The organism is Variovorax sp. JS1663 (assembly GCF_002157355.1).
Classification (GTDB): Bacteria; Pseudomonadota; Gammaproteobacteria; order Burkholderiales; family Burkholderiaceae_C; genus Variovorax.
Map to the genome: position 1 here is coordinate 1 of NZ_LYMK01000009.1, position 57671 is coordinate 57671.

Here is a 57671-nt window from a genome sequence, read left to right on the forward strand (position 1 = left end):
GCTTCCAGGCTCACGCTGCCCGCGCCGCTGATGGTGGTGCCGGTCTCCTGGCTTTGCTGGCCCTCGCGCGAGTTCTTGCCGCTCCAGCGGATGTCTTCCGCGCGGCCCGTCGTGATGCTGTCGACGTTCATGTCCCGCCCGGCCGACAGGACCGCGTCTCCAGCGCTCTTCACCTCGGCGCCGACCAGATTCGCATCGCGGCCCGCCGTCGCCAACAGGCTGCCACCGGGGTTGGTCACATACAGGCCCGCCACCCGGTCGAGCGTCACGGCGGCGAGCTTCACGCCGCTGGCCACGTCCGAGCCGAACAACACGCCCGAGTCGCTGCGCGAATCGCGCGTGGTGGTCACCGCGTTGATGTCGCGTCCCGCGATGACCCCGAGGCTGTTGCCGGCATCGATGGTGCCGCCGATGACGTTGAGGTCGTTGCGCGCGATCAGCAACGCATCCTGCCCCGTGATGCGGCCTGCCAGGTTGTTGATGTTGTCGGCCGAGATCAGCACCGCCTCGCGTCCGGCGATGGTGCCGCCGGCGGTTGTCAGGTCGCCTGCCAGCTGCATGTCCACGCTGTGACCCGCCAACAGCGCACCCGAGCCGTCGATGTCGCCCTCCTTCACACGCACATAGACCTGGGGCACCAGCACCTTCTGGGTGCTGCCGTCGGCCAGGGTCACCTCCTGCTCGACCAGCCAGACGATGTCGCTGGTCAGCTGCGCCATTTGCGCGGCCGTGAGGGCCACGCCCGGCCTCAAGCCGTACTCCTTGGCGAAGGTCGCCCCGGCGTTCATCAACGCCGCGTACTGGGCTTCGTCGCTCTCGAAGCCGTCCAGGTAGCGGTAGCCGGTCAGTTGCGCCACCTGCTCTCGAATCAGGCGCTGCTCGTAGAAGCCATCGCCCAGGCGCTTCTGGACCAGATCGGGGTCGCTGCCCAGGGCGCGGAGCAGGTAGTCGCTCGAGAGCCACTGGCGGTAGTTCGCAAAGCGCGGATCGGTCTCGACGAGGGAGTGGCTGCCCGGCTCGGGATGCGTGCGGAACAGGCTGGCCGTGGGCACGGTGGCATTGGGCGTGCTGGTGCGCACCACCATCGGGATGGACCCGCTGACGGGCGTGCCGGTTGCACCGGCGGCGGCACCCGCCATGCCCGCAGCACCACCACTGGCCCGGCCGATGCCCCCGACCGCCGAGGGCACCTGCACGATCGGGTTGACGCGCGTGCCCTGCACGCCGCCCGCGCCCTGCGTGGTGGCGCCAGTCTGGCCCAAGGCCACGCTCCCGATGCCGGTACCGCTGCCCGAGATGCTTGCGTTGCCTTCCTGGCGCGCCGCGGCGACGGTGACGGTGGAGTAGGTCGTGAGGTCGTAGGGCGCGAACTGGTACGTCCGGTTGTCGTTCTGGACGTAGCTGTGGATGGCGGTACCGGTCTGCACCGTGGGCGCATCCACCATCAGGCCCACGTTGGCGATCGTGCCACCGGTGACCGTCAGCGCCCCGCCGGCCAGGATCTGGCTCATGTCGTTCGTGCCGCTGCCGACGTGGATGTTCATCGCACCGCCCGCGAGGATCTTGCCCGGGGCTGAGGTCTGCAGTACCGCCGTGGAGCCGGTGACGCTGTAGTCGAAGGCGTCGTAGATGGAAGCCAGGCGCGGCGGCTTGCTCTCGCCGTTGGGCCCGGAGATCACGCCCGTGATGGTGTGGATGAAGCTGAGCGTGGCCACGTCCAGCGCCTGGTGGGCCGCGCGGTAGGCCTGCCACTGGTCGTACTCGGCCTGCGTGACCGGATGGTCGAAGCGCTGCAGCATGACGGTGACCGGCCCCGAGGGGCCGTCGACGGTGGCGGTCAGGCCCTCCTGGCCCACGGTGATGTTGGGGTCGATGCGCCCGGGATGGCTCATGGGCAGATCGGCTGCCGGCGGTGCCACGCCGAAGGTCGCCCAGATGGGGTCGGCGATGGTGTACCAGCTGCCGGGCATGGCGGTGGTCTCGCAGGTGTCGACGTTGCAGGTCTGGTAGCTGCGATCGGCGCTGTTGGCCGGGCTCCTGAGGTAGTAGGCGCGGAAGCGTTCGAGCGGGTAGTCGGGCGAAGGCACCAGCAGCTTGACCGCAGCGTTGTTGGCAGGTGCGAGAGGGTTGGACGCGTCTGCGCCCACCCAGTTGTTCCAGCCGGTGCCGTTGGTCAGGAGGTAGCCGCCGACGGCGAGCAGGACCTCGGAGGCCGGATAGCGCGTGCCGCTGCCCGGGATGGCGTACTCGACCACATGTTGGCTCGCGCCCGGCTGCAAGGTCCAGGTGACTCCACCGTTGGTGTTGCTCAGGACTGCAGCGCGGATGCCGGCGTTGCGGGTGGCCTCGATGGTCGAAGCGTGGTTGGCCAGGGTCGCGGCGGTGCCGATGGCGTGGCCGTTGGCATCGAGGCTGCCCCCGATGACGAGGTCGCCGGCGCTGAAGACCAACGATCCATCACGGTTGTTGAGGGTCTGGACGCCGATGTCCAGGCGATCGCGCGCGGCGATGGTGGCGGCCGAGGTGACGCCGCTGACGGTCTCGGCCAGGTTGTTCAGCGTGCCTGCACCGATGGAGATCTGATCGCCATAGATGCGGCCGGTGCCGATGTTGTTGAGCGTGCCCGCATTGATGCGGGTGACGAAGCCGTCGATGACGCCGCGGTTGGTCACCGTGTCGGAGGCGCTCAGGGTGGTGGAGGCGCCCTGGATGTCCCCGATGGCGGTGTTGTCGATGTTGCGCGCCGAGAGTGCGAGCGCGTTGCCGGCGGCCAGGGTACCGCTGTTGGTGATGTTGCCGCTGGTGGCGATGCTCAGGTCCCGGTTGGCGGTGATCTGGCTGCCCGCGGCGATGACAACGTCCCGGGTCAGCGCGAGACGCATGTCGCCTTTGGAGAGGAGCTTGCCGTCGAAGCCGAGCGAGGCGGCATCGACGGCCAGGGTCTTGGCTGCCAGGGCGGTTCCGCCCGTGTTGGTCACGCTCAAGGTCTTGCCGCCGGGATTCGCAGCAAGGGGGTCAACGATGCTCACCGTATCGCCTGCGGAGATGAGCCCCGAGGTGTTGTCGACGGCGCCGCCGCTGGTGAGGATCACGTTCAGGTTGGCCCGGATCGCGCCCTGGACATTGCCGAGGGTGCCGGTGGTGATGGCGACGTGGTTGCCCTCGATGCCCTGCTCGGCACCGGAGGTGTTGGCGTTGGCGATGCCGCCGGCGTTCAACGTGGTCGTGGCGCCGGAGCGGATCAGCGCGCCGGTGTTGTCGATGGCACTGGCATCGATGCGCAGGTTGCCCGCGGCGAGTGTCTGGCCTCCCTTGTTGTCGTAGCGTGCGCCATGGGTGTCGATGGTCAATGCAGCCTGGCTCAGCAAGAGGCCGCCGCTGGCGTTGGTGAACTGGCGGGTGCCGGCGTTCAGGTCGCCCTGGGAGCCGATGAAGCCGGCGCTGTTGTCGGTGGCACCTGCAGCAAGCGCCAGGGTGCCGCCGCTGGCAATGCCGCCCTGCCCGCCAGCGTGACCGGCCGCGTTGGTGTTGACCAGGGCCTGGCCATGGGTGTCGATGGTCATCGCGCCGCCCGACTGGATCAGGCCGGCGTTGTTGACCAGCTCGCCCGAGTTCACGGTGACGGTGGTGACGGCCGCAATGGTGCCCTGCGTGTTCTCCAGCGGATTGCCGCGGGTGTCCACGGCAATGCTATTGCCGGAGACCTGTCCGGCTTTGTTGACCAGGCCCCCATTGTTCAACGCCACGGCGCCGCCGGCCTGAAGCTTGCCCTCCTGGTTGAGGGTCTGGCCGACAGTGGTGATGCGGAGCGTTCCATTGACGGCGGCGACGCTGCCGCGAGCGTTGTCCAGCGTGTCGGCTGTGAGGGTGGTGTTGCCGCTGGCGGCCAAGGCGCCGTCAACGTTGGTGGCGCCGCCGACGATCGTGCCGACCAGATCGCCGACCGCGGTGATGCGCCCCGTGTCGTTGTTCAGGCTGCCTGCACCGAGCGTGACATTCCGGCCGGCGCCGATCTCGCCCTTGCTGCTGTTGTCCAGCATGCCGCCGATCGTGAGGCCCAGGTCCGAGCTCTCGGCGGCGCGGATGGTGCCACCCTGGTTCACGAGGCTGCCCGCGGCGATGGCGGTGTTGCCATTGCTCGCGATGGTGCCGCCGTTGTTGTCCAGCGCGCCCACCACGCTGATGCGCGTGTCCGCCGTTGTGGCCTGGATGATCTTGCCGCCCTGGTTGCCCAAGGCGCCGGCATCGATGCTGATCTGCCGGGCAGTGGTGCTGCCGCCGGCCTGGTTGAACGCTCCGGCGACATCGACGGCCAATGCGCCGTTGCCGATGAGTTCGCCACGGGCGCCGCTGTAGCCGCTGCCGGCGATGCGCAGGGTGCCGCTGCCCGCGTGCTCGATCTTGCCGTCGGTGTTGGTGATGCCGGCTGTGGCGTCGAGCGTCAGGTCCTGCCCATTGGTGGCGATGCGCCCGCCGCTGTTGTCGAAGGTGCCTGACGTGGCGATGGTGGTGGCGCCGCTGCCCGTCTGAACGATCTCGCCACCGTGGGTGTTGGCGATGTTCGAAGCGCTCAGGCTCAGCTGGCCCGCGTTCAGCTTGCCGCCCTGGTTGACGAGCGTCTGGCTGCCCTCGCTGTTGGCCGTGAGGTTCAGCGATCCCGGCGTGGCGATCGTCGCGCCGCTGGTGGTGATGTCGCCCTGGCGCGCGCTGAACGCGATGTTGGCGGCGCTGGTGCTGCTGCCGCCCAGGTCGACGCTCGCACCTCGCAGTGTCATGTCGCCGCCGGCAAGGTTGTCGCCCTTGGCTTCCAACGCCCCGGTGCTCGTCACGCGCAGGTCACCCGCGCTGCCGAGCTTGCCGTCGGCCTGGATGCCCGCGCCCAGTACACCCGTGCTGCCGCCCTGCACGCTGCCAGCCGTGATCGTCGTGTGGCGGCCGGCCGTGATGCTGCCGTCGTTGACCAGGGCGCCGCCGACATCGATCGCGGCGTCGTTGCCCGCGCGCAGTGCGCCGCTGTTGCCCAGGCTCCCGGCCTGGATCGACAGGTCCGTGGCCGAGATCGTGCCGCCACGGTTGTTGACCGAGCCGGTCGCGGTCAGCGCCGCATCGCCGTTGCTCGCGAGCTTGCCGTCGGTGTTGACCAGGTCGCCCGTACTCGCGATCTGCAGGCGGCCGGCACGCACCGTACCACCGGTGTTGTCGAAGCGATCGACGTTGGCGTTGAAGCCCTGGCTGACGTTGACGGTGCCGCCCACGTTGCTGAAGCTCGGGCCGCTCGCGCTCAGGCTCGTCGTGGTGAGGGTGCCGCCGCTGTTGTTGACCTGCGGCGTGTCGAGCTGGATGGAACCGCCTGCATAGATGCGGCCACCGTCGTTGAGGACGCTGTTGGACGCGATGATGTGGCCGGGCGCGGGGACGTAGTTTGGCGATGCCGTCGCGCCAGTGCCGCCGCCGCTGCCCGTTCCCGTCTCGGTGCCCGTTCCGGTACCGGTGCCTGTGCCGGTCCCGGGAACCGGCGTCGTCGTCGGGCCGGAAGAGCCGGTGCCCGGTTGTGCCGGCGTCTCGGGCACCGGCTCGGCCCCGATCACGCCCCCAGCCGTGTTGCTCAAGACCGGCGCAGTCACCGTCAAGCCGACGCCGCTGGTCTGGCGCATCGCGCCGCCGCGGTTGTCGATGTCGCCGGCGCTGGCGAACTGCAGGCTCCGCGCTTCCAATGTGCCGCCCACGTTGCCGAGTTGGCCTTGCGTCGCGATCCTGAGGTCCTGGCCGCTGGCGATGCGCCCTATGTTGGCCAGGCTCTCGGCGGTGATGTCGGTGCGGCCGGTGGCCTGTACCGTGCCGATGTTCTCCAGCCGCCCGGCGGCCGTGACGACGAACTCGCCCGGGCCGGCCAGCGTGCCTCCAGCGGCCTGGATGCTGCCGGCATTGCGCGCGCCAAGCCCGGCCTCGGTTCCCACCAGGAAGATCTTGTTGGCGAACATGCCGCCCAGCTGCGCCACGTCGAACGCGAAGACGGGCTTCGGGCCGGTGCCTGCGATCGGGGTCGCCTGCCCATGGTCAGCCGAGACCTGGTTGGCGCCGGTCACCACCTTGAGTTCGTTGGCCCAGATGCCCGCATTGACCTGCATGGCCCGCGCCAGGATGGCGGCATAGTCGGTGCTCCTGACATCGAGGCCGGCACCGTCGATGCTCACGGTGCCGCCGCGCACGACGTAGCCGTCCAGGCCGCCGAAGGCATTGAGCTGGGGCGTGCCGGTGGTCAGCGTGGCCCGGCTGGCGTTGATGAAGGAGCCGCCATCGACCGCAATGCCCGCGGGGTTGGCCACGATGACCTCGGCCCTGTGCCCGCCGACCTCGATCGCGCCACGCAATTGAGTCGGATTGCCACCGACGATCTCGTTGAGGATGACGCGAGCGGGCCCGGTCCCGAGGTAAGGATTGCCCTGCACCCAGCCGCCCAGTTGGGTCTGCACGTCGGTGCGGCTGTTGTTGAGGATGACGCCCCGGGGCTGGACGTCGAACTGGTTGTAGAGGTTGCGCGAGACGCCCGCGGCGCTGGGCGTCTGGATGTTGACGAGGGGCACGCCATTGGGCGCCACCAGCACCGTGGGCCGGAGATTCGGCGCGACGCCGGGCGCCCCCACGATCTGCGCCGGCACCGCCGAAACGGCCAGCAGGCCACCCAACGCCGTCGCCAGCACGCCCGGCGTCGCCCCCGTGGCCTTGCCCGCGCTCCTGGCCGTTTCCTGTACCACCATGCGCAGGCCGCGCGCGGCGTTGAAGACGATTCGGTGAAGGTGCTTGTTCATGTTCTCCTTCCAGCGTTCGCGTCAGAAGCTGTAGTTCAGGTTGAATCCCGCCGTGGTCCCGGCCGTGCGGAAACCCTCGGGCTTGCGGATCGGCGCACCGACGAAGAGGTCGTAGTTCAGGCCCTTCCATGCGCCGCGCAGGCCGATCACGCCGCCGGTGAGGCGCCGCCCGGCCAGGCCTTCGATGGAGCGGCCGCCCACCTGTCCGAGGTCGACGCCCGCATAGAGCTCGGCGCCGCTCGCGCCCAGCGCCCAGCCGATGTCGTTGCGCACGAGCCAGCCGCGTTCGCCCATCAGGCTGGTCTCGCCGTCGAAGCCGCGCACGGTGTAGCGCCCGCCGATGGAGAAGCGGTCCTGCGGCGTGAGGGGGCTGCGGTTCCACTGCGCGCGCCACAGGCCCGTGTAGCGCAGCTTCTGCGCGCCGAGCTGGAAGGGCGCGTTCACGCCGAGCTCGGCGGTGGCGATCCTGAAGCGCGAAGTGCCTTCGTCGAACGGCTCCTCCGGCGCGGGCAGGGCACCGAAGGCGCCGGTCCCGCGTCGCCACGCCAGGTTGGCATCGAGCGTGGCATCGCCGATGAATTCGCGGTGCGCCAGCCCCAGCTCCCACCCCGCGGTCGCGCGCCGCTGCACGCCGACCTCGGCGTCGCCGATGAAGTTGTGCGCGCTGCGCCGGAAGGTGCGCAGGGCCAGCGTGGTCTTGCGCCGCTGATCGCGGTAGATCAGGCGCGAGAGCTTGAGCTCGGCATTGGCCGACTCGCCGGCATAGACATACGCCTGGTCGGCGCCCTGCACGGTCTGGTGGTACTTGTTCTGCGAGGCGGTGGCGCTGGCCAGCCAGTCGCCCCAGGGCAGCGAGTAGTGAACGGTCTGCGCGCTGGTGCCCTGGCCGCCGTGGTTGAAGGCGTCGTGGTTGAGGCTGACGTAGAACAGGTCGCTGAGCCCGAGCGGGTTGTCCCAGGCGACGGTGGCGCCGGCCTGGTTCTTGCCGGTCGCCTTGGTGCCGCCGTTGTCCAGGCTCAGGGTGGTGCGCAGCGGAAAGCGCTGGCTGTACTTGACGACCAGGTCGCTGTCGCCGGGCCGGGCATCGGCGGCCTTCGATGGCTCGATCTGGATATCGGCCTCCGCGGTGGGCGCGCGCTTGAGGTTTTCCAGGCCCTGCTCGACGTCGCGCAGGTCGAGCAGCTCGCCGGGGCGCGCGGCGATGGCGTTGGCGAGGCGGGTGCGCGTCTCGCTGCCATCGGCGAAGCGGATGGCAGCAATGCGGCCCGGGATCACGGTGAATGTGAGCGTGCCCTGCCCCAGGTCCTGCGGCGCGGCGAGCACCCGGGTGGTGACGTAGCCGCGCGCCACGACGGCCTGCTGCAGCCGCGTCATGACGACGTTGACGCCCTCGGTGCCCAGGCAGCGGCCAATGGGGTTGTCGCTGCCATCCTCGCCGGCGGCGGCCTCCGGCGCCCACTGGAAATGCGCCGCGAGCTCGCCGGCCAGCACGATGCGCTCGATGCGGAAGCACGGCGCCTCGCCCCTGGGCAGGCGGCGTTCCTCGGCCCGGGGCTCGGCCTGCAGCCGGCTGTCGACGCTGCGCTCCTGCTGCTGGCGCAGGGCGCGCTCGCGCTCCTGCTGGCGCTGCTCCTCGACGAATGGCCGGGGCGCGGCCGGCAGCGGCGCGGTCTGTGCATGGGCCAGCGCCGCCATCGCGGCGGGCAAGGCCAGTGCCCAGGGCCTGGGCCGTGGAGCGGGGCGCGTGATGGTGTTGCGGGCGGCGGGCCCGAGATCTCCCTGTCGATCCTTCACTTCGTCAATTCCTGTTTTTCTTGCGTGGCGACGCCTGGGTGTGCGTATCTGTCTATCGAACGCGGCGACGGGAATCTGAATGCCTTCGTGAAAAAAAAGGCGCAGCCACGCGAAGCGGCGCTGCGGCCGCGGTCCGTCGCTGGTATTCAGAAGGCGGGGGCTGGCGCGGGGCGCGGAGGCCCTGGCGCGAGGTGATGAATGCGTGATGTCGCGCGGGGTGTGTCCCCCGTGCCTTCCCTGGATCGCATGGTCTTCCCTGCTCGCAATGGGTGCGAGGCGCGGGGATTCTGTCACCGCTGACGCGGCAGGAATCTGATCAATTCTTCGCGCCGCCGGCGCGCGGGCTCAGGGTGCGCTGCCGGCGCGCAGGGCCTCGACCTGCTCGGTGTAGCTGCGCTCGATGCGCTCGAGCCGGGCCTGGCGGGCGGCCTCGTTGACCCACTTGGCGTTCAGCGCGCGTTGCCGGGCGTGCTGGTAGTCCAGGGCCGCGGTCGAGAGCAGCGCGCTGTTGTCCTGCGCCGCAAAGCCCAGGGGCGCCTGCAGCGCCTTGAGCACCTCGCGCTCCGCATCGCCGCGCGGACTCCTGCCGTGGCCATAGGCCACGAGGAAGTCCTGCAGCTTCTTCTGCAGCGCCAGGGGCAGCTCGCGCCGCGCCACGAACAGCGCGGGCGGCGTGGGGCTGGACTCCCAGATCACCTGCAGCCGCTCCGCCTCGACCGGGAACTGCTGGCGGAAGCGCTCGAAGTCGGTGGTGTTGTTGGTGGCCACGTCGGCATCGCCGTTGGCCACCGCGAGCGCGGTGCCCTGGTGGGTGTCGACGATCTCGCTCTGGAAGCGCTCCATGGCGATGCCGTTGGGCAGGAACAGCTCCAGCTGCGGCACGATGAAGCCGGAGACCGAACGGTTGTCGCCGCGCGCCAGGCGCCAGCGCTCGGGCGCGGCCAGCAGCGCCTTCAGCGGGTCGGGCGGGCCGGCCTTGCGCACCAGCAGCAGTGCGCGGTGGTCGGCCATGCCGGGGTGGCGCTTCACCTGCGCCAGCACGTTCATCCGCTGCTGCGAGACGGCGTCCAGCGCCAGCTTGGCCGACAGCAGCGCACAGTCCACCTCGCCGCGGCGGATCGCCTGGTCCAGCGATTCATAGGAGATCACGGACAGCACGCTCACCGGCCGGCCGAGCGCCCGGCCGAGCTCGTTGAGCAGCGGGGTCCAGTTCTCGCGCGACTCGACGGCGCCACCGATGGGCAGCACGCCGAAGCGAATCGGGCTGTTTGCCTCGGCGCGGGCGCCCTGCGCGAAAGCCGGCGCAGCCAGCGCAGCCAGCGCGGCATGGCAGGCCGCCGTGCACACCAGGCGCCGCCGCGCGCCGCCCTCAGGGCGCGGCGCTGCGCAATGCGGCGACCTGGTCGGCATACCCGTTCTCGATGCGCTGCAGCCGCGCCTGCCGCGCTGCCTCGTTGACCCACTGCGCGGTCATCGCGCTCTGCCGGGCCAGCTGGTACGCCAGCTTGGCCGCCGGCAGCAGGGAGCTGTTGTCGGCGGGCAGGAAGCCGGCCAGGTCGTGCAGCGACTTGAGCACCGCGCGCTCCGCGTCCCCGCGCGGGCCCTTGGCGCGCGCATAGTCGACCAGGAAGGCCTGCACCTTTTTCTGGAACTCGGGGCTGTAGTCGCGCCGCACCACGATCTGGGCATGCGGGATCAGCTCCGACTCCCAGATCACCTGCAGGCGCTCCGCCTCGGCCGGGAACTGGAGCCGGAAGCGCTCGAAGTCGGCGGTGTTGTTGGTGGCGACGTCGGCCTCGCCGTTGGCCACCGCCAGGGCCGTGGCCTGGTGGGTGCCCACCACCTCGCTGGCGAAGCGCGTCTCCATCACGATGTGGTTGGGCAGGAAAAGCTGCAGCTGCGGAACGATGAATCCCGACACCGAGCGGCTCTCGCCGCGCGCGATGCGCCAGCGCTCGGGTTCGGCCAGCAGGCCCTGGAGGGTGGTGAAGGTCCCGGTCTTGCGCGTGAGCAGCAGCGCCCTGTAGCCCGGCAGGCCGTCGTGGCGCGTGACCTGCGCAACCACGTTCATGCGGCGCTGGGTGACCGCGTCGAGCGCCATCTTCCCGGAGAGGAAGGCCATGTCGACCTGGTCGCGCTGGATCGCCTGCTCCAGCGCCTCGTAGGAGTTGACCGAGAGCACGCTGACCGGCCGGCCGAGGCCGCGGCTCAGATCCGCCAGCATCGGCTCCCAGTCGTTGCGCGACTCGAAGGCGCCGCCCAGGGGCAGGATGCCGAAGCGCAGCGGCGCGGCGCCGGAAGCGGCAGTGGTCTGCGCCGGGGCAGCGAGCTGGCAGCCCAGGAAAAGGACGACGAGGCAGCGCCACAGGAGGGCGGCGGCGCGCCGTGCCATCATCTGCAGGCCTTCGGGAAGGCCGGCGGAGGCCGGGGTGCAAGGGCCCGGGGCGCAGCGGACAGTGACAGTGGCCTGCATCTGGTTCTTGGACGGGCGCCGGCGGCGGACTGGTCAAAGCTGTTCTGGAGAGAACACAATTAGAAACCAACTTCAGCAAAATCCGTGACTTTTTCCTCTGGACATGTACTTCAGTCGATGCACCGGTCGCATGCTGGCGCACGGCTGACGAACCCATGAACTGGCCCTTCCGCGCCCTGCGCCTGCTGGTGCGCCTGACGCTGGCCCAGCAACTGGTGCTGCTGGCGCTGCTGCCCGCCACCGTGGCCACGCTGGGCGCGATCGCGGTACTGACGCGCCAGCACCTGGCCAGCGTGACCGAGCTGATGCGCGCCAATGCCCAGACCGTCGCGCTGCAGGTGGCCACCGTGGCCCAGTCGCAGATGCAGCGCATGGACCGCCGCGCACTGCAGCGCACCGTCCAGTCAGGCAGCTACCAGCCGCACGTGCAGCAGGTGCAGGTCTGGTCGGAGGACGGCGAGATCCTCGCCAACTCCGAGACCATCGACCGCGAGCGCGGCGAGGGCCTGCAGGTGGTGGCACCGATCGTGGCCGACGACGGCAAGCACACCGGCAAGGTGATGGTGGAGATCAGCCTGGATGCGGTGGAGCGCGCCAAGCGCTCGGTCTGGCTGAACGTGGTGCTGGTGCTGGCTGCCAGCCTGGTGGGCGTGGGCCTGGCCGGCTGGTGGGCGGCGCGGCGGATCAGCGCGCCGATCCAGGCGCTGGGCGAGGCGGTCGACCGCCTGGGCGCCGGCGAGGACGCACAGGTGGAAGTGGCGGGCTCGGCGGAGGTGCGGCGCCTGCAGCACGGCTTCAACGAGGCGGCCCGCGCGCTGTCGGAAAGCCGCGCCCTGCTGGAGAGCCGCATCGCCAACGCCACCGCCGAGCTGGCCAGCAAGAACCAGCAGCTGGAGGTGGCCAGCCAGGCCAAGACCCGCCTGCTGGCCGCCGCCAGCCACGACCTGCGCCAGCCGCTGCACGCGCTGACGCTGTTCTCCGACGGCCTGGCCAACGGCGAGACCGACCCGGTGCGGCTGCAGCGCATCGGCCACATCCGCGAATGCGTGGACTCGCTGGACCGGCTGTTCTCCGGCCTGCTCAACCTCTCGCAGCTCGACGCCGGCGTGCTGCAGCCGCAGTGGGCGGACTTCCCGCTCGACCAGCTGTTCGACGAGATCAGCCGCAACTTCCGGCCGGTGGCGGAGCAGCAGAACCTGCGGCTGGTGGTGCGCAAGACCGAGCTGTGGGTGCGCTGCGACTACGTGATGCTCTCGCGCATCCTCAACAACCTGGTGTCGAACTCGCTGCGCCACACCACCGAGGGCGGGGTGCTGATCGGCGCGCGCCGGCGCGGGCGCAGCGTGCGCATCGACGTCGTGGACACCGGCGTCGGCATCGCCGAACACCACCAGTCGCGGGTGTTCGAGGAGTTCTACCAGGTCGATCCGCAGCCGCGCCAGGGCCGCGACGTGCGCGGCATGGGCCTGGGCCTGGCCACGGTGCAGCGGCTGGCGGCGCTGCTCAACACCCGCGTGGAGCTGAGCTCGCAGCCGCACCGGGGCACCTGCGTGCGCGTCATGGTGCGAGCGGCCGAGGCGGCGCCCGCGCTGGCGGCGGCGGGCGTCGCGCCGCCCGGCCTCGGCGTCGAGGAGGAGCCGAGCCTGGAGGGCGTGCGCGCCCTCGTGATCGACGACGAGCGCACCATCCTCGAGGGCCTGCAGGTGGTGTTGTCCAACTGGGGCGCCGAGGTGATGACCGCGCAGACCCGCGCCGAGGCGCTGGCCTTCGCCGACAACTGGGCCCGGCCACCCGACGTGGTGGTGAGCGATCTGCTGCTGCAGGGCGGCGACAACGGCCTGGACGTGCTCGCCGCGCTGGAGCGGCATCCACGCGGCATCGGCGCCGCCACCGCCCGCTTGCTGGTGACTGGCGAGACCAAGCCCGACCGGCTGCGCGAGGTGGCGAGTTCGGGCGTGGCCGTGCTCTACAAGCCCGTCTCGCCCAAGCTCCTGAGGCAGGCCATCAGCGCCCAGCTGGCGGCGGTCGGCGGCGGCGCGCGCGAGATACGTAATAAGACATAGGCCGAGCGGCCGCGGGGCAGTGCCGTCCCGAGGCCCAATTCGCCAGGGCGGAGGCCGACATAAGCCCTCCGCCTTATCGCGCGGAAAGAGCCGGCTCCGTACATTGGCTGCATCACCCCACAGGTGCAGTTCATGAATCTTTCCACTGGGCTCCTCCGGGGGCTGCGCGTCCTGGCGGGTGCCGCCTGCGCGGCCCTGTTCGCGGCCGGCGCCCACGCGGCAGCGCTCACGGTGCTGCTGGCGGACGACAACGCAGCCCATGCGGAGTTCGTGCGCCTGCTGCGCGAATCGCAGGACGCGAGCAGCCGCTTCGAGCTGATCCGCCTGCCCACCGACGCCCCCCCCGCGGACCGCGCCGCAGCCGTTGACGACCGCATGAGCGCCGCCCGGCCGTCCACAGGGGTTCGCACCGCAGCCGAAGGCGAAGGTATTCCGATGTCGGCCGGTGTGCGCACGCGCAGCCTGCGCGCCGGTGCCGCGGTGGAACTGCCGGTCACCGTGGCCGTCGGCCTGGCGGCGGCGCGCAGCGCGATCGAACGGCCGGGCCAGGACCCGCTGGTGCTGGCCATGCTCAGCCGCCTCGACTACGAGAGCCTCAAGAGCAACCCGGCGCTCAAGCGCGGCGAGCGCCCGATCGGCGTGCTGCTGCGCGAGCCGGCCATGGCCGACCAGCTGGCGCTGATCGACGCCCTGCTGCCGCAGAAGCGCCGGCTCGGCGTGGTCGCCACCGCCGAGTCGGAGTCCATCGTGCGCGAGCTGCAGCGCGCCGCGCACGGCTGGGATCTCCAGGTCGAATACGCACCCGATGCCAAGTCGCTGGCCTCGGTGCTGCGCGTGCTGTTGCCGCGCAGCGACGCCCTGATGGTGCTGCCCGACCTGATCGGCGACAGCCAGGCTGCCACCCTCTCGGTGCTGCGCGCCGGCGCCGGCGCCGGCCTGCCGGTGTTCGGCACCAGTGAAGGCCTGGTGCGCTCGGGCGGCCTGGCGGCCGCCGTGTCCACGCCCGGCCAGTTGGCGCAGCAGGCGCGCGCGCTCGGGCAGAAGCTGGCCATGGGCCCGTCCACCGGCGGCGTTCTGGTGGAGACGGCAACGCCGTCCACCGTGCGCGTCAACCCCACCGTCGCGCGCGGGCTGGGCCTGCGCCTTCCCGAAGAACGCGAGTTGAGCGAGCGGGTGGGTCGGTGGGGCGTGCGGCGGATGGACGCGCGGTAGTGGTGGGCGGCAGCCTGCAGCGCGACCTGTTCCGGCTCGGCGTGGTGCCCTGCGCGGCGGTGGCGCTGGCGCTCACCGCCTGGTTCACCCACAGCCGCCTCGAGACGCTCGAGGCCGCCTTCAACGCCGAAGGCGAGGCGGCGGCGCGCCAGGTCGCGGCCATGTCCGACCTGAGCCTGTACGCCGGCGACCTGCCCGCGCTGCAGAACGTGGCCAACGCCGCCCTGCGCGGCGGGCAGGTGACGCGGGTGGAGATCAGCAACAGCGCCGGCGTCTACGTGACGGCCGGCGCCAAGACCGCGCCGATGGGCCAGCTGCGCATGTTCACCGCGCCCGTCACGCTGCGCGAGGCCTCGCGCGCCAGCGCCTTCGCGCCCGAGGGTTCGACCACCGTCGGCGAGAAGCCGATCGGCCTGGTGCAGACCTTCCGCGACACCACCGACTACGCGCTCGAGCGCACCCGCTCGCTGATGGCGGGCATCGGCATCGCCATGATCGCGCTGATCGCCGCCTGGGCCTGGGTGCGGCACACCGCGCGCAGCGTGGCACAGCCGCTGCGCCGCATCTCGCGCACCGTGGCGGCGCTGGAGGCCGGCCAGTTCGACGCCCGCTGCAGCGTGGTGGGACGTGGTGATGGCGACCCACCGGCCGCGGACGGCACGCGCCGCGCCCAGCACGAGCTGGCCAGCCTCGCGCACGACATCAATCGCCTGGCCGAGCGCCTTCAGCGCAATCGGCAGCAAAGCGAGGAGCAGGTGCGCGAGGCCACCGCCGTCGCGCTGCAGCGCATGGCCGAGGCCGAGCAGGCCGCGCTCTCGCGCGCCCGCTTCCTGGCCGCGGCCAGCCACGACCTGCGACAGCCGCTGCACGCGATGGGCCTGTTCATCGACGGCCTGCTGCCCACCGCCACCGACACCCAGCGGCCCGCCGTGCTGCGCCTGCAGGAAGGCGCCGAGTTCATGGGCGTGCTGCTGGACGACCTGCTGGAGATCTCGCGCCTGGACGCCCAGGTGCTGACGCCGGCGATCGGCGGCATCTCGCTGGCGCAGCTCTTCGACCAGCTCGACGCCCAGCAGGCGGCGCGCGCCGCCGCCTCGAACGTGCGGCTCGTGTGGCGCGATCGCGGCCTCGCGGTGCGCTCCGACCCGGCGCTTCTCCTGCGCATCATCGGCAACCTGGTGGGCAACGCCATCACCCACAGCGCGCCCGACGGCACGGTGCTGGTCGCCGCGCGTCGCCGCGGCGGCAAGGTGCGCATCGAGGTGCGCGACAACGGCGTGGGCATCGCGCCGATCCACCAGGCGCGCATCTTCGAGGAGTTCTACCAGGTGGCCAACACCGAGCGCGACCGCCGCCAGGGCTTCGGCCTGGGCCTGGCGATCTGCGCCCGCATCGCCGCCCTGCTGGGCACGCGCATCGCGCTGCGTTCGGCGCTGCAGGCCGGCAGCTGCTTCTCGCTGGACGTGCCCCGCGCCGACCCGCGCGAGGTGCAGCCGCCGGCGCCCGAGCCGGTGGCCAGCTCGCCCCTGGCCGGCCTGCGCTGCCTGGTGGTGGACGACGACCCGGCCATCCTCGACGCGAGCCGCGTGCTGCTGATGCAATGGGAATGCGAGGTCGAGTGCGTGGCCAGCGGCACCGCGGCGATCCGGCGGCTGGCCGATGCGAACACGCGCTTCGACGTGCTGCTGTGCGACCTGCAGCTGGCCGATGCCGAGGACGGCATGGAGGTGATCGACGCCGCGCGACGCCTGCAGCCCGATGCGCTGGCGGTGCTGGTCTCGGGCGCCACCGGGCCCGAGGCGCTGCAGCGTCTGCGCCAGCGCGGCGTGACGCTGCTGACCAAGCCGGTGGCACCGGCCAAGCTGCGGGCGCTGCTGTCGACGAAACGCGCGGGGCGCCTGCCGGCCTGAGAAGGCGCGAACGAAGCGCCATGCTCGATCCCGAGGCCCTGAAGACCATCCGCCCCTTCGTCGCGACGCCGAGCTACGGGGGCGCGATGAGCTCGATCTACGTGCGCAGCCTGCTCGGCCTGGTCAACCTGGCCTGGACCCAGGGCTTCGCCATGCAGACGCGTTTTCTCGACGGCGACAGCCTGATCCCGCGCGCCCGCAACCGTCTCGTCGCGGAGTTCATGGCCGATGCGCGCTGGACCCACCTGTTCTGGATCGACGCCGACATCGGCTTTCCGCCCGAGGCGGCGCTGCGCCTGCTGCTTGCGGGGCGCGACGTGGTGGCCGGCGTCTATCCGCTGAAGACCGAGGGCTGGCCCGCCGAGGGCCTGCGCACGCCCTTGCCCGCCGGGACCACGCGCGCACAGTTCGAGGCCGCGCATGCGCGCTTCCCGGCCAATGCGCCGCAGGGCGCGGTGGACGAGGACGGCTTTCTCGAAGTGCTGGATGCGCCCACCGGCTTCATGCTGATCGCGCGCGCCGTGTTCGAGCGGCTCGCCGCGGCCTTCCCCGAGCTGCGCTACACGCCCGACGCGCCCACCGACGACCCGGCCTCGCGTGCCTGGCCGCACTACCGCTTCTTCGATGTCATGGCCGAACCCGGCAACGGGCGCTATCTCAGCGAGGACTATGCGTTCTGCCGGCGCTGGCAGGCGATCGGCGGCCAGGTCTTCGTCGATGCACGCTCGCGGCTTGCGCACCAGGGACTGCGCACCTACACCGGCGATTTCGGGCGGGCGCTGACGTCCGGCGCGGCGCCTCCTTGACGCGGCCGGCGCCGATCAGCGCGCCTTGCCGCGACCGGATTTCTTCGGTGCTTCCGCCCGCGGCGCGCTTGCCGGCACGGCGGCCCGCTGGCTCTGCTCGAGCCACGACAAGGCATCGGCATAGGCCATGAACCGCTCGAGGTACCCGGGCGACATTTCCCGCATCAGGGTGAGCGTCCGGTGCACCAGTTGCTGCGAGTTGAGCGGCCCGGCCTTCTCCGGCACCTGCGCCAGCGACTGGGCGAGCCGGCGGTCGGCGCTGAGCCGGGTCCAGGTGCTCCTGAAGTACCGCATCGTCTTCAGCTCGTACTCTGGCGCCACGCCGGGCACGGCGGCGGCGGGCGACGCACCCGCCGGAACGATCGGCGCGTGCCGGGAGATGTGCTCGACGAGCGCCTTGAGGGCGGCGCGGCCCGCTGCCGGCCTTGCGCCGCCATCCGCACAGCGCGCCGCTTCGAGCTCTTCCAGCCCCTCTTCATAGGCCGCCATCAGGGTCGCGAGCCGCGCATCCAGGATGCGGCGGACCTCCCCCTCGTGGCCGGCCGCGCGCCGGGCCAGCGCCTCGATGAAGCGGAACCGGACCGGGTCGCGGCGGTGGTCCCGCCGCGCGCGCCAGGTGTCGAGCTTCGCGGCAGCCTCGCCCGCGCCTTCGCTATTTGCCGGGCTTGACGTCGCCATGGGAAGTTCGAGGCATGGGCGCCATTTCCACGCGCCGGTTTCTGGACCGGCCCTCGGCATCGGCATTCGATGCCACGGCCTGCTCGGAACCGAAGGCCGCGGCGAAGACCGTCGACGAGGGGACGCCTTCCTCGATCAGGGCACGCGTCACCGTCAGGGCCCGCTGAGCCGAGAGCTCCCAGTTGTCGGCGAAGCGGCGGGCGCCGTCGCGCATCTGCCGGTCGTCGGTGAAGCCGCTCACCATCAGGATCTCGTTGCGCTCCTTCAGGTAGGCGGCCAGCGGCGCGGCCAGGCTCTTGAGCACTTGCCGGCCCTCGGGCTGCAGCTCGGCCGCGTTGAAGGCGAAGAGCACGCTGCCGCTGATGCCGATGCGCCCGTCGACCAGCGTCACGCGGCCCGCCGCGAGCGGGCCGGCCAGGGCCTTCTCCAGCGTCTGGCGGCGCTGCGCCTCCACCTGCCGCTGCCTGACCTCGGCCTCCAGCTTCGTCGCCAGGTCCAGCTGCATGCCCAGCGCGTACACGAGGATCAGCACGAAGGCGCCGAGCAAGCCCGACATGAGGTCGCCGAAGACCGCCCAGACCGGCACGCCAGGGTCGACGCCGGCGTCGAGCTCTTCGCGCGTCATGCCTCGCTGCCCACCGCTGCCGCGGCCGTCTGACGGCTGGCGAACTGCTGCAGATCCTCCACGATCTGCTTCTGCGACATGATGCTCAGGTCGATGACCTCGCGCGCCTGCGCCACGTAGTAGGCCAGCTGCTCGTCGCTGCGCTCGAGCGACTGGCCGAGCGCGCCCTCGATGCGCTGCAGCTGGGCCGCCAGCTTGTCGTTGGACTGGCTGAACTGCTGCACCGCGAAGCCGAAGGCCTCGCCCAGGCTCGCCACCTCGACCGCGCTGCCGGTGAGCTGGGCACCGACCGCGGCCAGCTTGCCGGCCTCCGCGTCCACCTGCTCCGCGAAGCGGCCGCCGACCCGGTCCAGCAGGTCCGCCGAGGTGGAGACCAGCGCGTCGATGGCCGCGCGCTGCTCGGTGGAGGCATGGTTCACCGCGTCGAGCAGCGTGGCCAGCGTGTCGAGGATGCGGCTGCGTTCCTCCAGCATCGTGTTGTCGCGCGTCATGCTGTCCTCGAGCTTCTGGCGCAGCTCGGCGATCACCTCGGCAGCGGCGCGGGGCGCCTCCGAGGCGGCTTCCACGAGCTTGGCGACCTCGGCGATCGTGCTCTTGGCCTGCGCTTCGGTGTGGGCCGACAGTTCGCGGGCGGTCCGCGCCATGGTCTCGCTGAGCTGCTGCTGTTGGTCCCGGGCCTGCGCGCCGGCCTGCTGCCATTCCTGCTGCAGCGAACCGGCCATGGCGGACAGCGCCTCGGTCCAGGCGGCGAGGCGCCGCTCATCGCGCGAGGCCACCTCGGCCTGCAGCGTCGCGTGCGCCTGGCCGACGGTGCCCAGCAGCGAGGCCGCGTGCCGCTCGAAGGTCGCGGCGGCCGCGGACAGCGCCTGCTGCGTGTCCGCCGACAGCTGCTCGCTGGCCTGGCGGTGCTGCGCCAGCGCGCCGCCCCAGGTGTCCGACAGGCTGCCGACCGTGCGCTCGAGGTGCGTCGAAACATCCGCCACCAGCGAGACCGAGCGCTGCTCGAAGGTCTGGGCGAAGCGGTCGAGCGTTCCGCGCAGGTCCTCGGACAGCGCGCCGCTGGTGCGCTGGTGCTCGGCGAGCGCGCCCTGCCAGGTGTCCGCCACGCCGGTGGTGGTGGCCTCGAGGCGCGCCGACAGGCCCTCGAACTGGCGCTGCACGGTGTGGCCGATGGTGTCGTGCAGGGCGGCGGTCTCCCGCGCGATCCCGGCCATCGTGGCCTCGACCACCGGCTGGATCGTCGCGCCGGCGGCGCCGGCGCTGTCGATCAGGCTCTGCTTCAGCGACTCGCCGACGGACGCGGCCAGTCCGGCATAGGCCGCCTCGGCGCGCGTATGGAACTGTTCCTGGCCGGCGGCCAGGCGCTCGTTCAGCGCCAGGCTCTGCCGCTCGATCGTGGCCATCATGGTCTGCAGGCGGTCGACCAGTTGGGGCATCAGCTCGGACTGGCGCTGCAGCAACGCGAGCGAGGCCTCGCGCTGGTGGGCCAGCGAGTGGCCGCGCAGGGTGGTCGCGATGCGGGTGTCGAGCATCTGGCCGGCCTGCTGCCGCTCGCGCCGATGCAGCGCGGACAGCAGGCCCAGCATCGCGGAGGCCGCCACGCCCGCCACCGAGGTGCCGAAGGCCAGGCCCAGGCCCTTCACCGGCGCGGACAGGGAGGCGCGGATGGACTGCAGGTCGCTCGCGCTCTCCAGCGCCATGCCGGTGCCGTTGAGCGTGACCACCATGCCGAGGAAGGTGCCCATCATCCCCAGCAGCACCAGCAGGCCGGCCAGGTAGGGCGTCAGCGCCGGGCCGGGCAGGCCGACGCGCTCGCCTTCGATGCGCAGGCGCACCGCATTGCGCAGCGAGGGATGGAGCCGCTCCAGCCAGGCGGGCAGGCTGGCCGGCGGCTCGGACAGATCCGCCACGGCCTGCGACAGGGTCGAGGTGGCCTGATGGAAGCGGTGCAGTTCCAGCGCACCCAGAAGATAGAAAGCGCCGACGAGCAGCGTGATGGCCAGCGCCAGCGGGCTCGTGCCGACGTAGCCGGCGCCGACCCAGCAGACCGCGGCCAGGCCGGCGAAGAAGACGAGGGGGTGAAAAATTCTGTTCATGTCAGTTATCCATAGCGCTGCGCGCCACCCGCATCGCATGAAACGGGAAACACGCCCGGTGAGGGGGTTGGCGGACCACACGAAGTGGGAGAGCCTGGGGGAGAGCGTCATTTCAGAGCTTCGAGCAGCCCTTCGATCGGTTGCAATCGAAAGTCCAGTTCGGCGAGCAGCAGGTCTCGCATGTCGTTGCGGAACAGGTCCAGCCACGGGCCGGGCCGGGCCTCTCCCTCGGGTTCTTCGTCCGGCGCGGGCTCGGCGCGGCGCAGGCGCGCGAAATGCTTCTCGAGCCGGGACGGGATGCCGGCCAGCAGGTTGTGCTGCTGCACGCCCAGCACCTCTTCCATCACGGCATCCACCGCGGCCAGCCGCGCCATCGCGGGCGAACGGGCCGCCAGGATCGAGCGCAGGCGCTCGCGCTGGGGCCCGATGGCCGTCTCCATGGTCTGCTGCCGGGCCAGGTAGCGCCGGCGGTAGGACGGGAAGTCGGTCGGCGCCTCCTTGGCGGGCGCGGTGAACGCGCCGTCGGCGCCGATGGCATTGGCCAGCGCGTTTCGCAGGCCGGCGCATTCGCTTTCCAGGGTGGCGGTGGGCACGCGGGCGCCCTGTGGCGCGGCGGCGGCCGGGCCGGCGCCCAATGCCGAGGACAGGGAGATGGCATCGGTCCAGCGGAGCCATTCGCCGAGGCGATCGGCAAAGCCGGGACCGGCTTCGCGTGCGTCGGCCGCGTTGTTCTCCGCCATCCGGGCGAGCAAGCGAGTGAGCGCCGAGCCGGTGAAACCAATGCGCTGTGACACTTGCACCTGAACTGCCAGATCGAAAAACCCGCCAGTCTACACGGGCCGGCGGGCGTGGCCTGCGTCTTCGCCACCCGCAGGTGGCCCTGCCGCAGGCCTAGAAGTCAGCGCACCCGTTGCGCCGCTCGGTGTCGATGCAGTTGGTGAGGTTGGGCCGCGAGCGCACGCGCGACCATTCGCGCGCCAGCACGTCGCCGCCCTGCGCGGCGCGGTCGCCTTCCAGCGGACCGGTCGCCAGGCAGATGGGCGCCGGGCCGATGTTGCGGTCGTAGAGCCAGGTGCTCGGGTTGTCGCGCACCAGGTCCGGCTTGATCAGCTCCACCAGCCCGCCCACGGTGAGCACGCCCGGCACCACGTTCACCGCGTAGCCCTCGGCCGAGCTGAAGCTGCCGTTGATCGGGTAACGGCCCGGCAGGCTGAAGGCCGTGGCCGGGCTGCTCAGCACGCCGCTGAAGCCGGCGCCGGTGTCGCCCAGGATCAGGCCGGTGATGCTGTAGGTGAAGAACGGGTTGGGCACGCCGCCCGGCCGAGAGGCATTGCCGATCAGCACGGTGGCGGCAGGCTGCTGTGCATAGATGAAGTGGTTGTCGGCCGGCGTCACCGTGACCGTGCACAGGCCCAGGTAGGCGCAGTGGTAGAGGTTGGGCAGGAGCCCCGAGCCGAACAGCCCGCCGCGCGTCTCGCCGCCCCAGGTGTCGGCCCACACGCGCCAGGGCGCACCGGCGAGGGTGTATGCGCCGAGGTTCTGGAAGCGCGCCGCCGCCACCAGGTCGGCACCACCGGTGCTCGTGGCGTCGGTGCCCAGCGACAGGTCGCCGCTCAGCGTGCGCACCAGCATCTGGCCCGCGCTGGCCGTGCCACCCGAGATGGACTGCGGTAGGTTGGAGGCGGCATCGAAGCCGACGACCGTGGGCGAGCCCAGCGTCAGCGCGTTGGCATCGATGTACTCGAAACGCCCCGCCGCCCCGCCGCCGACCACGCCGACGTTGTTGCCCGGCTGGTTGAGCAGCACATTGCCGCCGGTGGAGCGCGCCAGCAGCGCGTTCGCCGTGATGGAGGTGCCGATGGCCTGCGTGATGTCGCCCGCGCTCAGCAGCCCCAACTGCGGCACCGAAACGGGCGCGGCGAGACGGATGTTGCCGCCGCCGCCGTTCTGCAGGATGAGCTCGGACGGCAGCGTCAGCGGCCCCACCACGGTGATGTTGGCCGCGTGCGTGTTGCTGCCGGCCACGATGGTGGGCGTGGTGAGGTTGCCGAACTCGGCGGTCGAGATCGCGAAGCCGGTGTTGACCGTGCTGCCGAGCGCGATCTGCACGTCGGTGCGGTCCAGTGCGTTGCCCGCGAGGTCGACGCCACCGGGCCGCAGGTTGAGCGCATTGCCGGCGCGCACCGTGCTGCCGATCACCAGCGCATCGGTGCTGCCGTCGTTGACGGCGCGCAGCACGACGTTGTGGTTGCCGTCGATGCGCCCGCCCGGTGGCGAAGTCGTCGAGACGGGCGGTGCGATCCGCACGCCGGCGCCGTTGCCATCGGACTGCCCGGTCACGACGATGTCGCCGATGCCGGTGGTCTGCAGCAGCGCATTGTTGCGCAGCAGCACGCCATCGCCGATCGCCTGCCCGCCGGCCAGGCGGCGCCCCGTCACCGTGATGTTGCCATCGACGGTTCGGATGATCTCGCCGTTCACCACCACGCCGTGCCCCGGCTGTTCGGAGCTGTTGGAAGTAAAACTGCCGATGCCGGTGATCGACACGTTGCCACTGGTCGTGCTGATGGTGCCGGGGATCGCGAAGTTTTCGACCTGGATGCCGCTGCCGTTGGTGTGGCTGCCGAACATCGTGATGTTGCCGGTCGCGGTGTTGATCTCGCTGTTCTGGATGAACACGGCGCCGAGGCCGAAGGCGAGGGAACTCGCAGGCGTGCTGATGCCGCGCAGCAGCACGCTGCCTCCGATGCCGGCATCGCTGCCACCGGTGTAGGAGCCCGGGATGCCGGCGGAAAGCTGCTGGTTGCCCGTGCGCGTGTCGATCACCGCCCCGGTCAGGCAGATGCTGCACATCGAGTTGCTCGCATTCGCCCACGCGCCGTTCATCGTGACGTCGCCGCCATTGGTGTAGATGGATCCGCTGTAGCTCACCTGGCCGCCGCCCGTCGCAGCGCCTCCCCCATTGACGTCGGAATTGAAGATCACGTTGAGCGGATCGCCGATCGAGGCGATCACCGAGGGGCCGTTGCCGCGCACGCTGCGATGGGCGTCGAGCTGCAGCGTCACCGGCCCCTTGTTCGCGGTGTACTCGATCTGCACGTCGTCCATGACGATGTCGCCGAGGAACGGACTCCCGGCGCCCGGGTCGCCGGTGGTGATGCGCACGCTGGTGCCGCTGTTGAGCGCGGCGTTGATGTCGCCGTCCTGGATGGTGGAGTCGGCCACCGGCGCGAAGGGATTGCCGGTGAGGCTGCCGCTGGCCGCGCCGTTGACGATGGTGACGTCGAAGGGATCGATCATCCACTGGCCGGCCTTGCCGTACGGCGCCGATGCATCGGTTCGGATGCCCGCGAGGTCGATGCCGCCGTTGTTGTCGCCCGCAGGCACCGCATAGCCGCCCGAGGCCTCCATGAAGCCGCCGTTGCCACCCCGGGGGCCGCCCTTGGCAGTGAGCGTGCCGTAGGCCCGCAGCGTGCGCTCGCCGAGCAGGCGGATGTCGCCGCCGTTGCCGGCCACGGTGGCATCGGCGCTGATGCGGCTGCCGGAGGCGACGGCGATGGCGCCGGTGTTCGGCTCGCCGCCGACGGCCGTGGCATGCAGCCGCACGCGACCGCCACCGGCCGCGCCACTCGCGTCGATGACACCGCCGCCGTCCGGCACGCCCGCTGCAGGCCGCAGGAGGACCGTGAGGCCTTCGGCGTCGATCTTGCCGCCCGACTGCCCCGCCCCGTTGCCGACCGCCGAAAGCAAACCGCCGTTGATGGTGACGCCCGCCGCGGAGCTGCCGCTGTCGAGCACGATCTCGCCGCCGCGCGCGGCCAGCGTGTCGGCGCGCAGCACGCCACGGGTGTTGACCACGCCCTGCGCGACCTGGCTGCCGACGGTCGTCATCAGCACCACGCGGCCGCCGTCGGCCTGCACCAGGCCGCTGTTCTCCACGCTGCCGAACAGGCCCGGCGACACCTTGAAGGTGGTGAGGCCGTCACCCGCGAAATCGACCGTCACCGTGTCGGCCGACACCAGCCCGGCCGTGCCGCCCTGCGCCACCATGCTGCCGCTGTTCAGGGCCTGTGCACCGACCAGCGCGATGGTGCCGCCCGCACCGTTGCCCGCACCGTTGCCATGGGCGGTGATGCTGCCGCGGTTCTCCACCGTGCCGGAAGTGGCGCCGTCCTGCCGGAACACCAGCCGTTCGCTGCCGCCCATGAAGGCCTCGTCGCTGGTGGCCATCTTCAGGCTGGAGGCGACCAGGCCGCCGACATTGACGCTGGCCCCGTTCGCGAACAGCACGCCGTTGGGATTGACGAGGAACACCCGGCCGTTGGCGTTCATCGCGCCGGCGATGGTGGACAGCTCGTTGCCGGTGACGCGGTTGAGCAGCACGCTGCTGGCACTGGGCTGCGCGATGTTGACCGCGTTGCCCGGGCCGATGGAGAAGCCCTGCCAGTCGATGATGGCGCGCTGCGTGCCCTGCGTGATCGGCAGGATGGTGCCGGCGGCCGAGGGCGCGCCGGCCGCGGTCAGCGGCAGGTTGTTCGGGCCGCTGCCCACCGCCACGCTGCCGCCGCGCACCACGAAGCTGTTCCAGCTGGGCAGTTGCGCCAGCGCCGGCACTGCGGCGCCCATGCAGGCCAGGGCCAGCGCCACGGGACGCAAGGTGAAACGCACGGGCCTGGAGGTGGAGCGGGTGTTCATTTCAGAAACTCTTCTGCGCCTGCACGAACAGGCGCGGGTTGCGGCCGCCGCCGTCGGTCTGCGCCGGCCGGGTGCCGTCGCGCCAGGCCAGGCTCGCGTTGATGGCGAAGTTGCCCGGCCGCGACCACGACAGCCCGACGCCGAAGCCGCGCAGGCTCAGGTAGTTGGAGCCGTCGAGCGGGCCGGCGTCGCGCGCGAGGCGTCCGCGCGCCGCGTCGTAGAACACGAAGGGCGTGAGCTCCTCGTTGTAGGACCAGCGCCACTCGACCGTGCCGATCCAGCCCTGGTCCACCAGCGCCTCGCTGGAGGAATACGCACGCACCGCGCGCGCGCCGCCGAGCGACAGCTTCTCGGAGGCATCGAGGTTCTTGTTGGCCCACTGGCCACCCACCGACAGGAACAGCGAATGCCGCGGCATGATGGACTGCAGCCGCGAGGCCAGGAAGGTGAGTTTTGTGAAATCGCCCTCGGTGCGGCGGCCGCCGAGGCTCTGATCGAAGGCCAGGGTCTGCAGATCGCGGATGTCGAGCTTGCCGCGGTACAGCGTGCCCGAACTGGCCCAGTAGCCGCCGCCCCAGAGCTCGTCGCGCCGCTCCCACGACCAGCCCAGGCCCAGGCCGCGCACCCGCTTGTCAGAGGTGAAGTCCACGGCCCGCATCTCGTCCCGCAGCTTCTTGACGTCGGCCGAGAGCCGCAGGAACAGATTCTGCTGCCGCTGACGGATCACCGGGTAGCTCAGCGAGACGTCGAACACGTCGGCGCGGCCCTGCGCGTCCAGGTCGGAGAACTGGCCGCCCAGCTCGTAGCGCACCCGCGCGAGCCCGATGCCGGCCCGCAGCCCGCTCGTGCCGAGCGGCGCCTCGTAGGCGGCCCGGCCGAACCAGAGCCCGTCGTCGGAGACCATGGCGCGCAGGTCCATGTTGTCGCCGATGCCGAAGGGACTGAGCCAGCGCGCGGTGCCGCCCAGGCGGTAGCGCCCCGATTCCTTGGTGCCGTGGTTGTCGGCCTCGCCGGAGAAGACCCAGCGCGGGCCGGCCGACACCTCGACCGTCAGGTCGGTGGTGCCGGGCTCGGTGCCTTCCTGCAGGCCGGAGGACACGCGCACGCCGGGCTGGTCGGACAGCACCAGCATCGCGCGCTCGTAGCGCTGGCCGTTGACCGCCTCGCCCGCCTGCAGCGGCGCGAGGAAGCCGCGCACGCGCGCCTCGCTGATCGGCGCGTCGGGCGCGACCAGCACCTCGACCTTGCCGAGCCGGCCCTCGATGACGCTGATCTCGACCACGCCGCCCTGCACTGTCTGCACCGGCACCACCGCCTGCGCGAGGAAGTAGCCGCGCTCGCGGTACTTGGCGGTGATGGCCTGCGCCAGCGCCTCCAGGTCGGCCAGCGTGACGTCACGGCCGATGTAGGGGCGCGTGATGGCCTGCAGTTCGTCGCTGCCGAGGGTCTGGGCGCCGTTGAGCCGCAAGTCATTGAGTCGGAAGCTGGCCTGCGGCGCGGGCGGCGCCGGCAGGGCCTGCGGCGACGGCACGGCGGCCTGGGCCACCTGGCGGTCGCAGCTGCCGCACGGGTCCTTCGTCGGCGCGAGCGTGACTGCTTCCTCGCCGGCGGCATGCGCCCGCTGGACGAAGAGCGCCAGCGCCACCATCACGAAGGAGGATGCGGCCCACGCGACCGGCCGCAGGGGAAAGGTTCTGCGTGCAACCCTCATGCCGGGCTCCCCACCTTCAGCCGCCAGTTGCCGATCAGGTTGAAGGGGGCCCAGAAGAAGGGGTGCGACATGCGGGGTTCCTTGAGCACGGCAAGCTGCCCGGCCTGCACGGCCTGCTGGATGTCCCGGCCCTTGGCGAGCTCGCCGTAGAGCGTGCCCATCAGGATGGCGGTGGCATCGTCCGATACCGGCCACAGCGAGGAGATCAGGCTGCCGGAGCCGGCGGAGAGGAAGGAGCGCGTGAAGCCCAGCACCTCGTCGCCCTGTGCGACGCGGCCCAGGCCCGATTCGCAGGCGGACAGCGTGACCAGCGCCGTGCCCTGCATGGGCAGATTGAGGATCTCGTGCGCCTCCAGGAAGTTCTGGCGGCCGTCCTCGTTGGCCAGCAGGATGCGCGAGTAGAGCGGGTCGACCTGGTCGGCCTCGGCATGCGCGGCCACGTGCATCAGCGGCGAGCGTGCGGCGACGTCGCGGAACTGCGTCTTGGTGGCGGCCGCGCCCATGTACACGGTGTTGCGCGGGAACAGCCGTGCCAGCTGCCGGACCTCGGCCTCGGCGCCGGGCAGGTCGTATTTGTCCTCGATGCGCGGATTGCCGAAGGCGGTGAGCACCCCATCCACGCGCGGCGTGCGCTGGGCCAGCTGCACCGCGATGCTCATGGAGGGCGCGACGGAAACGGGGTGGGTCTCGATCAGGTAGCGGCCGTCCACCCGCAGCGCCTGGAAGGGCAGGTAGTGCAGCGGGCCGTGCGGCACGATGACCAGGCGCTCGCCCGGCTTCAGGCCCAGCGGGCCGATCAGCGCGGCGCCCAGCTTGTCGGCATTGCCGATGGCCGCGCGCCGCCCGCGCACCACGGAGTTGCGGAAGGTCTCGACGAGCTCCTCGAGGTCGTCGCGCTTGATCGCGATGCTCTTGGCCTCGATGCCGGCGGGACTCACCACCCAGGCCTGCAGCCGATCCGGCAAGGCATGGAACTGCAGCACGCGCTCGTCGGGCGCAAGGGTGCGCTGCAGTGTGGCCAGGTCCACCGTCGCGGCCGCTTCGCTGCTGATGCGGGCGCGGCCGCGCACCGCGTCGAGCAGGGCGCGCGAGCGGCTGCGCTCGCTGAGCTCGAAGGCGCGCCGCGCGTCGCCCACCTCGCTGTAGAGGCCGACACCGCGCTCGAACACGGCCTGCAGGTCGGAGAACAGGCCCATCTTGAATTCCTCGCTGCGGAACTTCGCGCGCACCGCGTCGACGCCGCCCAGCGCCCGGCCCACCGCGTCGGCCGCGGCCTGCTTCTGCCCGAGCGCGAGCTCGCTGCGCGCGACGCCGTCCCAGGCCCAGAGCTGGTAGTAGCCGCTGTCGGTGCCGACGGCGCGCGTGGTCAGCTGCATGTAGAGGTCGCGGGCCTCGGCCGGCTTGTTCTCGGCCAGCAGCAGCCGTGCGCGGGTGCGGTCGAGCTGGGCCGCCAGCGGCGCTTCGCGCGGCGGCGGCAGCGTGCCGAGCAGCTGTCGCGCGCGCGCGGTGTCGCCCGATTCGATCAGGGCGTTGACCAGCGAGGACTGCACCAGCGGCGCGTAGCGCGGCGAGCTGCTGGCCAGCGCCGTCTCGTAGCTCAGCACCGCGCCGGCATGGTCGCCACGCCGCGTCTGCACGTCCCCGATCACTTTGTTCGCCGGGCCGATCACCAACTGGGGATCGCGCGTCTGCGACTCGTACTTGAGGGCCTCGCGCGCGAACTCCTGCGCCTTCTCGAGCTGGCCCGAGTAGCTGTAGACGATCGCGAGGTCGCGGTTCGCCATCGCCAGCAGGTTGGGGTCGCGCGTGGTGTTGGCCAGGTGCAGCGCCTTGCTGGCCGCGCGCACGCTCTGGCGGAACTCGCCCCGCTCGGCCAGCGCCACCGCCTGGCTGCAGTACTGGTAGCCGCTCAGCTTGGGGTTGTCCTGCCCGTAGAGCACGGCGCCGTCGTTGGTCAGCGCGAGCAGCGTGTCGGTGTCGGCCAGCCGCGCCTGCTCCTGCCTGTTGGCGGCGGCTTCGGCATCGGGTGGCTGCGCCTGTGCCCACGCACTCAGGCTGCCGAGCAGCGCTGCGAGTCCGAGAGCACCTGCGATCCACCTGCGCGCCGCCTGCGCCCTCGCGAACCCCGAAAGACTATGCATTCAACCCCCGCGCGCGGCCTGCCGCGGCCCGCGCCCGCGTGCCGCCGGCGCGCGGCACGCGCGCCTCTCAGACCTCGTTGGGGGGCGAGTCTAGGAGGGGGGTCGGTGCGGGGGCTATTCGCAATACGGTCTAGCGCAAAGGGCGTAGTCCGAAGCGGGCGGCAGCCCTACAGGCGGCGTCAGGGCAGGCTGACGCCGCGCCCGGAAGGTGGGCCAATGATGAAGACATCAGCAGGCGCTCCGCACCGGGGACCACTGAACCAAGGAGTATCTAGATGGCAATGAATACCGAAGTCTCGACCGCCGGCGACGTGGTCGATGTCCTGAACGACCTGATCGAGAACGCGCGCGACGGCGAATACGGCTTCCGCACCTGCGCGGAAGAAGTGAAGTCGGCCGACCTGAAGCGCCTGTTCACCGACCGCGCGGCCCATTGCGCGCAGGCCGCGAGCGAGCTGTCGCAGCTGATCGTCGCGCACGGCGGCAAGCCGGCCGAGGGCGGCACCGCGGCAGGCGCGATGCATCGCGGCTGGGTGCATGTGAAGGGCATGGTGGGCGCCAACAGCGACGAGTCGATGCTCGAAGAATGCGAGCGCGGCGAAGACGCGGCGGTGGCGCGCTACCGCAAAGCCTTGAAGCAGGAGCTGCCGGCCGAGGTGCGCAGCGTGATCGAGCGCCAGGCGGAGGGTACGCAGCGCAACCACGACCAGATCAAGCTGCTGCGCGACCAGGCACGCCAGCGCAGCTGAGCCCCTGGCCGACCCGGCCTCCTCCAGGTGGAGGAGGCCCTCCCTACGCCTGAAGTCGAGTTAGACCAATGGCCACTTACATGCACCGCGCCCGCTCGCCAGAATGCTCTCGATGAACCAAGGGAGAATGCGATGCAGGCAGCAGTGGAAATCACTCGGCGCGGCGACAGGCATTTCAACGCCTACGTGGGTACCGGCAACGGCACGCGGCACCATGCGCGCGAAGGGCTGCCCTCCGTGGCCCGGTGCCTGCAGGACGCGGCGGCCGTCCTGGGGCGCGAATTCAGCTACGCCACCGTCAGCTTCGACAACGTGATGATCGGCAGTTACCCGGTCGCGGTGATGGAATACCGCGCAGTCGAGGTGGCCGACGAGCTGATGATGAAACTCTCCAACCGCCGCACGCGCCACAGCGCCTGAACGCAACACGCCGCGGCCGGCGGAGCCCGGCCCGTTCGGAAACACCGCGGGACCGGCTTTGCCGGTCCGCTCTCGATTCATCCACAACCTACGATCTTGAATTCGACCCGGCGGTCCAGCGCATCCACCGCGTCGTCGGTCCCGCTGCCGATCAGGTTCTCGCGAAAGCCCTTGCCGCTGGTCGTGGTCCGCTCACCCAATGCGGTGGATTCGCCGACCAGGCGCTGCCGGATGTAGCGTGCCCGTTGCATCGACAGCGTGTCGTTGAAGGCGACCGAGCCGGTGCGGCTGGTGTGGCCGACGATGTCCATGCAGACCTTGGCATCGGCGCTGGCCCTGGCGATCTCCCGCAGCCACATCGCGTAGGGGCCGCTGACCTTGGCATCGGCCCAGAACGCGGTGCCGCCCGGATTGAACAGGAACTTCACCCCCAGCTGCTGCTGGGCGATGCCGTAGGCGACGATCTTGCCGAAGGCCTGCTCGGCTTCCGCTGTGCGGCCCAGCTTGGCCGAGCTCAGGTAGATGCCGTTGAGCACGCGCAACTGCGCGTCGCCGGCGGACGTGCCACCCGCCGCGTTGTACTGCGCCAGGGCGTCCTGGTAGCGCTCAGCGTTGTAGTACGTGGTGGCGTCCTTGATCACCGGGGCGACCGCGATGCGCTCCAGGTAGTACGCGTCGGCGCGCTGGCCCGCCGGGGTGGCGGTGGTGCGGATGTAGCTTTCGATCACCAGGTCCTTGGTGGGAACGGGCGTGTCCTGGTAGTACCGCAGCGGCGTGTGGTCCAGGCCCTCGTCGCGCGCCACCGCGGAGGACTGGGCCACCACGATGCCGCTGGCCAGATCGGTCAGCGCGAGGTCGATGCGCAGCGGACTGCGCGCCTCGGTGACCGACAGCCGCGTCATGGTCCCGGTGAGCAGGTAGCGGGCGCGGCCGAGGTTGTCGCGCTGGAAGGGAAGGAACTCGATCGACTCGTGCTTCGCGACCATGCGCTGGCTCACACGGTCCTGCAGCAGCTGGGTGGCCGCGGTCTGCTGGGCGCTGCCGGCGTCGATCATCGGATCGAGCACCACGCCGCGCTTGGCGCTCATGCGGGCCAGCAGGGACGGCTGCTTCTGGGTCTGCTGGACCAGGCTGTCGGTGGCCTGGGCGACGGCCTGCTCGAAAGGCTGCTCGGCGGTCGAACTCGGCGGCGGCGGGACGGTCGCGCAGCCGGCCAGGGCGAGCAGCATGGCGGCGAAAGCGCACGACGCGTGCTGCCGCAGATTTCGGATGGTCGCGTTCATCATTCGCACCCCTTTCTCAGAAGGGCCACCTCGCCCGGCGCCAGCGAGCCGAGCGAGGCGCGTTGGAGGAGTTCGCTGCAGCGGCTCGGCGCCGACGCCGGCGCAGCCTCGGCCTGCAGGCGCCGCGGCTCCGGCGGTGCGACCTCCACGGCCGCGGCGCGCGGCTCACGACGCGCCAGGCGCGCCGGCTCGGCCTTGGCCACCGGAGCTGACACCACCATGGGCTTGGTGACGGGCGGCGCCACCCTGGGCAGCGGAGCGGGCGTCACCGGCTCGGCTCGGTAGATCGGTGGGGGTGAGACCGGCTCGGTCCTGGCGAGCGGCACCGGCATCGTCGGCTCGACCGTGACGGACGGGACCGGGGTGACCGGCACAGCCTTCGCGACCGGCGCGGGCGCCGTCGGGACGGCCTTGACAGCCGGGACAGGGACCGGCACCGGCGTCGGCAGGCCGGCCTGCACGGCCAGCGGAGGCTGCGTCAGCACCGGATCGCCGATGCGGTAGTAGCCAGCGGTGCCCAGCGCCGCCAGCACCACCGCGCCGCACAGCCCCCACAGCCCCAGGCGGCCGGCGCCGCTCGGTGCCGGCTGCGGCCGCTGCGCCAGAGCCGCGAGGAATTCGGCCCGCGGCGTCACCGGCGCCGGCGGCGAGGACACAAAGCCCCGCCCCGCGGCCTGCGGCTGCGGCTGGACGGCGACCGATGCCTCGGCTGGCCGGATCGCCACGGCCGGCGGGGTCGCCTCGGCGGCGTCCGGCGTCGCCTCGCCCTTCCCTTCGGCCTCGTCCGCGCCACCCAAGCGCTCCCAGAACTCGGCCGCGCTCTGCGGCCGGTCCTTGGGATGCACTGCCAGCGCGGCGTCGATGCCTGCCAGGAATGCCTCGCTGTAGCGGCCGCGCGCCAGCACCGAAAGCGGACGCAGCGGATCGTCCGGCATGCGCTCGACCGAGGACACCGGCGGCTGCCCCGCGATGGCCGTGTACACCACGGCGGCCAGGGCGTAGAGATCGGTCCAGGGGCCCTGCCGCATGGACGCCAGCTCCCCGTACTGCTCCAGCGGCGTGAAGCCGGGCTTGAAGACCACCGTTGGCGACTGCCCTGCGCCGTCGATCACCCGACGCGCCGCGCCGAAGTCCAGCAGCACGGGGCCGTCCTCGGTCAGCAGGATGTTGTCGGGCGCGATGTCACGGTGCAGGCAGTGCACCGCGTGCAGCGTGCCCAGCGCGTCGAGCAGCGGGCGCAGCCAGCCGCGCAACTCGGCCTCCTCCGGCGGGCGGCCCAGCTCGGCGAGGGCGCGCGCCAGGGTCGGGCCCTGGTAGTAGGGCATCGCCATGTAGGCGGTGCCGTTGCCTTCCCAGTAGTGCAGCACCCGTACCAGCGCAGGGTGGTCGAAGCGCGCCAGGATGCGCGCCTCGTTGAGGAAGCTGCGCAGGCCGATGCGAAAGCTGTCGTCGTGCCGCGGCGACCGGACGACCACCCCGGTCGAGGCCTGGTCGCGCGAGGCCAGCACGGCCGGCAGGTATTCCTTGATCGCGACGTGCCGCTCCTGCACCGGGTCCCAGGCCAGGTAGACGATGCCGAAGCCGCCCTCGCCGATCGGGCCGGCGATCTCGTAGTCCTGCAGGCGCACGCCCTCGGGCAGGGCACGCGCGGTCTCGCGCTCGAATTCGGCCCAGTCCGCGGCCTGGATCCAGTCGCCGCCCTGAGTCGGCGGGCCGGGGACGGTGGGCAGGGCAAAGGCGGCGTTCGCATCCATGGCTGCTCAGGCTGCGCCGGGCGGCTGCCTGTCCGTTTCAACCCACCCGCAACGCTCGATCACGATTCGCTTGGCCATGGCCGTTCCCCTGTGTATAGGGGTGAATCTACTGCGCAGTGAATACGGAAGCATTCACCAGAAGCACTAGCCGAAAGGAGGCTCGCAGCTCGCGCGGTCGGCTCCGACGGTAGCGCTACCCCGCGACTAGAATCGCGCCATGAACGCCGAGCCCTCTCCTGCACGCCGCAGCCGCCGTGGCAGCGGCGCGGTCACCCTGCACGACGTGGCCCGCCTGGCCGGCGTGGCGCCCATCACGGCCTCGCGCGCGCTCAACACGCCGGCGCAGGTCTCGCCCGAGGTGCTGCGCAAGGTGACGGAGGCGGTGGCCCGCACGGGCTACGTGCGCAACGTGCTGGCCGGCGGCCTGGCTTCCACCCGCAGCCGGCTGGTGGCGGCGGTCGTGCCCACCATCGCCGGTCCGGTGTTCCTGCAGACCGTGCAGTCGCTCACCGAGGCGCTGGCCGAGGCGGGCTACCAGCTGATGCTGGGGCAGAGCGGCTATGCCGAGTCGCGCGAGGACGCGCTGCTCGAAGCCATCATCGGCCGCCGGCCCGACGGCATCGTGCTCACCGGCATCCTGCATTCGGCCGATGGACGGCGGCGGCTGCTGGCCGCCGGCATCCCGGTGGTCGAGACCTGGGACCTCACGCCCACCCCGCTGGACATGCTGGTGGGCTTCTCGCATGCCGAGGTCGGACGGGCGGTGGCCGCCTTCCTGCAGGCCAAGGGCCGTCGGCGGCTGGCGGTGGTGGCCGGCGATGACGAGCGCTCGAAGAGGCGCCACGATGCCTTCCGCGAGGCCGCGCGCGCAGCCGGCCTGCCCGAGGTGCGCATCCTCTATGTGCCGGCGCCCACCACGCTGCGCAGCGGCCGCCGCGCGTTGGGCGAACTGCTCGCGGCCGACCCGGCGATCGACGCCGTGTTCTGCAGCTCCGACCTGCTCGCTCTCGGCGTGCTGACCGAGGCGCATGCACGCGGCCTGGCGGTGCCGCGGCAACTCGCGGTGGTGGGCTTCGGCGACCTGGAGTTCGCGGCCGACCTGCAGCCGGCGCTGAGCACCGTGCGCATCGACAGCGCGGCGATCGGCCGGCAGGCCGCGCGCTTCATCGTCGACCGAGCCGAGGGCAGGCCGGTCACCGAGCGGGTGATCGACATCGGTTTCTCGATCGTCGATCGCGACAGCGCCTGAACTTCCGATCCGTACAAACCCTAATCTCCGAGGCTTGATCTTTGATCTGGTAGCGCTATCATTCCATCCACCGATGGTAGCGCTACCTTCGAATCATTCACCCACCCAAGGAGACATCCCACATGAAAAAGCTGCTCGGCGCTCTGGCCATCGGCCTCGCCGCCGCCACCGCGGCCCAGGCGCAGGACTGGCCCCAGAAGCCGGTGACCCTGGTCGTTCCCTTCCCCGCCGGCGGCTCCACCGACATGGTCGCGCGGGCCATCGGGCCGAAGCTCACCGACAAGCTGCATCAGCCCTTCCTTGTCGACAACAAGGCCGGCGCCACCGGCACCATCGGCGCCACCCAGGTCAAGCGCGCGGCGCCGGACGGCACGAGTTTTCTCGTCACCTCGCTCGGTCCGCTTGTGATCGCACCGCACCTGATCAAGGGCATGCAGTACGACGCGCTCAAGGACTTCGACCTGATCACCGTGGCCGTGCAGGCGCCCAACGTGCTCGTGGTGCCCGCCAATTCGCCGCACAAGACGGTGGCCGACGTCATCGCCCACGAAAAGAAGAACCCGGGCAAGATGACCTTCGCCTCCTCGGGCAACGGCTCGAGCGACCACCTCACGGCCGAGCTGTTCTGGCAGCAGACCGGCACCACCGGCCTGCACGTGCCGTACAAGGGCGGCGCGCCGGCCATCACCGACCTGCTGGGCGGCCAGGTGGACGGCTCGTTCCAGAACATCAATGCCGTGTTCCAGCACATCAAGGGCGGCAAGCTCAAGGCGCTGGCGGTCACCGGCGACAAGCGCTCGCCGGTGCTGCCCGAGGTGCCGACGATGGCCGAGGCTGGCGTGAAGAACGTGGAGGTCTATTCGTGGCAGGCGATCGTCGCGCCCAAGGGGCTGCCGGCGGCAGTGCGCACCAAGGCCAACGAGGCGATGGTGGCGGCGCTCAATGATCCGGCGGTGAAGCAGCAGTTCACCGCGATCGGCCTGGAAGTCGTGGGCAACACCCCTGCCCAGTTCGCAACCTTCCAGAAACAAGAGTTCGACCGCTGGAAGAAAGTGATCGAGACCGGCAAGATCACCATCGACTGAGGCCCACCATGTCCAAGCACGACACCCCCGTCATCACCGAGCTGCGCGCCATCCCCGTCGCCGGCCGCGACAGCATGCTGCTCAACCTGAGCGGCGCCCACGGGCCCTTCTTCACCCGCAACCTGCTGATCCTGACCGACAGCGCCGGCCGCACGGGCGTCGGCGAGGTGCCGGGCGGCGAGAAGATCCGCCAGACGCTCGAAGACGCCCGCGACCTGGTGGTGGGCCAGCCCATCGGCGCCCACCAGCGCGTGCTGGCGCAGGTGCAGAGAACCTTTGCCGACCGCGACAGCGGCGGCCGCGGCCTGCAGACCTTCGACCTGCGCACCACCATCCACGCGGTCACGGCGATCGAATCGGCGCTGCTCGACCTGCTCGGCCAGCACCTGGACGTGCCGGTCGCGGCCCTGCTCGGCGAAGGCCAGCAGCGCGAGGCGGTGGAGATGCTGGGCTACCTCTTCTACGTGGGCGACCGCGACAAGACCGACCTGCCCTATGCGCGCGAGGCCGACGCCGACAACGACTGGTTCCGCCTGCGCCACGAGAAGGCGATGACGCCCGAGGCCATCGTGCGGCTGGCCGAGGCCGCGCGCGAGCGGTATGGCTTCAACGACTTCAAGCTCAAGGGAGGCGTGCTGCGCGGCGATGAAGAGGTCGATGCCGTGGTCGCGCTGCACGAGCGCTTCCCCGAGGCGCGCGTGACGCTCGACCCGAACGGCGGCTGGCTGTTGAAGGACGCGATCCGGCTCGGCCAGCGCATGCGCGGCGTGGTCGCCTATGCCGAGGACCCGTGCGGCGCCGAAGGCGGCTTCTCCGGCCGCGAAGTGATGGCCGAGTTCCGCCGCGCCACCGGCCTGCCGACCGCAACCAACATGGTCGCCACCGACTGGCGCCAGTTGACGCACGCGCTGTCGCTGCAGTCGGTCGACATCCCGCTGGCCGATCCGCATTTCTGGACCATGGCCGGCTCCGTGCGCGTGGCCCAGACCTGCCGCGACTGGGGCCTGACCTGGGGCTCGCACTCCAACAACCACTTCGACGTCTCGCTGGCCATGTTCACCCACGTGGGCGCCGCCGCGCCGGGCCGCGTGACCGCGATCGACACGCACTGGATCTGGCAGGACGGCCAGCGCCTGACCAAGGACCCGCTGAAGATCGAGGGCGGCCTGGTGCAGGTGCCGAAGAAGCCGGGCCTGGGCGTCGAGCTGGACATGGCCGAGGTCGAGAAGGCGCACCAGCTGTACCAGCAGCATGGCCTGGGTGCGCGCGACGACGCGGTCGCGATGCAGTATCTGGTCCCCGGCTGGACCTTCGATCCGAAGCGCCCGGCCTTCGTCCGCTGAACACCACCACCACCGAGGACAGTCCATGAGAGAGAACCGCCTGCGCACGCTGTGGAAATCCGGCGGCGCCGCCGTCAACGGCTGGCTCGCCGTGCCCAACAGCTTCTCGGCCGAGGTCATGGCTCACCAGGGCTGGGACTCGCTCACCATCGACCTGCAGCACGGCGTGGTCGACTACCAGGCCATGGTCGGCATGCTGCAGGCCATCTCCACCACGGCCACCGTGCCGGTGGTGCGCGTGCCCTGGCTGGAGCCGGCCGCGCTGATGAAGGCGCTGGACGCGGGCGCCTACGGCGTGATCTGCCCGATGGTCAACACGCGCGAGGAGGCGCAACGGCTGGTGGCCTACACCCACTACGCGCCGCGCGGCGGACGCAGCTTCGGCCCGGTGCGGGCCCTGCTCTACGGCGGCGCCGACTACCCGCAGCAGGCCAACGACACCATCGTCACCTTCGCCATGATCGAGACCGCGCAGGCGCTGGACAACCTGGACGACATCCTCTCGGTCGAGGGGCTGGACGCGGTCTACATCGGCCCGTCGGACCTCTCGCTGGCGCTGGGCTGCCGGCCGGTGTTCGACGACGTCGACCCGCCGGTGGCGCAGGCCATCGACCACATCCTCGACCGCGCCAAGGCCCACGGCCTGGTGGCGGGCATCCACAACGGCGACCCGAACGTCGCGCTGGCGCGCATCGCCAAGGGCTTCCAGTTCGTCACCGTGAGCTCCGACGCGCGCATCATGGCCGCGGGCTCGCAGCAATTGCTGTCACGCATGCGCGCCGCACCGGCGGCCGCCCCCTCCTCCTCCACCTACTGAAAGGACAAGGACATGAAGATCGGATTCATCGGCCTGGGCATCATGGGCGCGCCGATGGCGCAGAACCTGATGAACGCGGGCCACGAGTTGATCGTGCGCACGCGCAGCAAGGTGCCGGACGCGCTCCAGGGCGCCACCGTCTGCAAGACCAATGCGGACGTGGCGCGCGCCGCCGAGGTGGTCGTCCTCATGCTGCCCGACACGCCCGACGTGGAGCAGGTGCTGTTCGGCGAGGACGGCGTGGCCTCGGGCCTGTCGAAGGGCAAGCTGGTGATCGACATGAGCTCGATCTCGCCCATCGACACCAAGCGCTACGCCGCGAAGATCAACGAACTGGGCTGCGACTACCTGGATGCGCCGGTCTCGGGCGGCGAGGTGGGCGCCAAGGCCGCGAGCCTCACCATCATGGTCGGCGGACCCGAAGCCGCCTTCGAGCGCGCGAAGCCGCTGTTCGAGAAGATGGGCAAGAACATCACCCTGGTCGGCGGCAACGGCGACGGCCAGACCACCAAGGTGGCGAACCAGATCATCGTGGCGCTCAACATCGCCGCGGTGGGCGAGGCGCTCGTGTTCGCGAGCAAGGCGGGCGCCGATCCGGCCAAGGTGCGGCAGGCGCTGATGGGCGGCTTCGCGGCCAGCCGCATCCTGGAGGTGCACGGGGAGCGCATGATCAAGCGCACCTTCAACCCGGGCTTCCGGATTGCGCTGCACCAGAAGGACCTGAGCCTGGCGCTGGCGGGCGCGCGTTCGATGGGGGTGTCGCTGCCGCAGACGGCGTCCGCGGCGCAGCTGATGCAGTCCTGTGCGGCACACGGCTGGGACCAGCTGGACCACTCCGCGCTGGTCAAGGCGCTGGAGCAGATGGCGGCGCACGCGGTGGCGCCGGACGGCGAGTAAGCGCGGCGCTCAGCCGCTCAGCCGCGCAGGTAGGAGACGACGAAGAGGATCAGGGCGACAGCGATCCCGGCGCGGGAGATGTACATCCCGAGCCGGGCGGCGACCGGGTCCTGGGGCTGCATGCTGGCGTGCTTGGTGTCCATGAGGCTGAACTCCTCGAAGAATGTGGATTCCATGCTAGGCCCGAAGTGCGCGCTTGCCTATCCGCCGAATGGCCCAACCACCGTTCGGCCGAGGGCGAAGCGTGTATTGCGTCACTTTTCCAGGGAAAGCCCTGAGCTCAACCGTTGCGCGCAGGCTGCACGCGCTCCTGCGGCGTGACCGTGCGCGACAGCAGTCGCCCTTCCCGCAACAGCGACACCTCGAGCGCGCGCCCGACGCGGCTGGCATCGAGCAGGCGCAGCAGGTCGTCGGCGCCGCCCACTGCGGCGCCGTCCAGCGCGAGCACGATGTCGCCCACGCGCAGCCCGGCCTGCTCGGCTGCGCCGCCGGCCAGCACCTCGCCGATGCGCACCGCATTCGGGCCCGCGTGAGTCGCCAGCGCCACGCGCCGTGAGAGCGGCACCGTCTGCGCCGCGATGCCCAGGTGCGCGCGCCGCACCCGGCCATGGGCGATGAACTCGCCGATCACGAAGCGCGCCGTGTTGCTGGAGACCGCGAAGGCCAGGCCCTGGGCGCCTGCGATCATGGCCGTGTTGATGCCCACCACCAGCCCCGAGGCCGCCACCAGCGCGCCGCCGGAGTTGCCGGGATTGAGCGCGGCATCGGTCTGGATCACGTCGTCGATCAGGTGCCCGCTCTGCGAGCGCAGGCTGCGCCCGAGCGCCGAGACGATGCCGGCGGTGACGGTCGACTCGAAGCCCAGCGGGTTGCCGATGCCCACCACCAGGTGGCCACGCTTGAGCCGCTTCGAGTCGCCCAGTGCGGCAACCGTCGCGCCGCGCGGCAGCTCGGTGCGCAGCAGCGCCAGGTCGGTCGCCGGATCGTCGCCGAGCAGTTCGGCCTCGCGATCGGCGCCGTCGCTCAGCCCGATGCGCGCGCGCCGGGCGCCGGCCACCACGTGGCTGTTGGTCAGCACCAGCCCGTCGCCGGAAATGACCACGCCCGAGCCGAAGCCGCCGCGCCGGCCAGATGCGACGCTCTGCACCCGCACCACGGCAGGCCCGACGCGATCCGCGACCTCGGCCACGGCGCGGGAGTAGGCGTCGATCAGCATCTCCTGCGCGGGTTCGGGCAGGGCACCGCCCGGTGGCTCGGGGGTTTCGAGGGCGGCATCCAGCATCTGCTGCAGATGGCGTCCCGGACCGTTGCGCGCAAGAGGGCAGGCACCTGCCCGGATGGGCAGGTCGTCGTTGTGGGACGGCGGCTAAGAGTGACAGGTGGTGCTTGAGCTTCGCAGGCCCTGCGCGAGTTCTTGCGGTTGCGCGGTCAGGTATGCAGTCGCGAAGATCGAATGCTTCGGCATGGTCATCCCTGTGCCCTGGCTCCGCTCATGCCCGATGGCGCACCCGCAGCTTCAGCCCCACCGGCGACATCGTGAACGCCAGCCGCTCCTGCACGTCATCGCCACCGCCGTCGCTCGACACGTCCGCGATGTCGAAGCTGCGCAGCAGCATCGCGGCCACCATCTTCATCTCCGACAGCGCGAGGTAGCGGCCCGGGCAGGTGCGCGGGCCGGCGCCGAAGGGCATGGCGACCCGCTTGGCCGAGCCCGCGGCCCGGCCCGGGCCGTCGCCGGCGAGCCAGCGCTCCGGCCGGAATGCCTGGGGGTCGTCGAAATGCGCGGCGTTCACGGCGCCGGGGCGCATCAGGCACATCACCGGCGTGCCGGCGGGGACCGCCACGCCGTCCACCACGGTGTCGCGCACGGCCTCCTGGATGAGCAGCGGGGCGACCGGCTTGAGCCGCATCGTCTCGTGCGCGCAGGCTTCCACGAAGTCGAGCTGGCTCAACTGCTCGTGGGTGGGATGGGCCTCGGTGCCGAGCACGCCGCGGACCTCCTCGGCGGCGCGCTGCGCGGCCGCGGGATGGCGATGCAGCAGCCAGATCATCCACGCCAGCGTGTTGGCGGTCGTATCCTCGCCGGCCAGCAGCATGGTCAGCATGTTGCCGGACACGTCTTCGTCGGTCAGGTCCGAGCCGGGCCGGTCGCGCTCGGCGACCATGGCTTCGATCAGATTGCGGGGGTGCTCGCGCAGCTCGGGCTCGTCGGCCAGCCGCTGCCTCGCGGCCGCGATGAAGCCGTTGACGGCCTCGTGCACCGCGGCCAGGCCCGCCACGACGGCCGGGTCGCGCCGCGTCAGCCAGCGCGGCAGCGGCGACAGCACGCGCTTGGCGAGCGCGGGCAGCAGCTTGTCCAGGTGCTGCTGGATGACCTCCTCGTCCGACTCCACGGTGTTGATGTCGGTGCCGAAGGCCAGGCCGGCGGTCACGTCGACGGTGTAGCGCATCAGGTCCGCCTGCAGGTCGATCGCGCTGCCTGCGTCGGCGGCCTGGCGCCAGCGGCGCTCGAAGCGCTGTGTGACCTTCACCAGGGTGGGATGGAAGGCCTTGATGTGGGCCGGGTCCAGGCCGCGCAGCACCATCGGCCGGTGCCGCCGCCACTCGTCGCCGTTGACGGTGAACAGGCCGTTGAAACCCAGCGAGCGGGCCGCCGCGTTGAGCTTGGCGCCGCGCTGGAAGCCGTCGGGCCGGTCGCGCAGCACCGAGGCGACCGTGCCGGGGTTGGAGATGACGACGAACTCGCGCGAGGCGATGCGGAAGCGGTAGACCTCGCCGTACTCGCGCGCCCATTGCTCGACCTGCTGGTGCAGCCGCTCGCGCTCGATCTGCAGCGCGTTGCCCAGAAGCGGCAGGCCGCGCGGACCCGGCAGCTCGCGAATGCGCCGAAGAGGTGCATCCGCACGCGGTCCATCGGTGGTGATCGCCATCTCGGCCCTTTCGTGCGTTGCCCAAGGCTTGAAAACGCGGGATCTTATCCCGCGATGGGGCAGCGATTCAGAAGCCGAACTGGAAGAACTGGTTGTTCAGCCAGCGCCACACCAGTTCCATGGGCCCCGGCTCGGGCGCAGGGGGCTGCCGCGAGGTTACGGCGCGCTCCATGCGCAGCACCGGCCGTTCGGCACCGCGGGTGCCGGCGATGAAGCCCATGCGCTGCATGAAGCGGATCATCCGCTGGTTGGAGGAAGGCACCTCGGCGAAGAGGCGCCGCAGGCCGGCATCGCGCGCCGCGTCCATCAGTCGGTCGAGCAGCAGGTCCGCCAGCCCCTGGCCCTGCCAGACATCGGCCACCACCAGCGTCAGCGCCGCGGCCTCGCCGTCCTCGCTGAGGCTGTAGCGCGCCTCGCCGATCACCTCGTCGACCAGGCCCACCCGGGCCGTGGCGACGAAGGCGACCTGCTGGACGCCGTCCACGTTGACCAGGTCCACCAGCATGGCCGGCGAGCACACGCCGCCCAGGCCGCGGCCGAAGCGCTCGCCGCGGGAGGCGTGCGACAGCCTGGAAACGAAGCCGGCGAAGCGTTTCGCATCGTCGGGGCGCACGTCGCGGATCTGGGCCGGCGCGCCGTTGCGCAGCCGCACGTGCCGGGGTGTTCCCACGGCACGCCGGGTGGCGGCGATGGCTGCGGCGGCGTTGGTGTTCATCTTGAGCATGGCGCTTCCCCCGGTGGCTGTGAAAGAGCCGCAAGCTTCCCGCGCCACCCCCCACCCAGTCCTTAAGTCGTACTTAAGCGTCCTGAAGCCGCCTTCAGGACGTGGACAGTTTCTCGAATTCAGAACGTTTAAGGCCGGCGCCAGTGACGCCGGCGCCGCCTTCGGCGACAGTCGCCGGCGAGGACCCCGCCGGTCCGACCGATCGCCCACCCGCCATGAATGCACCACGCTACGTTTGCCTGTCCGACCTCCACCTGGGGGCGGCCTACAGCACCCTGACCTACGCCGACGCCCAGGGACGGCCCGACCCCGGTCGCCCCAGCGACACCCAGACCGCCTTCGGCAGCGCCCTGCGCGCGCTGCTGTCCTCGATGGACGGACCGCCGCCGACGCTGATCCTGCTGGGCGACGTGCTCGACATGGGCCTGTCGCCGATGGGCGACGTGGCGGCCGCCTTCCAGTGCTTCGTCAAGACCGTGATGCAGGACGGCGGCCGGCCGGTGTTCGCCCCGCGCGTGCTGTACGTGCCGGGCAACCATGACCACCATCTGTGGCGCATCGCGCAGGACCAGCAGTACCAGGACGCCCTGGCGCAGGGCCGCATCGGCGACGACCTGGTCAAGCACACCGCGCTCTTCGACCCCGCGCTGGAGGAGGCCGGCACCTCCCGGATCGCCTCGTCGATGCTGACGCAGCTGATGGCCGGCTGCCCGGGCCTGGCCGGCGCGCGGGTGGAGATCGCCTACCCGAACCTCGGCCTGCTCGATGCGGCGCGCCAGCGCTGCGTGGTGCTGCACCACGGCCACTACATCGACCCGATGTACCGGGTGATGACGATGCTGAACGCGCAGGCCCCGGGCCGCAACGCGGGGCGCAACCCGGCCCAGGTGACGGTCTCGGACCTGGAGAGCCAGAACGGCGCCTGGGTCGACTTCATGTGGTCCGACCTGGGCAGCTCGGGCGTGACCGGGGCCGGCGCCGGCAAGCTCTACGAGGTGATGCGCGACGCCGCCGCGTCCCACGACTTCGCGCAGCGCCTGGCCGCCCTGCTGGTGACCAAGCTCGACCAGAACTTCGGCATGAGCGGGAGCATGGACGTGTTCCAGGGCGTCACCGTGAGCCAGCTCGTGCTCGGCGTGCTCGATGCCACGCTGGGCCGGGGCGCCGAGTCGCAGCGCGACGGCTATGCCGAGGTGATGAGCACCGACGACGTGGCCGACCTGCGCTGGTACCTCTCGGGCCCGGTGAGGCTGGAGCTGGCGCAGGCCGGGCTCGAGCCGTCGGCGCTGGATCTGAGCTTCATCTTCGGCCACAGCCACAAGCCCTTCGAGGACGAGCTGCCGGTGGCCGGCTTCGACCGGCCGGTGGGCGTCTTCAACACCGGCGGCTGGGTCATGGACCAGCCCACCATGACCACCACGCAGGGGGCCTCGGCCATGTTCATCGACGACGCGCTGAACATCGCGTCGCTGCGCCTGTTCAACGACCCGGTGAACGGGCGCGTGCCGGCGGTGCATGCGCGCGGCATCGGCGGCTTTCGCGACCGCGACAACCCGATGCTGGCCACGCTGGCCGCCGGCATCGAGCGCACCCGGCCCGCCTGGGAGGCGTTTTCGCGGAACGCGCAGCAGGCCACGGAAAGCCGCGCCACGCTGCTGCTCGACGAGTTCTTCACCGCCTCGGTGGAGGTGATGGCGAATGCACGGGCCGGCATGGCGGCCGGCAAGGTGAAGGCATGACGATGCAGCCCATTTCCCGTCCGGTCGGCGAGATCGGCCCGCACTACACGGTGGTCGTGGTGGGCTCCGGCTACGGCGCCGGCGTGGCGGCGTCACGCCTGGCGCGCGCCGGCCAGTCGGTCTGCGTGCTGGAGCGCGGCCGCGAGATCCTGCCGGGGGCGTTCCCGAACGACATCGCCGCCGCGCAGGCCGACATGCAGATCGACGGCGCGCGCGGCAAGCTCGGCGCGGCCGACGGCCTGTACAACCTGCACCTGAACGACGACATGCTGGCGATGGTGGGCTGCGGCCTGGGCGGCACTTCGCTGATCAACGCCAACGTCACGCTGGAGATCGATCCGCGCCTGTTCGACGCCACGCCCTGGCCGGCCGAGTTCCGCCGCGATCGGAAGCTGCTCGACCCCTACGTCGCGCGGGCGCGGCAGATGCTCGACCCCTCGCCCTACCCCGAGGACTCGAAGGACTTCCCGCCGCTGAACAAGCTGATGGCGCTGCAGAAGTCGGCCGCGAAGATGAAGAAGCCCTTCAAGCGCCCGCCGATCGCGGTGAACTTCGTCGACCAGGTGAACCCCTTCGGCGTGGCGCAACCGCGCTGCAACCTCTGCGGCGACTGCACCAGCGGCTGCAACGTGGGCGCGAAGAACACCACGCGCATGAACTACCTGCCCGACGCCCACAACCACGGCGCGCAGATCTTCACCGGGGCCCGGGTCAGCCACGTCGAGCGCGACGGCACGCGCTGGCGCGTGTTCTTCGACGAGGTCGCACTTCGTGGTGCGGGCGGTGCGGGCAGCGCGGCGCCGCAGGCCGGCGCCGGCGCGCGGCGCAGCGTCACCGCCGACCTGGTGATGCTCGGCGCCGGCGCGCTGGGCTCGACCGAGATCCTGCTGCGCTCCAAGGCGCAGGGCCTGCCGCTGTCGGATCGGCTCGGCCAGCGCTTCTCCGGCAACGGCGACGTGCTCGCGCTGGGCTACAACAGCTACTGGCAGTCCGGCACCGATGCCGACGGCCAGCCGGTCCAGCGCCCGATCAACGGCGTGGGAACGGGCCGCAACGAGGTCGCGCCGGCCGACCGGCCCGGGCCGTGCATCACCGGTGTCATCGACATGCGCGAAACGCCCGAGGTGGGCGAAGGCCTGGTGATCGAGGAAGGCGTGATCCCCGGCGCGCTGGCCCCGATGCTGGCGCCGGCGCTGTTCTTCGCCGACGCCATGCTGGGCGGCGAGTTCGCCTACGGCGCCACCCAGGCCAAGCCCCGTCTGCTCGATGCCCAGGCCCTGGGCGAAGCGGTGCAGAACGACCCGGGCAGCCTGACGAAGCTCGCCTACACCGGCGCGGTGGCCCGCACGCAGACCTACCTGGTGATGAGCGTGGACGATGCGGCCGGCCGCCTGCACCTCGAGGACGACCGGCTGCGCATCGACTGGCCGAAGGCCGGCGACAGCCCCACGATCACCCGGGATGAGGCGTGGCTGCGGGCCGCCAACGACGCGATCCAGGGCCAGTTCATCCCGAACCCGCTGTCGGCCGATTCGCTCGGCCGCAAGCTGATCACCGTGCACCCGCTGGGCGGCTGCGGCATGGGCGACAGCGCGCGCGAGGGTGTGGTCAACCACCAGGGCCAGGTGTTCGCCGGCCTGGACGGCGACGCGGTGCACGAGGGCCTGTACGTCTGCGACGGCGCGGCGCTGCCGGGCGCGGCGGGCGTGAATCCGCTGCTCACCATCAGCGCGCTGGCCGAGCGCGCCTGCCAGAACCTGTGCGATGCGCGCGGCTGGGCGATCGATTTCGGCATGCAGCCGCGCCAGGCCCTGCCGGCCGGCGGCGCGTCCTCGCCCGCTCCGGCGCCGGCCACGGGCGGCCTGCTGGAGCGCCTGGAGCGCGAGATCTCGTCGATCGCGCACGACGCCGAGGCGCTGCTGCAGAGCGCCTCCAGCCACCTCGAAGCGGGCGCCATCGAACTGGCGAAGCACGCGATCAAGAAGCTGATCGAGAACGACCCGGCGCTGCTCAGCCCCAGCTTCCAGTTCACCGAGACCATGCACGGCTGGATCAGCACCGAGGCGGTGGTCCCGCGTGCCGGCGCGGCGCACCGCATCGCCGACGACTATGAGGTCGCCGCCGCCTGGGGCCGCGTGCACGGCCAGGCGATGCGTTTCGAGCTGACCATCCACACGCCGGACCTGTACCAGATGGTCTCGGACCCGACCCACGCCGCATCCATCGCCGGCACCGTGACCTGCCCTGCGCTGTGGCCGCAGCCGATGCCAGTGGTGAGCGGCGTTTTCCACCTGCTGCCGGCCGATGCGCAGCAGGTCGAGACCTGGACGATGACCTACGAGATGATGCTGCAGCGCGGCAGCGGCCGGCTGCGCTTCAAGGGCCACAAGGTGCTGCACCAGCGCGCCGGCTCCTCGCCCTGGACCGACACCACCACGCTGTTCGTGCGCGTGCACGACATGGACGGCGCCGAGCGCCCGGTCGTCGCGCAGGGCATCCTGACGCTGGACCTCGAGGACCTGATGTGGCAGGCCTCCTCGATCCGGCTCGAGCCGCCCGCCAACCTCCTGGGCGCGGTGGAACAGCAGGTGCCGGCGGCACGCGACGCCATCAACGCCGTCTACCTCGCGAAGTTCGGCGGCTTCTTCGCCACGACGCTGTTCCGCGCCTACGGCGGCCTGCTGGCGGACCTGAACAACTTCCCGGCGCTCGACCTGCCCCAGCTGCAGCGGCGCGCCCTGCGCGCGCCCGCGCCGGTAGCCCACGGCGTGGACGTCGGCGACGGCTTTCGCATCAAGCTCACCCGCTATGCCGGCGGCGCGCGCGGGCCGGTGGTGCTGGCGCCGGGCTTCTCGGTGCGGGCATCCTCCTTCGCCACCGACACGGTGGAGCAGAACCTGGTGGAGGTGCTGTGCGCGCGCGGCTACGACGTATGGCTGTTCGACTACCGGGCCAGCCCCGATTCCGGCAGCCCGATCGCGCCCTTCACCATCGACGACATCGCCCGCATCGACTGGCCGGCCGCGGTGCGCTTCATCCTGGACACCACCGGCGCGCGGGACCTGCAGGCGATCGCGCACTGCGTCGGCTCGATGAGCCTGCTGATGGCCATGCTCGAGGGCATGACCGGTGTGCGCTCGATCATCTCCTCGCAGCTGACGCTGCACCCGGTGACCAACTGGCTCAACTACGCCAAGGCCGACCTCGGCCTGGCCCGCCTGCTGGAAGGCTACGCCCCGTTGCAGGACCGTTTCGACAGCGTGCCCGGCACCACCGACCTGGACCGCGAGATCGACACGCTGGCCTGGAAAGTGCCCGTTCCCGCCGGCGAGGAATGCAAGAACCCGCTGTGCCGCCGCGTGTTCTCCATCTTCGGTCCCTCGTACACGCATGCGCAGCTCAACCATGCCACCCACACGGCCCTGTCGGAGATGTTCGGCTGCGTGTCGCTGCGCCCCTTCGAGCAGCTGAGCCTGATGATGCAGCAGGGCAAGGCGGTAGACAGCGAGGGCCGCGACGTCTACATGCTGCCCGCGAATGCGAAGCGGCTGGCGCTGCCGATCAGCTTCGTGGCCGGCGCGAACAACCAGCTCTTCTTCCCGGAAACCTGCATCCGCACGCAGCGCTGGCTGTCGGCCTTCAACGACCCGACGCTGTACACGCGCCAGGTCTTCGACGGCTACGCCCACATGGATCTGTTCATCGGCCGCGATGCGGCGCGCGACGTCTTTCCCTACCTCATTGCGCAGCTCGAGCGTGGATGAGGCCCTCCCCCAGGTCGCACGAAGCGCAGCGGATCAACTGTGCCCAGTCAGCAGCGCCACGGTGGCGTCCTCGTCGAGGCTGCTGCCTTCGAGGCGCCAGGCCTCGATGAGGACCGCCGGATGCGCGGCGCTGACGAGTGCCAGCGCGGCCTCCATGGTGCGCTGGTCGCTGGGCGTGCGCTTCTCGCCGCGCCGCTGGCGCGCGGCGTCGTCGCAGCCGATCAGCATCGCGGCCTCGCGCAGCCGGCCCTGGCGCGCGGCCAGCAGCGCCAGCATGCCCGCGAAGTGGCGCAGCCCGACCGAGCGGCGGCAGTGCGGCAGGCTTCGCAGCACCTGGGCCTGGGCCTCGTCGAGCGCGCCCTGGCCGGTGAGCGCATGCGCGTACCAATTCAGCGCGAAGGCCATCATCTGCGCATCGCTCAGCGGCGAGCGCTGCAGGTGGTCGATCACCCCGCGGAACTGGGACACCGCCTCGTCGACGTGTCCCAGTTCGTGATGGATGGCGGCCAGGTTGTTGAGCACGTGGAACAGCGTGCGCGCATTGCCCTCCGAGCGCACCAGCGGCAAGGCCTGCGAATAGGCCATCAGCGCCTGCACCGGCTGGTCCTGGTAGCGCCGCACCATGCCCGTGCAGTACAGCCAGGTGCCCTTGAAGGCGCGCAGGGCGGGCTGCTCGACCAGCCGGCGGCATTGTTCCAGCCGACGCCCGGCGCTCTCGAAATCGCCGCTCACGGCAGCCACGTAGGCGTACGAGGACAGGGACAGGGCCAGCAGGCCGTCGGGACGCTCCCGCTCGAAGATGTCGCAGGCCTGGTCGAGCAGCTGCATGCGCCGCTGCGCGCTGATGCCGCCGTGCAGCCCGACCAGCGCCAGGCCGAGGCCGAACTCCGCCACCACCAGCGGCGGCGTGGCCTCGTCGATCAGCGGCTCGGCCATCTGCATCCAGCGCAGGCACTCGGGGTAGCGTCCGGCCTGGTACATCAGCACGGCGGCAATGTTCACCAGGCCGAGTGCCAGCGCGGCATCGCCGCCAGGGCCGCAGGCCCACTCGATGGCGCTGCGCAGGTTGTCGATCTCGGGGCTGCAGGCCTGCACCCACTGGTCCACCGTCTCGGCGCCCAGCCGGCCGGCGCGGGTGCGGCGGTCCAGCGCCGAGTGCATGCAGCGGGCATGCCATTGCCGCACAGTCTCCCATTCGGAGCTCGCCTCGAGCTGCTCGCGGGCGTAGGCGCGGGCTGTCTCCAGCAGGCGGTAGCGCGGTACGGGGCCGGCGTCGACCACGACGATCGACTTGTCGACCAGGTCGCCCAGGTGGTCGAGCACCGCCCAGACGTCGATGTGCTCGTCGGACGCCACCTGCTGCGCCAGCTCGAGGCCGAAGCCGCCGACGAACACGCCCAGCCGGCGGAACACTTTCTGCTCGTCCGGGCTCAGCAGCGCATGGCTCCAGTCGAGCGTGGTGCGCAGGGTGCGATGGCGCGTGGGCGCGTCCCGCACCCCGTTCTTCAGCACGTGCAGGCGCTGGGCCAGGTGCCGCCGCACGCCCTGCACGCCCAGGAGCGGCACGCGCGCGGCCGCGAGCTCCAGTGCCAGCGGCAGACCGTCGAGTTCGCGGCAGATGTCCACCACTGCGTCCAGGTTGCCATCGTCAAGACGGAAGCCCGGCTGCATGGCGCCGACGCGGGCCACGAACAGGGCCACGGCACCGTGCGTGGCTGCGTCGGCCAGCGCGGCATGGTCGGGCACCGCGAGGGCGCCGAGCCGGACCGGCCGCTCGGCGGCCAGCTTCAGGGGCTCCTGGCTGGTCGCCAGGATGTGCAGGCGGGGCACGGCGTCGAGCAGGTGGCTCACCAGCGCGGCCACCGGGTCGACCAGGTGCTCGCAGTTGTCGAGCACCAGCAGCTCGTGCCCGCGCAGCCGTTCGGCCAGCTCGGCGGCGGCGTCGGCCCGGCCGGGCAGGTTGATGCCCAGGGCGAGCGCCACCGCGCCGGGCAGTGCGGCCGGATCCGAGACGGTGGCCAGCTCCACCATCCAGGCGCCATCCCGGAAGTCGTGCGCCAGCTGGCGCGCGACGGCGCGGGCCAGACTGGTCTTGCCGATGCCGCCCGGCCCCAGCAGGCTGAGCAGCCGGTGCTGCGGCACGAGCTCGCCCAGCATCGTCTGCTCGGCGTCCCGGCCCACCAGGGGCGGCAGCAGGGCGGGCAGGTTGCCGGCGTCCGAGCGCAGGACCCGGGTGGCGGACGCCGCGGCAGCGCCCCGGGGCGCCGGCGCGGCCCCGGCGGGTCCGGCGGGTCTTGAGACCGCGGCGCTCGCGGCAGGAAGCGCATCCAGCTCGGCGGCAAAGCGATAGCCGCGGCCGGGGATGGTGACGATGGCCTTGGCGCCCAGCAGCTTGCGCAGCGCGCTCACGTGCACCTGGAGGTTGTTTTCCTCCACCACCACGTTCGGCCACACCATCTCCAGCAACTCGTTCTTGCTCAGCATCCGCTCGCGGTGGGCGATCAGGGCAGAGAGCACGTCGAAGGCGCGCGCCCCCAGGTTGGCGGGCTGGCCCTCTACCAGCAGCTGACGCGTGGAAGGCCGCAATTCGACATTGTCGAACCGGTAGATCGAATCATTCGGAAGCACGAGCAGCGACCTCGGGTCGTATTAACGCAAACAAAGCCAGGGTTGTAACCGCGTCGACCGAAAGTAACAACCGCAGTAACAATTTTTGCTGAGTTTGCGGTGCAACCGCACGACGCCGCGCCCGGCGCGCCTGCCCCGAGAGCCGTTGACAGGACCCTAGGCGGGCACGCTCTCGATGTTGGCCCGGTCCCAGTGCCGGTGCTTCGCGATCGCGGCGATGAAGTCGTGTGCGACCTTCAGCGCGGCCGTGTTGTCCCCGAGGTTGGTCGCCGGCGTGGCGGCCACGATCACGCCCGCCGCATCGGCCCGGGCTTCGGCGCCGATGCCCAGGGAAGACAGCAGCTGCACCCCCTCCCCGATGGTGCAGATGGCCTTGCAGTGCTTGTAGGCTTCCAGCACGAAATGCACCGCCTCGCCGCTGCGCGCCAGCGCCTCGGCGCCCTGCGCACCGGCCGGCACCAGCACCGCGTCGAACATCACCGACGGCGTGTTGGCGAAGGTGGCGTCCACCTCCAGCTGCCGGCGCGACGCGCTGGTCACCGTCCCCAGCTTGGGCGCCACCACCTTGCACTGGGCCCCGGCCTGCTCGATCGCCTCGCGGATGGGTTTGAGCGAGGCCGAGTCGATGCCGTCGATCGCCAGGATCGCGATCTTGCGCGTCTTGATGGAGCCGTCGCCGGTGTCGACCATGCGCAGCGCCGGCGACTCCTCGATCGGCAGCTTCATGCGGTGCTCGCGGAAACCCGCGCGCCCGGCGGCCGCCTTCGCGTCGGGCGGGTTGATGCCCAGCGGCTCGGCCACGCGGCGCGCCAGCTTCTCGTCCACGTGGGCGAGGTTGTCCACCATGCGCTGGCGGACGGACGGCTGCTCGACCTTCGACAGCTCGAAGCGGAAGGCGGCGATGATGTGTTCCTTCTCGCACACGCTCTGGCTGTTGAAGAACAGCCTTGCCTGCGTGAAATGATCGTCGAAGCTGGGGCTGCGGCGCCGGACCTTGGGAGATTCCAGTTCCTCCGGATAGGACTGGAAGCCGCCGCTGGCACCGTCGATGCGGAACTCCTTGCCGTCGTTCAGCGAGTGCGGCTCGTAGGCCACCTGGCCGCGCGAGATGGTCTGGCGGTGCATGCCGTCGCGCTGGAAGTTGTGGAACGGGCACACGCCGCGGTTGATCGGCAGCTCGTGGAAATTGGGGCCGCCCAGGCGCGAGAGCTGGGTGTCGGTGTACGAGAACAACCGGCCCTGCAGCAGCGGGTCGTTGGTGAAATCGATGCCCGGCACCACGTGGCCGGGGTGAAAGGCCACCTGCTCCGTCTCGGCGAAGAAGTTGTCGGGGTTGCGGTTGAGCACCAGCCGGCCGATGCGCTGCACCGGCACCATTTCCTCGGGGATCAGCTTGGTCGGGTCCAGCAGGTCGAAGGGCAGCGAATGTTCCTTGTCCTGCGGGATCATCTGCACGCCCAGCTCCCACTCGGGGAAATCGCCGCGATCGATGGCCTCCCACAGGTCGCGGCGGTGGAAGTCCGGGTCCTTGCCGGCGATCTTCTGCGCCTCGTCCCAGGCCAGGCCGTGGATGCCGAGCTTGGGCTTCCAGTGGAACTTGACGAAGTGACTGTCGCCTCGTGCGTTGACGAAGCGGAAGGTGTGGACGCCGAAGCCCTCCATCATGCGCAGGCTGCGCGGGATGGCGCGGTCGCTCATGGCCCACATCAGCATGTGGGTGGTCTCGGGCATGAGCGAGGCGAAGTCCCAGAACGTGTCGTGCGCGCTGGCCGCCTGCGGCATCTCGTGGTGCGGCTCGGGCTTGACCGCGTGGATCAGGTCCGGAAATTTCATCGCGTCCTGGATGAAGAAGACCGGGATGTTGTTGCCGACCAGGTCGTAGTTGCCCTCGCGCGTGTAGAACTTGACGGCGAAGCCGCGCACGTCGCGCACGGTGTCGGCCGAGCCGCGTGAGCCGGCCACGGTGGAGAAGCGCACGAACACCGGCGTCTTGACCGAAGGGTCCTGCAGGAAGTCGGCCGAGGTGAACTGCGACATCGAGCGGTAGACCTCGAAGAAGCCGTGGGCCGCCTCGCCGCGCGCATGCACCACGCGCTCGGGAATGCGTTCGTGGTCGAAGTGCGTGATCTTCTCGCGCAGGATGAAGTCTTCAAGCAGCGAGGGCCCGCGCACGCCGGCGCGCAGCGAGTTGTGGTTGTCCGGGATCTGGACGCCCTGGTTGGTGGTGATCCGGGGCGTGTTGTCGGCGGTGGAGGCGGCCAGCTGTTCCTGCTTGCCTTCGCTGCCATTGCCTGACTTGGGCCGGCGGCTGCCGGAGGTCTTGTTGCGCGGCGTCATCGGGGGTTCCTCTGCTGGTCCCGGGACGCCACGGCCTCAGCCGGTTTCCGCATCGAAGAAGGCGTCCAGGGCGTTGACCACGACTGCCAGGCCGAGCACGCCGGCCACCGTGACCACGGCCCAGAGGAGAACATCGTCGATCCAGGTCGCGTCCAGGAAGCCGAGCAGCGAGGAAAGCTCCATGATTCGCTCCGTGTCATGTGATTGTTCGTGGGTCCGGATGCAGGTGGCGGGAGGGCGGCCGAGGGGCAGCCGCTGCGATGAGTGAGCTTAGGCGCGTGGTCGCCGCGGCCCCGTAGTGGCCACGCGCCGCGGTGTGTGGGAGGCCCCACCAGTTCACGGTAGGACCACGCTGACGATTCGCCCGCATGGCCTACGCGCCTTCGCGCGCCGGCCCACGCGGCTTCGCGCCCTGGCGCACAGGCGGACGCACGACTCTTGCTTAGGATGGTTCGTGGGCCGCCGACAGCGTCGCGGCCTCTTGTTCACCACTACCACCGCACCGCCATGCTCATCCAAATCGGCTTCGACATCGAACTGGTCCTGAACCCGCCGACGGCCGTGATCTATATGTTGCAGGTGCATCCCTCGCGCGCCAGCGACGTCCAGGGCGGGGAGCACATCACCATCAGCCCGCCGCTGACAACCGACCACTACCTCGACGCCTTCGACAACCACTGCGCCCGCGTGCGCGTCCCCGCCGGCGTGACGCAGGTGCGGCTGCGCAATGAGGCGCGCGTCTTCGACACGGGCTGGCCCGATCCGGTCGACCATCGCGCGGTCGCGCACGCGCCCGATGCACTGCCCGTGGAGACGCTGCGCTTCCTGCTGCCCAGCCGCTACTGCGAAGTCGACGGGGAATTGCTGGCCTTCGCCTGGCAGACCTTCGGCCAGGTGCCCCGGAACTGGGCGCTGGTGCAGGCCGTCTGCGACTACGTGCACCAGCACCTGCTGTTCGACTACCAGCGGGCGCGCAGCACCCGCACCGCGCTGGAGGGCTGGCGCGAGCGCACCGGCGTGTGCCGCGACTTCACGCACCTGGCGATCACGCTGTGCCGCTGCCTGAACGTGCCGGCACGCTACGTCACCGGCTACCTGGGCGACATCGGCGTGCCGCCGGTGCCCTATCCGATGGACTTCAGCGCCTGGTTCGAGGTCTACCTCGGCGACCGCTGGTGGGCCTTCGATGCCCGTCACAACCAGCCGCGCATCGGCCGCATCCCGATCGCGCGCGGTCGCGACGCGGCCGACGTGCCGATCACCATGGTGTTCGGCGAGCACACGCTGGGACGCTTCGAGGTGGTGACGGAGGAGGTGGCGGGCTGATCAGCCCGTTGGCAGACGGCCCAGGATCTTCATGGCGGCAGCCAGACCCCTGCGCTGCTCCTCCATCGCGGCCCACGGCGCGTTGCCCACCGCCAGCCGCTCGCCGATGTTGCGCACGGTCCACTGCGCGGCGCTCTCGATATCCGGCAGCTCATCCCACTCGATCGGCACCGACACGCCCAGCCCCGGCCGCGCCCGCACCGACCAGGCGCACACGGTGGTGGCGCCGAAGCCGTTGCGCAGGTAGTCGACGAAGATCCGGCCAACCCGGTTGCGCGGCCCGCTCTTGGCGACGAAGCGCTCGGGGATGGTGAGGGCCAGGTGCTGCACGATCGCCTGGGCGAAATCCTTGACGTCGTCCCAGCCGAAATGGCGGCGGATCGGCACCACCACGTGCATGCCCTTGCCGCCGCTGGTCTTGAGGAAGGCCGGCAGGCCCAGTTCGTCCAGCAGCACCTGCACCAACATCGTGGCCTCCTGCATCTGCGGCCAGCCGACACCCTCGCCGGGGTCGAGGTCGAGCGTGAAGCGGTCGGGCCGGTCGATGGCGCTGGACGTCGCGTTCCAGGTGTGCAGCTCGATCACGTTCATCTGCGCGGCCGAGAGCAGGCCGGCGGCGCTGTCGATCTGCAGCAGGGGCTCGTGCCCGGGATCGAGTGCCGGGTCCAACAGCTTCACCCCCGGCATCTCGTTCTGGTTCGCATGCTTCTGGAAGAACAGCTCGCCACCCACGCCCTCGGGCGCGCGCACCAGCGAGACGGGCCGGGCGCGCAGGTGGGGCAGCATGAGCGCCGACACCTGGCCGTAGTAGGCGACGAGCTCGCCCTTGGTGAAGCCGCTCTTCTCGTCGATCACGCGCTCGGCGTGGGTGATGCGCTGGGATGTCATGGGCGAGGGCGGTGGGCCAGCGCCTGGTGGGCCTGCTTCGGCATGGCCGGGCCTCAGGCCGCCCTACGCCTCGCCGCCGTCTTGCGGGCGGGGGTGCGCTTGCGCGGCGCATGCTTGGCAGAAGGCTCGGAGGCGGGCTTGCGCGCGCGGGAGGTGGCGCGGGAGATGGTCTTCTTTGCCGGCGCCCCCTTGTCGTCCTCTTCGTCGTCCTCGCCACGGGCGGCCGCCTTGCCGCTCTTGCGCAGGCTGCGCTGCAGCAGTTCGGTGAGGTCGACGATCTTGGCGGAGGAGCGCCCGGTCTCCTCTTCCACCGGCGCCTGCTTGGTCACCGCCTCGGTCTCGCCGGACTGCACCTTCTGGTCGACCAGGTGCAGGATCTCGTCCTTGAAGGAATCCTGGAACTCGTCGGCGTCCCACGCCGAGCTCATGTCCTCGACCAGCTCGCGGGCCATCTTCAACTCCTTCTCCGACAGGCCCGCCTTTTTCGCGTCCTCCGAAGGCAGGGGCAGGTCCTTCCATGGCCGGATGTCGGCACCCCAGCGCAGCAGGTTCAGCACCAGCCCCGGGCCGACCGGGATCAGGGCCGCCAGGTGCTGCTTGGTCTGTATCACCACGCGTGCCACGCCGATGCGGCCGGTGCGCTGCAGGGTCTCGCGCAGCAGCGCGAAGACCTTGCCGCCGCGGTTGATCGGCGCCACGTAGTAGGGCCGCTCCAGGAAGATGAAGGGAATGCTGTCCGCCGGCACGAAGGTCTGGATCTCGACGGTCTGGGTGGTGCGCGGGTAGGCCTCGGCGATCTCCTTGTCGCTCAGCACCACGTACTGGCCGTCCTCGTACTCGATGCCCTTGACGATCTGCTCGCGCGCGATCTCCTTGCCGGTCTTCTTGTTGATGCGCTTGTAGCCCACCGGGTCCATGGTGCGCTTGTCGAGCCAGTCGAAGTCGATGCCGTGGTCCACCGTGGCCGCGTAGAGGGCGACGGGGATGTGGACCAGGCCGAAGCTGATGGCGCCCTTCCACAGGACGCGCGGGGCGGGGGTCTTCTTGGATGCGGGCATGGCAGGGTTCTCCAGTCGAGCACCCTAGGCGGCCGCCAACGGCACGCCTGTAGGAAGGCAGCGGCGGCCCTCGTCAGGGCCGGCCGGGCCGCTGCGCCGGGGCGAAGCCCGGGGCGCTCATTCCCTCGCCTTCCAGCGCGCGAGCCGGGTGGCCTGCTGCGGGTTGACGGCGCCGGGCGGCATCTCGCCGCGCAGCAGGGCACCGACCTGCGACACGGTCTCCAGCGCCTGGTGCTCGACGGCCGGCCGCGTGAGGCCGCCGATGTGCGGCGTGGCGATGACGAGCGGGTGGACCGCGAGGGCCGGCGCGGGCATCTGGTCGGGCGCCCGGCCGACGTCGATCGCGCAGCCACTCAGGCGGCCGGCTTAGCCGATCACGCCCAGCGTGGAGCCGCGCAACTGCCGGCCCATCGCGGGCTCGGGGTTGCCGCCTTCGCGATAGGCCTGCGCATAGCGGCCGATGCCGCGGCCGAGGTCGATCATCACGCCGAGGATCCATTCGGCCACCGCCGGCACGAAGCCTGCGCTGGCCCGCGTGACCAGCACGCCGTGCGCGCCGGCCGCGTCCACGTCGACGGTGCGGATGTCCATCGCGCAGCGCACGAAGGCCGCCAGCCGCGGCAGCGCGTCGAACAGCGCGGCGGGGCCGGGCGTCTGGCGGTAGGCGATCAGAAGCTCGCAGTCTTGCGCCGCCTGCGCCAGCTCGGCGGTGGAGAGCTCACGCGCCTCGGGGTTGAAGCGCACCTCGGCGACGGCCTGCAGGGCGCGGGTGGCGCGTTCGCCGAAATAGAGATCCAGCTTGTCCTGGGGATGGGTGACGAAAACGGTGGGCATGGGCCCGATATTGTCGACCTGGCGCGCGCCGTCCGGCCGCGGCAGCAGACGCCCGTCCGGCCCGCGCGAGGGCGGCCAGGGTGCAGGTGTTCGTCATCGTCGTGTCCTCCAAGGGAGAGGAGGCAGTGTGCGCAACGATCCGGGAGAAAGCTGGGAGCGCGCCCGCGTCAGTCCACGGGCGTCTCGAAGGCGAAGCCCACGCCGTAGACGGAGCGGATCCAGTCGTGCGAGGGCGCGGCCGTCGAGAGCTTGCGCCGCAGGTTCTTGATGTGGCTGTCCACCGCGCGCTCCGACACGTCGGCATCGTCGTCGTAGGCCAGCTCCAGCAGCCGCGCGCGCGAGAAGATGCGGCCAGGGTGCCGCGACATCGCCTGCAGCAGCCGGAACTCGCGCCGCGTGAGGTTCAGGGGCGTGCCGGCCAGCGAGGCGCGCCAGTGGGCCTCGTCCAGCACCACCGCCTCCGCGGCGCGGGCGGCCTCCTTGCCCTCCACGCGCCGCAGCACGGCCTTCACGCGCGCCACCACCTCGCGCGGCGAGAAGGGCTTGCACACGTAGTCGTCGGCGCCCAGCTCCAGGCCCAGCAGGCGGTCGACCTCCTCGATGCGCGCGGTGAGCAGGATGACCGGGTGCGCGGTGTGCACGCGGGCCTGGCGCAGCACGCTCAGGCCGTCCAGGCCGGGCAGCATGATGTCCAGCAGGGTCAGGTCGGGCGGCGCCTCGAGCATGCGCGCCAGCGCGGCGCGGCCATCGGCCACGTGCTCGGTCTCGTGGCCGGCATGGCGCAGGTAGTCCTGCAGCACGGAGGCGATGTCGGCCTCGTCTTCGACGATCAG

37 protein-coding genes and 1 pseudogene (1 of these 38 running past the window's edge) are annotated in these 57671 nt (G+C 71.0%); 14 read left to right on the plus strand and 24 right to left on the minus strand.

What is annotated here, in order from left to right; translation table 11 throughout:
* From A8M77_RS09855 to phnD, 4 genes are all read right to left on the minus strand, one after another.
* Positions 1-6809 (minus strand): two-partner secretion domain-containing protein (locus A8M77_RS09855; RefSeq protein ID WP_143694573.1); only part of this gene is annotated, 6809 nt, incomplete at its 3' end.
* 21 nt (positions 6810-6830) lie between these two features.
* Entirely contained in the window at positions 6831-8504 is a 1674-nt protein-coding gene (locus A8M77_RS09860; protein ID WP_086921385.1) for a ShlB/FhaC/HecB family hemolysin secretion/activation protein, read from the minus strand.
* 444 nt (positions 8505-8948) lie between these two features.
* Positions 8949-10013: a phosphate/phosphite/phosphonate ABC transporter substrate-binding protein gene (locus A8M77_RS09865; protein WP_086921386.1), complete on the minus strand. Its 1065-nt coding sequence runs from the start codon at positions 10011-10013 to the stop codon at positions 8949-8951.
* On the minus strand, positions 9973-10995 hold the full coding sequence (gene phnD / locus A8M77_RS09870) for a phosphate/phosphite/phosphonate ABC transporter substrate-binding protein (RefSeq protein ID WP_443270880.1): 1023 nt from the start codon (positions 10993-10995) through the stop codon (positions 9973-9975). The genes A8M77_RS09865 and phnD overlap by 41 nt, the downstream gene beginning before the upstream one ends.
* Positions 10996-11231: 236 nt before the next feature.
* On the opposite strand from phnD, the gene A8M77_RS09875 reads away from it, so the two are divergent.
* The 4 genes from A8M77_RS09875 to A8M77_RS09890 all read left to right on the plus strand — a co-directional run bounded on the left by A8M77_RS09875 (position 11232) and on the right by A8M77_RS09890 (position 17067).
* A complete protein-coding gene (locus A8M77_RS09875) occupies positions 11232-13139 on the plus strand; it encodes an ATP-binding response regulator (RefSeq protein WP_086921388.1) in 1908 nt (635 codons plus the stop codon).
* Positions 13140-13271: 132 nt separating this feature from the next.
* Positions 13272-14351 carry an ABC transporter substrate-binding protein gene (locus A8M77_RS09880; RefSeq protein ID WP_086921526.1) on the plus strand — a complete coding sequence of 360 codons (1080 nt, stop codon included), beginning with the start codon at positions 13272-13274 and terminating at the stop codon, positions 14349-14351.
* A complete protein-coding gene (locus A8M77_RS09885) occupies positions 14351-16261 on the plus strand; it encodes an ATP-binding response regulator (RefSeq protein ID WP_238136770.1) in 1911 nt (636 codons plus the stop codon). The genes A8M77_RS09880 and A8M77_RS09885 overlap by 1 nt, the downstream gene beginning before the upstream one ends.
* 20 nt (positions 16262-16281) lie before the next feature.
* Entirely contained in the window at positions 16282-17067 is a 786-nt protein-coding gene (locus A8M77_RS09890; RefSeq protein ID WP_086921390.1) for a hypothetical protein, read from the plus strand.
* Positions 17068-17082: 15 nt separating this feature from the next.
* Here A8M77_RS09890 and A8M77_RS09895 read toward each other — a convergent pair whose 3' ends face one another.
* From A8M77_RS09895 to A8M77_RS09925, 7 genes are all read right to left on the minus strand, one after another.
* Complete coding sequence (locus A8M77_RS09895) at positions 17083-17745, minus strand: DUF2894 domain-containing protein (RefSeq protein ID WP_086921391.1); 663 nt, start codon at positions 17743-17745, stop codon at positions 17083-17085.
* Entirely contained in the window at positions 17720-18370 is a 651-nt protein-coding gene (locus A8M77_RS09900; protein WP_086921392.1) for an OmpA family protein, read from the minus strand. Before A8M77_RS09900 ends, A8M77_RS09895 begins: the two co-directional genes overlap by 26 nt.
* Positions 18367-20466 carry a DUF802 domain-containing protein gene (locus tag A8M77_RS09905; RefSeq protein ID WP_086921393.1) on the minus strand — a complete coding sequence of 700 codons (2100 nt, stop codon included), beginning with the start codon at positions 20464-20466 and terminating at the stop codon, positions 18367-18369. Before A8M77_RS09905 ends, A8M77_RS09900 begins: the two co-directional genes overlap by 4 nt.
* Positions 20467-20573: 107 nt before the next feature.
* On the minus strand, positions 20574-21266 hold the full coding sequence (locus A8M77_RS09910) for a DUF3348 domain-containing protein (protein WP_086921394.1): 693 nt from the start codon (positions 21264-21266) through the stop codon (positions 20574-20576).
* Between the two features lie 91 nt (positions 21267-21357).
* The gene (locus A8M77_RS09915; protein ID WP_086921395.1) at positions 21358-25161 is read right to left on the minus strand and encodes a two-partner secretion domain-containing protein; all 3804 of its coding nucleotides are present in this window, start codon (positions 25159-25161) and stop codon (positions 21358-21360) included.
* 1 nt (position 25162) lies between these two features.
* Positions 25163-26872, minus strand: a complete 1710-nt coding sequence (locus A8M77_RS09920) for a ShlB/FhaC/HecB family hemolysin secretion/activation protein (protein WP_086921396.1) — start codon at positions 26870-26872, stop codon at positions 25163-25165.
* Positions 26869-29013, minus strand: coding sequence for a CHAT domain-containing protein (locus tag A8M77_RS09925; protein ID WP_086921397.1), 2145 nt, complete (start codon positions 29011-29013; stop codon positions 26869-26871). Before A8M77_RS09925 ends, A8M77_RS09920 begins: the two co-directional genes overlap by 4 nt.
* Before the next feature lie 275 nt (positions 29014-29288).
* Between A8M77_RS09925 and A8M77_RS09930 the strand changes: the two genes are divergently transcribed.
* Positions 29289-29762, plus strand: a complete 474-nt coding sequence (locus A8M77_RS09930) for a ferritin-like domain-containing protein (RefSeq protein WP_086921398.1) — start codon at positions 29289-29291, stop codon at positions 29760-29762.
* 132 nt (positions 29763-29894) lie between these two features.
* On the plus strand, positions 29895-30182 hold the full coding sequence (locus tag A8M77_RS09935) for a hypothetical protein (protein ID WP_086921399.1): 288 nt from the start codon (positions 29895-29897) through the stop codon (positions 30180-30182).
* Between the two features lie 77 nt (positions 30183-30259).
* On the opposite strand, the gene A8M77_RS09940 is transcribed toward A8M77_RS09935, so the two are convergent.
* Positions 30260-31468 carry an OmpA family protein gene (locus A8M77_RS09940; protein WP_086921400.1) on the minus strand — a complete coding sequence of 403 codons (1209 nt, stop codon included), beginning with the start codon at positions 31466-31468 and terminating at the stop codon, positions 30260-30262.
* On the minus strand, positions 31465-33219 hold the full coding sequence (locus tag A8M77_RS36590; protein ID WP_202820616.1) for a serine/threonine protein kinase: 1755 nt from the start codon (positions 33217-33219) through the stop codon (positions 31465-31467). Before A8M77_RS36590 ends, A8M77_RS09940 begins: the two co-directional genes overlap by 4 nt.
* 217 nt (positions 33220-33436) lie before the next feature.
* Here A8M77_RS36590 and A8M77_RS09950 point away from each other — a divergent pair, with 217 nt between their 5' ends.
* From A8M77_RS09950 to A8M77_RS09970, 5 genes are all read left to right on the plus strand, one after another.
* Entirely contained in the window at positions 33437-34468 is a 1032-nt protein-coding gene (locus A8M77_RS09950; protein WP_086921401.1) for a LacI family DNA-binding transcriptional regulator, read from the plus strand.
* A gap of 122 nt (positions 34469-34590) precedes the next feature.
* Positions 34591-35553: a Bug family tripartite tricarboxylate transporter substrate binding protein gene (locus tag A8M77_RS09955; RefSeq protein WP_086921402.1), complete on the plus strand. Its 963-nt coding sequence runs from the start codon at positions 34591-34593 to the stop codon at positions 35551-35553.
* 8 nt (positions 35554-35561) lie between these two features.
* Positions 35562-36896: a glucarate dehydratase gene (gene gudD / locus A8M77_RS09960; protein ID WP_086921403.1), complete on the plus strand. Its 1335-nt coding sequence runs from the start codon at positions 35562-35564 to the stop codon at positions 36894-36896.
* A gap of 25 nt (positions 36897-36921) precedes the next feature.
* The gene (locus A8M77_RS09965) at positions 36922-37713 is read left to right on the plus strand and encodes an HpcH/HpaI aldolase family protein (RefSeq protein WP_086921404.1); all 792 of its coding nucleotides are present in this window, start codon (positions 36922-36924) and stop codon (positions 37711-37713) included.
* Between the two features lie 12 nt (positions 37714-37725).
* The gene (locus tag A8M77_RS09970; protein WP_086921405.1) at positions 37726-38610 is read left to right on the plus strand and encodes a 2-hydroxy-3-oxopropionate reductase; all 885 of its coding nucleotides are present in this window, start codon (positions 37726-37728) and stop codon (positions 38608-38610) included.
* 17 nt (positions 38611-38627) lie between these two features.
* On the opposite strand, the gene A8M77_RS36050 is transcribed toward A8M77_RS09970, so the two are convergent.
* From A8M77_RS36050 to A8M77_RS09985, 4 genes are all read right to left on the minus strand, one after another.
* Positions 38628-38786, minus strand: a complete 159-nt coding sequence (locus A8M77_RS36050) for a hypothetical protein (protein ID WP_158100903.1) — start codon at positions 38784-38786, stop codon at positions 38628-38630.
* Between the two features lie 104 nt (positions 38787-38890).
* Complete coding sequence (locus tag A8M77_RS09975; RefSeq protein ID WP_086921406.1) at positions 38891-39892, minus strand: S1C family serine protease; 1002 nt, start codon at positions 39890-39892, stop codon at positions 38891-38893.
* Between the two features lie 208 nt (positions 39893-40100).
* Positions 40101-41540, minus strand: a complete 1440-nt coding sequence (locus A8M77_RS09980) for a cytochrome P450 (RefSeq protein ID WP_086921407.1) — start codon at positions 41538-41540, stop codon at positions 40101-40103.
* Positions 41541-41607: 67 nt separating this feature from the next.
* Positions 41608-42264, minus strand: a complete 657-nt coding sequence (locus A8M77_RS09985; protein WP_086921408.1) for a GNAT family N-acetyltransferase — start codon at positions 42262-42264, stop codon at positions 41608-41610.
* A gap of 215 nt (positions 42265-42479) precedes the next feature.
* Between A8M77_RS09985 and A8M77_RS09990 the strand changes: the two genes are divergently transcribed.
* Both A8M77_RS09990 and A8M77_RS09995 read left to right on the plus strand, forming a co-directional pair.
* The gene (locus A8M77_RS09990; protein WP_086921409.1) at positions 42480-44003 is read left to right on the plus strand and encodes a metallophosphoesterase; all 1524 of its coding nucleotides are present in this window, start codon (positions 42480-42482) and stop codon (positions 44001-44003) included.
* Positions 44000-47767, plus strand: a complete 3768-nt coding sequence (locus tag A8M77_RS09995; protein WP_086921410.1) for an alpha/beta fold hydrolase — start codon at positions 44000-44002, stop codon at positions 47765-47767. Before A8M77_RS09990 ends, A8M77_RS09995 begins: the two co-directional genes overlap by 4 nt.
* Before the next feature lie 33 nt (positions 47768-47800).
* On the opposite strand, the gene A8M77_RS10000 is transcribed toward A8M77_RS09995, so the two are convergent.
* From A8M77_RS10000 to A8M77_RS36055, 3 genes are all read right to left on the minus strand, one after another.
* On the minus strand, positions 47801-50395 hold the full coding sequence (locus A8M77_RS10000; RefSeq protein ID WP_143694574.1) for a winged helix-turn-helix domain-containing protein: 2595 nt from the start codon (positions 50393-50395) through the stop codon (positions 47801-47803).
* A 156-nt stretch (positions 50396-50551) separates the two neighbouring features.
* Positions 50552-52732, minus strand: coding sequence for a catalase HPII (katE, locus tag A8M77_RS10005; protein WP_086921412.1), 2181 nt, complete (start codon positions 52730-52732; stop codon positions 50552-50554).
* A 36-nt stretch (positions 52733-52768) separates the two neighbouring features.
* Positions 52769-52915, minus strand: a complete 147-nt coding sequence (locus A8M77_RS36055; protein ID WP_158100904.1) for a hypothetical protein — start codon at positions 52913-52915, stop codon at positions 52769-52771.
* A gap of 324 nt (positions 52916-53239) precedes the next feature.
* Between A8M77_RS36055 and A8M77_RS10010 the strand changes: the two genes are divergently transcribed.
* Entirely contained in the window at positions 53240-54058 is an 819-nt protein-coding gene (locus A8M77_RS10010) for a transglutaminase-like domain-containing protein (RefSeq protein ID WP_086921413.1), read from the plus strand.
* On the opposite strand, the gene ligD is transcribed toward A8M77_RS10010, so the two are convergent.
* From ligD to A8M77_RS10030, 4 genes and pseudogenes are all read right to left on the minus strand, one after another.
* Entirely contained in the window at positions 54059-54946 is an 888-nt protein-coding gene (gene ligD, locus A8M77_RS10015; protein ID WP_086921414.1) for a non-homologous end-joining DNA ligase, read from the minus strand.
* A gap of 53 nt (positions 54947-54999) precedes the next feature.
* Positions 55000-56004 (minus strand): non-homologous end joining protein Ku, encoded by a 1005-nt coding sequence (gene ku / locus A8M77_RS10020; RefSeq protein WP_086921415.1) that lies wholly within the window; start codon positions 56002-56004, stop codon positions 55000-55002.
* Positions 56005-56121: 117 nt separating this feature from the next.
* Positions 56122-56838 (minus strand): annotated as a pseudogene (locus A8M77_RS10025) (hypothetical protein).
* A gap of 167 nt (positions 56839-57005) precedes the next feature.
* Positions 57006-57671 carry the 3' portion of a response regulator gene (locus tag A8M77_RS10030; RefSeq protein WP_086921416.1) on the minus strand. Its footprint extends 12 nt past the window's final position, so only the last 666 of its 678 coding nucleotides appear in the window; the start codon falls outside the window, past its right edge; the stop codon is at positions 57006-57008.

What these genes read in the sequence shown, in the direction of transcription:
- A8M77_RS09995 (WP_086921410.1), top strand. Translation starts at nt 44,000, where the DNA reads ATGACGATGCAGCCCATTTCCCGTCCGGTCGGCGAGATCGGCCCGCAC.
- phnD (WP_443270880.1), bottom strand. Translation starts at nt 10,995, where the DNA reads ATGGCACGGCGCGCCGCCGCCCTCCTGTGGCGCTGCCTCGTCGTCCTT.
- A8M77_RS09990 (WP_086921409.1), top strand. Translation starts at nt 42,480, where the DNA reads ATGAATGCACCACGCTACGTTTGCCTGTCCGACCTCCACCTGGGGGCG.
- A8M77_RS09980 (WP_086921407.1), bottom strand. Translation starts at nt 41,540, where the DNA reads ATGGCGATCACCACCGATGGACCGCGTGCGGATGCACCTCTTCGGCGC.
- katE (WP_086921412.1), bottom strand. Translation starts at nt 52,732, where the DNA reads ATGACGCCGCGCAACAAGACCTCCGGCAGCCGCCGGCCCAAGTCAGGC.
- A8M77_RS09935 (WP_086921399.1), top strand. Translation starts at nt 29,895, where the DNA reads ATGCAGGCAGCAGTGGAAATCACTCGGCGCGGCGACAGGCATTTCAAC.
- A8M77_RS09940 (WP_086921400.1), bottom strand. Translation starts at nt 31,468, where the DNA reads ATGATGAACGCGACCATCCGAAATCTGCGGCAGCACGCGTCGTGCGCT.
- gudD (WP_086921403.1), top strand. Translation starts at nt 35,562, where the DNA reads ATGTCCAAGCACGACACCCCCGTCATCACCGAGCTGCGCGCCATCCCC.
- A8M77_RS09925 (WP_086921397.1), bottom strand. Translation starts at nt 29,013, where the DNA reads ATGCATAGTCTTTCGGGGTTCGCGAGGGCGCAGGCGGCGCGCAGGTGG.
- A8M77_RS09860 (WP_086921385.1), bottom strand. Translation starts at nt 8,504, where the DNA reads ATGGCGGCGCTGGCCCATGCACAGACCGCGCCGCTGCCGGCCGCGCCC.
- ligD (WP_086921414.1), bottom strand. Translation starts at nt 54,946, where the DNA reads ATGACATCCCAGCGCATCACCCACGCCGAGCGCGTGATCGACGAGAAG.
- A8M77_RS09965 (WP_086921404.1), top strand. Translation starts at nt 36,922, where the DNA reads ATGAGAGAGAACCGCCTGCGCACGCTGTGGAAATCCGGCGGCGCCGCC.
- A8M77_RS09930 (WP_086921398.1), top strand. Translation starts at nt 29,289, where the DNA reads ATGGCAATGAATACCGAAGTCTCGACCGCCGGCGACGTGGTCGATGTC.
- ku (WP_086921415.1), bottom strand. Translation starts at nt 56,004, where the DNA reads ATGCCCGCATCCAAGAAGACCCCCGCCCCGCGCGTCCTGTGGAAGGGC.
- A8M77_RS09880 (WP_086921526.1), top strand. Translation starts at nt 13,272, where the DNA reads ATGAATCTTTCCACTGGGCTCCTCCGGGGGCTGCGCGTCCTGGCGGGT.
- A8M77_RS09895 (WP_086921391.1), bottom strand. Translation starts at nt 17,745, where the DNA reads ATGGCGACGTCAAGCCCGGCAAATAGCGAAGGCGCGGGCGAGGCTGCC.
- A8M77_RS36590 (WP_202820616.1), bottom strand. Translation starts at nt 33,219, where the DNA reads ATGGATGCGAACGCCGCCTTTGCCCTGCCCACCGTCCCCGGCCCGCCG.
- A8M77_RS09970 (WP_086921405.1), top strand. Translation starts at nt 37,726, where the DNA reads ATGAAGATCGGATTCATCGGCCTGGGCATCATGGGCGCGCCGATGGCG.
- A8M77_RS09975 (WP_086921406.1), bottom strand. Translation starts at nt 39,892, where the DNA reads ATGCTGGATGCCGCCCTCGAAACCCCCGAGCCACCGGGCGGTGCCCTG.
- A8M77_RS09955 (WP_086921402.1), top strand. Translation starts at nt 34,591, where the DNA reads ATGAAAAAGCTGCTCGGCGCTCTGGCCATCGGCCTCGCCGCCGCCACC.
- A8M77_RS36055 (WP_158100904.1), bottom strand. Translation starts at nt 52,915, where the DNA reads ATGGAGCTTTCCTCGCTGCTCGGCTTCCTGGACGCGACCTGGATCGAC.
- A8M77_RS09900 (WP_086921392.1), bottom strand. Translation starts at nt 18,370, where the DNA reads ATGACGCGCGAAGAGCTCGACGCCGGCGTCGACCCTGGCGTGCCGGTC.
- A8M77_RS09890 (WP_086921390.1), top strand. Translation starts at nt 16,282, where the DNA reads ATGCTCGATCCCGAGGCCCTGAAGACCATCCGCCCCTTCGTCGCGACG.
- A8M77_RS09905 (WP_086921393.1), bottom strand. Translation starts at nt 20,466, where the DNA reads ATGAACAGAATTTTTCACCCCCTCGTCTTCTTCGCCGGCCTGGCCGCG.
- A8M77_RS09875 (WP_086921388.1), top strand. Translation starts at nt 11,232, where the DNA reads ATGAACTGGCCCTTCCGCGCCCTGCGCCTGCTGGTGCGCCTGACGCTG.
- A8M77_RS09950 (WP_086921401.1), top strand. Translation starts at nt 33,437, where the DNA reads ATGAACGCCGAGCCCTCTCCTGCACGCCGCAGCCGCCGTGGCAGCGGC.
- A8M77_RS09915 (WP_086921395.1), bottom strand. Translation starts at nt 25,161, where the DNA reads ATGAACACCCGCTCCACCTCCAGGCCCGTGCGTTTCACCTTGCGTCCC.
- A8M77_RS09920 (WP_086921396.1), bottom strand. Translation starts at nt 26,872, where the DNA reads ATGAGGGTTGCACGCAGAACCTTTCCCCTGCGGCCGGTCGCGTGGGCC.
- A8M77_RS09985 (WP_086921408.1), bottom strand. Translation starts at nt 42,264, where the DNA reads ATGCTCAAGATGAACACCAACGCCGCCGCAGCCATCGCCGCCACCCGG.
- A8M77_RS36050 (WP_158100903.1), bottom strand. Translation starts at nt 38,786, where the DNA reads ATGGAATCCACATTCTTCGAGGAGTTCAGCCTCATGGACACCAAGCAC.
- A8M77_RS10010 (WP_086921413.1), top strand. Translation starts at nt 53,240, where the DNA reads ATGCTCATCCAAATCGGCTTCGACATCGAACTGGTCCTGAACCCGCCG.
- A8M77_RS09865 (WP_086921386.1), bottom strand. Translation starts at nt 10,013, where the DNA reads ATGCCGACCAGGTCGCCGCATTGCGCAGCGCCGCGCCCTGAGGGCGGC.